Raw genomic sequence first — 56,788 nt, 5'->3', positions numbered from 1 at the left:
CTCCTTTGAGGATCAGACAAAAAATTGTCTTGGGGTATACTCTTTCCCTGGGAATAGCAGTTTTAGGTACATCTGGAGGGTTATTAGTAGGTAATAGCTATTTTCAAAGAGCTAGAAATAAGACAATCTTAATCAATCAAGAAGATATTTTACTCAATAATTTACAAAGAGGAATTTTAGGATCTCTCATCCATCAACAAAAGATTATAGCAACATTAGATCAACCAGACAAGTTACCCAAAGAAATCGCTGAATTAAACACAGAAATAGATGAATTAGAAATTCAATTTACTAAATTTCAAAACTTTACTCAAATCCAGAAAAATGGTAATTTATCCGATTGGAGTCAAAAATATCAACAAAATATCAACAGCTACATCCAATTACTCAAAGAATTAGTCGAAAAACTTTCTCAACTAGATGCACAATCAAATAAAAATCCAGAAATAAAGCAGTTAATTTTAAAATTATATCAAATTAAAAATGTAGAGAAATTTTCTGACTTTGCTTACAGTTTAGAAACCCTAAGAGAACCCATTAAACAAACTCAAGAACAAGCAAATTTAGCTTACAATCACGCATTAAAAGTACAAGATGTGATTATTATTGTGAGTATGGCAACCTCCATATTAATAGCTAATATTCTCGCTTTATCCACCAGTAAAATTATTACTCAACCAATTTTAGAAGTTACTAATATTGCTCGAAAAGTTACCAATGAAGAAAATTTTGATTTACAAATATCTATAAATATTCAAGATGAAATAGGTGATTTAGCCAACTCTTTAAATCTCCTAATTCAACAAGTAAAACATCTTTTAGAAATACAACAAGCTGAATCCCAATCTAAACTAATTCAAAGTGAAAAAATGTCCAGCTTAGGGCAAATGTTAGCTGGTATTGCCCATGAAATTAATAATCCTGTAAACTTGATCTCTGGCAATTTAATTCACGCACACAAATATGTTGATGATTTATTCAGACTTCTGAAAACATATCAATCGGAAATTCCCCAAACACCACCACAAGTGCAAGCTGTAGCGGAAGAAATTGATTTAGAATTTCTAGCAGAAGACATACCTAAACTTTTTCAGTCTATGACAATTGGCGCAGAACGAACTAAAGAAATTGTTCGGAGTTTAAAAGATTTTGTGCGTGTAGATGAAACCAAATCACAATTATTAGATATTCCTTTTTGTCTAGATAGTACATTATTAATTTTGAATAATCGCCTTAAAAATAAAATTAGCGTTATCAAAAACTATGGAGAAATTCCCCAAATAACCGGTTATACAGGATTATTGTATCAAGTTTTCATGAATCTTTTAAGTAATGCTATTGATGCTATAGAAGAAAAATCTGCTCAAAATTCAGAATTTTCACCAGCAATAAACATAACTACTGAACGGCAAGAAAATGACTGGGTATTAATTAAAATTATAGATAATGGTTCAGGTATTCCTCCAGAAAATCAGCAGAAAATATTTGAAAACTTTTTCACCACTAAACCCAGAGGTGTTGGGACTGGTTTAGGTTTAGCAATTACCCATGAAATTGTCGTTAAAAAACATCAGGGGAAAATTACTTTTCATTCTGACTCGAATCAAGGTACAGAATTTACCATATTTCTCCCAATTTATCATTCATCAAGATCATGATCTTGATTTTATTCGGTGACTCCTGATTGCTCAATTCTGCTGTATTATTAATAATTAGGAGATATTAAAAACAACAGGAAAAAATTAATGGGACTGTTTGATCAAATTCTGGGTGCGGTTAGCAATTCCAATCAACCAGGTGGTTTGGATAACTTGATAAATATTGCTACCACAGTGAAACAATTAGGTAATGGCATTGGTGCAGACTCTTCCACCATGCAATCAGTTTTATCAGTAGTTGGTAAACAAGTACAATCATCTTTACAGTCAAAACAGGCCAGCGACGGAAGTGAATCTGTACAAGATTTAGTTAATCAATTTGCCGGCACTTCCGCCAATTCCCAAGCTGTAGATACCTTATTTTCTCCAGATATTCAAGCAGAAGTAGCGGAAAATGCTGCCCAGGGTACTAGCTTAGATGTGAATAAAATTCAACAATTATTACCAAGTTTAGTGCCTTTAGTCTTGAGTTTCTTACAATCTGGTGGTAATCCATTACTAAATCAATTTCTAGATGCTGACGGTGATGGTGATGTGGATATTGCTGACGCGATTAAATTAGCTAGTCGGTTTTTAAGAATTTAACACTGGCTGGAATTTTTGTCGCTGAGAATCCACTGATACCAAATTAAGATCAAGCTGCATAGAATCAGATTTCAAGAATAATTGACCGCAGATAAACGCAGATAAACGCAGATAAGGACGGATGAATTCATGGATTTCATGATTCTGTGCAGCCCTACATATAATTGGGATGACAAATGATAGTTTTAGTAATTGTGAATAATTAACAATTGAGTTTATGACCGCAGCCGACGATAAAACAATAGTCCGCGAATACTTCAACTCCACAGGTTTTGATCGGTGGCAACGCATCTATGGTGATGGTGAAGTCAACAAAGTCCAGCTAGATATTCGCACTGGACATCAGCAAACTGTGGATAATGTCATCGGCTGGTTAAAAGCTGACAACAATTTACCATCATTATCAATTTGTGATGCTGGTTGTGGTGTGGGTAGTCTGAGTATTCCTCTGGCTATAGATGGCGCTAAGGTCTATGCCAGCGACATTTCCGCTAAAATGGTATCAGAAGCCCAGGATAGGGCTGTCATGGCTTTGTTCAATACCGTAAATCCCTCTTTTGCGGTACAGGATTTGGAATCTTTGAGTGGCAATTATCATACCGTCATCTGTCTAGATGTTCTGATTCATTATCCTCAAGACAAAGCTGATGAAATGATTTCTCATCTATGTTCTTTAGCTTCAGACCGAATCATTCTCAGTTTTGCCCCGAAAACCTTCTTCCTAACAATCCTCAAAAAAATCGGTACTTTCTTTCCTGGTCCGAGTAAAACCACTCGCGCTTATTTACATCGTGAAGCTGATGTAGTCAAAATTCTGCGAAAAAATGGCTTTTCAGTCCAAAGACAAGCTATGACGCGGACAAGCTTCTACTTTTCCAGTTTATTAGAAGCAACTCGTCCATCTGCTTAGGTGGCAAATTACAATTGATACTTCATATTCCCGATTTCTTAGAGAAGTCGGGAATTTTGTTATATTTCAATTTAAATGTATTATAATTAGAGCTTGCAAGGAAAAAATTTTTCCAAGTCTTGCAAAAAGGAATATATTAATCTATCTTAAGGAATATATTAATGACTTATTGAACTTAATACAATATGTTTTTAATAAATTAGAGAATAACTAAACGTGAATAACTGCCTTCAATCTCTACTTATGGGATCAAGCCACGCTAAACTATCAGCAGGATGTAGTAATTTTATCCATACCATTCTGAAAAAATAGAGGAGCCGTGGGGATTTTCCTCAAGGCAATGTGGGATACCACCTTTATCAACTCAGTTAGTAATGTTCTACTGGACATTCACAATATCTCAGATGTCAGGGAATGTCTCGGTTAAAAGTATCAGTAGTTGAGTAAATGGAGAAAAAAGAATGATGAGTAAAGAAGATTTTCTCTATCCCCGTGGTCGCTATTATGGTCATGTAAAACCAGAAAACTTGGTATTCAACGCGAACTTACAGGAATTTGCCCAGAAAGTCAGTTATATCTGCAATTTAGAAACAGGTGGCAAGATCTCACCAGATGAGGCTTATTATCAAATTAAGTTACTTTGGAAGCAATTAAAGCACTCAAAGAAAGAACTGAAAATCGGTGAACAACCTTTTCAAAGTAACGGTTCTGAAGAAGGAACTGACTACTGACAACTGTACGGGCGAAGCATTTGGAGAACTATTTTTGACAATGACCGATAATTTATCTTCCAAATGCTTCGCCCCTACTGACTACTGTACGGGCGAAGCATTTGGAGAACTATTTTTGGCAATGACCGATAATTTATCTTCCAAATGCTTCGCCCCTACTGACAACTGACTACTGACAACTGACAACTGACAACTGACAACTGACTACTGACAACTGTACGGGCGAAGCATTTGGAGAACTATTTTTGGCAATGACCGATAATTTATCTTCCAAATGCTTCGCCCCTACTGACAACGAACAACTGACTACTTCGTGATGATTGTCCAAACACCATCCCAGGACTTTGGTGGCGGTATTTGCTGGTACTTATAGGCGCGCTCTAAATGGATATGAACAGCCTGATTTGTCGGTTCGATGACTTGAGCTAATTTGAAGCGGGCGATCGCTTGGGTAAAATCCCTTAATATATAAGCATTGCGGCCAGCCTGGTAATGGTGCAAAAATTCCTGGCTGTATGCAATTGAATGAGGTGGAAAATTTAGAGAAAAAGCCAGCCCTCTTATTCTCGCTTCTGACTCCTGACTCCTGACTCCTGACTCCTGCTACTATTTAAGATTATTTTTTGATAATAATCTTCAAGTTGTTGTGTAGCCGATGTCCATCCCCATTTTTCTGCTTCTGCACGGGCATTTGTGCGGATAATAGTGATTTCCTCCCGTTGTTTCAACAGACGGATTGTAGCATTAATCGCTTCTTGAATATCGGCTTGCGGATCAAAAAGATATCCATTAACTCCATCTGTAACAATATCAGGGATACCTCCAGAACGGGCTGCTACCACAGGACACCCTGCGGCCATAGCTTCTAGCAGAACTAATCCCAGTGTTTCTGTGCGGGAAGGAAAAATAAAGGCATCAGCACTGGCAAAAGCCGAACCTAATTCTTTACCCATCAGATAACCGACAAAATAAGTATTTGTCCCGGCAAAGTGTTTTTCCAAAGTTTGTCGGTGGGGTCCATCGCCGACTAATGCTAATCTGGCATCAGGAATGGCTTCTAGAATGGGTTTAATACGTTCGATTTCCTTTTCAGCAGAAAGACGACCAACGTACAGTAACAAGGGGCTATCTGGATGATTTTGGGATAAGCGCGATCGCATTTCCGCACTGACTAAATCAGGATGAAATAATTCTGTATCTACTCCCCGTTGCCATAAATCACATCTTTCAATTCCATGGGCTGAAAGTTCCTTTACCATTGCCGTAGAGGTACACAAATTTAACTCAGCCTGATTATGACCAGCTTTAAGCAACTCCCAAAGTAACCCTTCTAACATTCCCAGTCCGTAATGTTGCAGGTATTGGGGCAAGTGGGTATGATAAGAAGCCACTAAAGGAATTTTCAGAACTTTACTATAGAAAATCCCTGATAATCCCAGAACTGCGGGATTAACAACATGAATAATATCTGGTTTAAACTCTTCCAAAGCATGACCAATTGCCGGGCGAGGCAGTGCCATTTTTAACTCAGGATAGAGAGGCAAAGGAAAGCCACTAACTCCGTAAACTTTCGCGCCTTTATGTTCAGTGATGCCACCTTCAGGGGCAAATACCAGAACTTGATTGCCATGACGTTGTAAATGGTCAACAGTATGGCGCAAGCGGGTCACGATGCCATCAACTTTAGGTAAGAAGGTTTCTGTAAATAGAGCAATTCTCATAAAAAGAAGGAGGTAGGAGTCAGGAGTCAGGAGTCAGGAGTCAGGAGTCAGAAGTCAGGAGGTAGGGGCGCAGTTAGGAGTCAGGAGTGGAAAATTAATCTACTGTTGCCTCTTACGCTCTTTCTATCACCTGTCACCTGTCACCTGTCACCTGTCACCTGTCACCTATTTTCTATGCCAAGAGACTTTGGGAAGAATTTGTTTGTGATCAACTCGGTGCTGATACTTGACGGAAAAGTTTAATAGTGAATCAAGTAGAGAATCCGAGAGTAAATGCGGTTGTAAACCCAAATCCAAGAGTTTGGTGTTTTTGGCGTTGAAATAGTGTTCTTCCTTCTCCACTCTGGGGTTGTCTATGTGGTTAATATCCACATTTAGTCCCAAGGCGTTGCCGGCTTTTTTCACCATCATCGCCAAGTCACCGACACTAAATAGTTCGGTAAATTGGTTAAACACACGGAATTTTCCTGGTTCGGCAGGATTAGCGATCGCTAACTCAATACATCGCACCGTATCCCGAATATCCAAGAAGCCACGAGTTTGTCCACCTTTACCGTAGACGGTGAGGGGATGTCCTACAGTTGCTTGAATACAGAAGCGATTCAGTGCTGTACCAAATACGCCATCATAATCCAGGCGGTTAATTAACAGTTCGTCCATCCCCGTTTCGTCGGTTAAGACACCGTAAACTATCCCTTGATTTAAGTCTGTAGCCCTTAAACCCCAGATCCGGCAAGCAAAGTGGATATTATGGCTATCATGGACTTTGCTCAAGTGATACATAGAACCAGGCTGCTTAGGATAGGGCAAAGTATCCTTGCGGCCGTTGTGTTCAATCGTGATGTATCCTTCTTCAATGTCAATGTTGGGAGTTCCATACTCACCCATTGTTCCCAATTTCACCAAATGGCAATCTGGGAAATCCTCCCGCATAATGTACAGCAAGTTCAACGTGCCAACCACATTATTGACTTGGGTAAGAACAGCGTGTTCACGGTCAATCATGGAAAATGGCGCTGAACGCTGTTCACCAAAATGCACGATTGCAGTTGGTTGAAATTCGTGTAAGGCTTTGTGCAGAAACTCGTAATTAGTAATATCGCCGATAAACAGATCAATAGACTTGCTAGTCAAATCCTGCCACCGCTGGAGACGTTGCTGAATTGGTGCGATTGGGGTAAGAGTTTCTACACCCAATTCATTATCCCAATGTCGCCGCACCAAACTATCTAAAATTCCAACTTCATAACCTCGATTAGAAAGGTAAAGCGCGGTTGCCCAACCGCAATACCCATCACCACCAATTACCAGGACTTTCATCTTTACCAGTTTTTACTCGCTGATAGCTAAATCTACCAGGTTTTGTGTCCCTTCTTCATCATTAAATTCTCACTAAGACAGGAATCAATTACAGCAGGAGTCACCGAGTCACTGAGTAAAACTGGCTGCTTAGGCTAGGGATAGCTTATTTGTTTGGCTGCAACATTCCTGCCCGGAACTTAAGTTCCGGTCTAAAAGCTAAAGTGCGTTAAAACGCACTCTGGTTAACTCAAAACCAAAAATTATCCTATTTATAAGAGCATCCGGTAAGCGTAAAACGAGCGCGGCTTGGCTCCCTGAGAGTGTCAATATGCTCCAACAGTCGGTTTTAACCGACTTTAACTTTTAGACAGGGAATTTATTCCCTGGCTGGAAGGGGCATCAATTTACGTTAAGTTGACTACTGACTAATTTTATACTCCTGGGCAATGTAGTAAAACAGCCGATAATAATTTTGAAAGTCTTTGCTGCCGCTTTGTCCTTGCCAGTGATACTCCAAGTTCTCTTGGCTAATAGTCAATTTAATCACAGTCACCTTTTCCCCCGCTTCTACAGCTAATACCCCAGAAAACCCCTGATGAGTCCGAAAATTAGGGACTGGCTGAGAACTTTCAGTTAAGGACTTTAATACAGGCTTACTTGCATAAGCGCGAATTTCTACGTCTTTTTTGTTTGGTGAAACTAAAGCAATACCATCACTGTTGTCTGGGTTTCCTAATTGCTGCCAAGTATTCGGATAAGGAAACTCAAAACCATAACGATTATTTCTATATATATTCCATCTTGTCTCTTCAAGCTGGGAGTTATTAGCATTACACCCCCAGGAGATCATCCCTATCCCCACACCCGAAATAATAGCGCACAGTGCCTTGTTTATTTGTACCGCACCCCAAGTCTGTTTTATCATTCAGTTTTAACTAATAGATTGGTGGATCGTCTCTTAATCGCTTTGATGTTTCCTGAAGCCGCGCAAAACTTTCTTGGCGCGATCGCTCGATCATCAGTGTTTGTAAAATTGGTTCAAGAATCCGTTTAGCATCTTGATAACCTCGGTTTTGCAAGAGTTGAATCCGTTCGGGACTGAAATCTAGTAATTTGTTAAGACCACCCATATCTTCTGTTGGACGAATTTCAATTATTGTTTGGTTTGGAAATTCATGACGATTCCAAAGTTCACCATTTCCTAAATGAATGACGATCGCATGGGTACAACCGCGATTTGCTAAGGCTTTGAGAGGGACATTATCACCTAGCCAACCATCAACATAATGCTTGTCATCAATCTGGCGCGATTTAAATGCTAAAGGAATAGCAGCACTGGCGAGTAATGTTTGATAAATTTCTTCATCAGTTTTGGCTGATTGGACATGAATATATTCGGCGGATTGTCCAAGATTGGAGGCGATCGCATTGCCTATTGTGGGGACAATCTGACCTGCTTTGTGTGGAGATGGTAAGAAATTGTGTGCTGAAGGAAATGCGGCTACCCAGAGTTCGATTCCTGCTCGCAATTGTTGAGGATTGATTGCATAGCGTAAAAATTTATCCAGTGGGTTGGGATCACACAAAGATGCGTCTTCCTGTGAGAAATGCAAATATTTTGCCAAGGAATGCACGCTATTGGGGAAAAGTTGGTACGGGAGGAATCCGATGGCCGAAAATATGAATATCGGTTACGAGAAGATGGCAGCGAAGAAATTCTGGAAGAAATCCAATGAGATATGCCAGAGTTAATTGTCATTGCTGGTGCTAACGGATCGGGAAAATCCAGTCTAACCAAGTTGTCTGCATCTAATTTACCAGTGATCGATGCCGATGCGATAGCGAAGCGCTCCGTAGGAATCGCTCATGAACTTTCTTCTGAAAATCCAGAATCTGCTGCTTTTGCTGCTGCTAGAAAGGCGATCGCCCAACAATACAGCACTTCCCGGTGTTATGAGGTACATATCTAGCGGGCAAGATGCCCGCACTACAAGAGTTTCATGATTCAACTTTGTACCTCATAAGAGCGGAAACCGCTGTAGCGAAAACCACGACAATAAGCCTTAAGATCAACAATACCAGCACCCGGATTATCTTCACGAAACTGAGCTAAACCGCGTTTACTTTGAAACCCATAGTTTTTTCTTAATTGGGTTTTATTCCCCAATCCTATACTCTTCCCTGTTCCCTGTTCCCTTTTGAAAAACTCCAGTTTTCAACTTGGACGAGGTTTAGAACCCGGATTTCTCACAAGCGGAAAAAACATTCATAAAGAGCGAAACAAAGGAAGTTTATTTGATACATAAGTAGCAAAGATGAAAAAAGGAAATCTACTCAATACCTTAGTCAAATTACGAGGGTGAGATGATAATGCTTTAACCATGAACTCCCGTTCCTCGCTCTTGCTTGGCAAAAACAATCACCCCTAAAAATTCCTTAAAGGTTTCCGACAAGGATTTTTTAAATGTATTGACGGTAGGATAAGGGTTTTAGATTCTAAACTACCTTTTCATCGAAACGCTTATATATGATTATTTTTGCCGTTTTTGCCAAAAATTATCAAGGCTCTTATTTTGGCAATAGTATTGCTACTAAGTATATATTTGATAAATTTCGTTAAATATCAAGAGCTATTCAGGCAAAATATACTGGCATAAATAATTGAGTATTAAAATTAGGCATGACAAAAAAGAGTTAAGAAAAAAACTTTTATCTCTACTCTAAATTAAAGCTAAAAATGAGCGGAATAATCGTCCCAAAAGAATTAAAGCTTCGGCTTCGCTCAGCTTTAACACCGAGCGTAGTCGAGGTGTTAACCAGGATTTGGTAATAACTTTTAATTTATGTAATCTAATGTTGGGTTGCGCTGTCGCTTTACCCAACCTACAAAGAATTGTCAGTTAATAAATTCACGTTTTTTAGCATACCATATTTAACAAGCAACTAAATCTTCAATAGCACTGGCTTGATTTGGTAATGCGGCTGTTAAAACCTCACTTCCTGATTCTGTAACTAATACATCATCTTCAATGCGAATTCCCCTCACATCTGAAAATTGTGCTAATCGTTCCCAATTGACTAAATCTTGATATTGAGAACGAGTTTTTGGATCATTTAAAATTGCGGGAACTTGATAAAATCCTGGTTCAATTGTCACTAACATTCCTGCACGCAAGGGACGATTTAACCGTAAATAACTTAAACCAAAACGACTACTTCGGCTTCTTCCTTGATCATAGCCGGCAATGTCTCCCAAATCTTCCATATCATGAACATCTAAACCTAAAAGATGCCCAATTCCGTGGGGAAAAAATAAAGCATGAAGATCCATTTTTACTAAATCTTCTGGTTTACCTCGTAAAATTCCTAAATCTACTAAACCTTGAGCAATTGTAGTTGCTGCTAATAGATGAATATCTGCATATTCTACACCAGGAGCTATATTTTGAATACAAGCATCATGGGCGGCTAAAACAATATCATAAATGTCTCTTTGGGTAGATGAAAACTTCCCAGAAATAGGCCAAGTGCGGGTAATATCCGCAGCCCAACCCGTCGCGGTTTCCGCACCTACGTCAGCTAAAAGTAAACCTCCTGATTGCAGGGAATGGTAATAATGATTATTGTGTAAAACTTCACCATGAACTGTCACAATACTGGTGTAGGCAGTGGTCATATTTTCACCCATAATTACTGCTTCCATTGCGGCACGGACTTCGGCTTCGAGTTTAGCTGAAGGTGTTGCCGCCATTCCGGCTTTGTGGGCTGTTACACTCACTGCCGCAGCTTTACGTAATTCTACCAAGGCGGCTTCGTCGTGGGTAAGTCGCAGGGAAACAATGGCTTTTGCTAATTCTAAATCAATTCCTGACAGGGGATTTTTTGGTAAAATCCGGCGATTTAAAAGTTGGGTTTGCTGTGTCCAAGTAGTTGCATCTTGTACAGGAAGAGTCGCCACATTTTCTAAATAATTTCCTAATTCTGCCATGGTTTTGGCTTCATCTGCGCCTATTTTGGCAGCAATTTCTTCTCGGCTGGGGGTTTTTCCATGCCACAGGGCGCTACTGGGGTGGGGGTCATCTATAAATAGTTGTAGCTTGCCACTTTCTAGGCGAATGACGGCATTTTCGAGAGGAATTCCGGCGAAATAGAGGAAATGGCTATTGGCGCGGTGGGGGAAGGTATTGGCTGGGAAGTTGCGGGGACTGCTATCACCAGACCAGAGAATGGCGGGAAAGTCTATGATTTCTGCTAGTTTTTGGCGACGGTGACGGAGGGTGTTTTGCATGGGAAATCTAGATTAAGGTTTCGCGCAAAGGCGCTAAGGAGCAAAGGCGCAAAGGAAGAAGGAGCAAAGGAAGAAGGAGTTTAAGGGTGTCAATTATCTATGTTTTTCTTTTCTGCTATTCTCAATTTAGCAGAACGAGAACGGGGGTTTTGTTTTATTTCTTCTTCTGTGGCAATTATGGGTTTTTTTGTCAATATCCTCAATAATGGCGAATTTCTCAAACCATGTTTAACTGGTCTGTCTTCTAAGCTGTGAAAGCTGATTATGGCGATTCTTCCCCCAGGAATCAGGGCGTTTGGGGCTTTTTCTATGAGGGTTTCTAGGACTTTTAATTCGTCGTTGACAGCAATTCGTAAGGCTTGAAAAACACGAGTTGCGGGGTGAATTCTCCCATGTCGGTATTTAGGGGGGACGGAGTATGCGATCGCATTTGCTAATTCTGTAGTAGTATTAAATGGTCGTTTTTCAACTATTCTTCTGGCTATTCTTCTGGAAAGTCTCTCTTCACCATATTTAAAGAAAATATCCGCTAATTCTTTTTCGTCCCATTCATTTATAATATCTCCAGCGGTGAGGGATTGTTGTTGGTTCATTCGCATATCTAAATTTGCGGTATTTCTAAAACTAAATCCGCGTTCTGGATTATCTAAATGATAGGAACTTACTCCTAAATCGGCTAAAATTCCATCATAACTATTTTCGATAAATTGGTAATTGGCAAAGTTGCTATGAATAAAATTAACTCTATCCCCAAACTCTGATAAATTCTCTTTTGCGGCTTTTAAAGCATCCTCATCTTGGTCAACACAAGTTACTTTTACATCTTCAGCAGTTTCTAATATTAAGCGACTGTGACCACCACCACCAACAGTTAAATCTAAATAATTTCCACCAGGTTGGATATTTAAACCTGTAATCACTTCTTGACTGAGAACGGGAATATGAGAAAATGTAACTTCTTCTAAATCTAGGGGTGTTTGTAAATCTGGTTGCATTATAAAATTATTGAGAGTAAAATTAAGAAGCAAGTTTGGCGTTTATAAAACTGAAGATTTTTTCTAATTCTAATAAACCTGCTAGTTCTGGTTTTTCATCAGCATTTAGCAAATTTTCTTTATTCTTTTCTAAGAGTTCTTCTAAACGAATCTGTAACTCTTCAGTAAAGGAAAAAGGACGAAATTGATCTGAAAGATTCAGATTTATTCCATTTGGTAGCCAACATGAGGGTTGTTTCATTAATTCTTTCATGGATATCTCCTTAATTGACAATTTTGGTTAACTAAGTTTAGATAATACTTTTGGTTTATTAAAATGTAACTGCTTTTTGCTTTTCAATGACAGGATTAAAATCAATTTCTTTCCAATCTCTAAATAATTCAGCAATTTGTTCAGGTGTTGTAAAATTATCTGTGAAATATTCAAATTTGCCAAAATTAAGATTGAGAAAAAAACTCAAAAAACTACAATGATCTTTTGCACCAAAACCAAGTGGACAATCAACACGCAAATTATCTATACTTGTTCCATATTCATGAATAATATCACAGATTTTTTCAATTTTACTAGAATATTTATGACATAATTCTAATAATTCAAAAGGATTTTTACCGATTTCACAAAATAACTCTATTACTTGATAGGTTAAATTGGTAGGACGATATTTAAAATCAATCAATGATTGACAAATATCTAAGGCTTCAACAAACTTTTGTTCAGATGTTTTGTTCATTTTTGCTTATCTCCTTTAGTTATGGTCATAGACCAAGGATATTGGGTTTGGGCTATTTTATGAGCATCTAATTGATTTAAACCTTGATTAATTACCAATTCAGATTCCCGAATTTCATGCTTTAGTAAAACCTCATCACTATCAATTTCTTCTCCTGATGCCATTCTTTCCCAACTCTGCGCCATCTGTAAATCAGGGATAAATTGATTTTCTAATACTCCCTTACCAAAAGCATACTGTTTAGCTCTTTCAATATCCTCAAAATTTAATTGATACCGATTGGCTATTTTGAGAATATCATCTTCTGATTCTATAATTTTATCATAAGCTTTCATAGCCTCTTTGAGATATTTTTTCTCAAGTTTATTCAGATGTGACCATCTATCTGTAAGATAAATTTCATCATTAGGTTGATTGGGGTTAGATGCTGGAATATTAGACAATTTATTAAGGAATCGTTAGTTGAATTGACAAAATACTTCTATGAGTAATTTTTTAGCCATAGATATTAATTAGGGTAATTATAAATTAAATCTATGTTGCTACGAGGATAAAATCAGCAAAATCACCAAGACCTTGATACAATTTTAGTTTAGTCATCCAAACCGCGAAGATTTCTCCCCATTCCCACACCCCCCAGGTACATGAAAAAAAATCCAGATTCTCAATCCCTTATATATCAAGCTTCCCTATAATAATTGAAGTAGCGGCACAAAATAAAACATCAAGTCCAAAACCGACTCTGCTATTCTCTCTCCAACGTCACCCTGTAGAGATAATCTAGAAATTATCCCTATAAGCTAAATTTTGGCAGACAATAACAATCGCAGCAGGTTAATCTTAGCGGGTCAATTTACAACATCCACAACGGGAGAACAGCAAATCTATGAGTAGAATAGAAACCCGCACCGAACCAATGGTGCTAAATATGGGACCTCACCACCCCTCAATGCACGGGGTTTTGCGACTAATTATGACCTTAGACGGTGAAGATGTCGTTGACTGTGAACCAGTCATAGGCTACCTACACCGGGGAATGGAGAAAATTGCCGAAAACCGTTCGACAATCATGTACGTCCCCTACGTCAGCCGTTGGGACTACGCTGCGGGGATGTTTAATGAGGCGGTGACAGTCAACGCACCGGAAAAATTAGCAGGTATCACCGTACCCAAACGCGCCAGCTATATCCGCGTGATTATGCTGGAACTAAACCGCATTGCTAACCACCTATTATGGTTTGGTCCGTTCCTCGCTGACGTGGGCGCGCAAACACCCTTTTTCTACCAATTCCGGGAACGGGAAATGATTTATGATCTGTGGGAAGCCGCCACTGGCTACCGCATGGTAAATCACAACTACTTCCGCGTGGGTGGTGTTGCTGCTGATTTACCCTATGGTTGGGTAGATAAGTGTTTAGATTTCTGCGACTATTTTATCCCTAAAGTTGATGAATATGAACGTTTAGTTACCAATAACCCCATTTTCCGCCGCCGCATTGAGGGTTTGGGAACTATTACCCGTGAAGAAGCGATTAACTGGGGACTTTCTGGACCAATGTTACGCGCTTCTGGGGTGAAATGGGATTTACGGAAAGTTGACCATTACGAATGTTACGACGATTTCGATTGGGACGTACAGTGGGAAACAGTTGGTGATTGTCTTGCTCGTTACATGGTACGGATGCGAGAAATGCGCGAATCTGTAAAAATCATTCGTCAAGCTATTGCTGGCTTACCTGGTGGCCCCTACGAAAACCTGGAAGCAAAACGGATAATGGCTGGGAAAAAATCTGAATGGGATGCTTTTGATTATCAGTTTGTTGCTAAAAAAGTTTCTCCTACTTTCAAAGTTCCCAAAGGTGAAATTTACTCCCGCGTTGAAAGTGGAAAAGGAGAATTGGGAATTTATTTAGTAGGTGAAAATAATGTTTTCCCTTGGCGCTGGAAAATCCGCGCCGCAGATTTCAACAATTTGCAGATTCTTCCTCATTTACTGCGGGGAATGAAGGTTGCGGATATCGTTGTTATTCTTGGTAGTATTGACGTAATCATGGGTTCTGTTGATAGGTAATTTTCTGTCAATTTTCATAGGTAGGGGTTTAGCAGTGCTAAACCCCTACACGTCTAGGTTTTTCGTGATTTCGTAAAAGTTCAAATCTCGGTACAAATATAAGTTTCTTACTAATAGGTTGATTCAGCTTTAGATGACTAAACTAGTTAATTTTTTTTAATTTTTAATTGTTGCAGGTTGAATCTGATTTTGGAATAAAGGACGGACAATTAAATATCCAGCCGCAAAACCAGTTAGCATAATGAATATAATAGTAATTACTAGCCATAACCCATTTAATCCTTTTGTCTGAGACTGAGGATTAGGAGAATAACGGACCTTCTTTTCTTCTATCAATACTTTTTCTGATACTGGAAAATTAACATCTTTTGTTGGTGTAACAGACTCCTGACGACCGTTTTGGGGAGGTGTAGCTTTTATTACTGCTTTTCGACGAGGGGTAGTAGGCTGTTGTCGTGGAGGTGCTGTTGTCACGGTTGGCTTATTTGTATATCTCACCTCCTGATGATTACGGGGTGTAGGTTGAGGTATATATTCTTCCTCGTTATGAGGACACGGTGGTGCGGGAGGGCTGGGTGCTGAAGTCTCAACTAATTTTTTTAGTTCTAAGCAAGATTCAATAACTTTAGTTATTTCTTGACGCAGTTGTTGATTTTCCTGGGATAATTTTTGATTATGACTGGTAACTACACTTAGTTTAGATTGTACTGCTTGTAACTCCGCTGTCAATTCTCGGTAAACCCAAAGGGGAACAGAGGGAGGGTAGTTGTTAGGTGGTTGACTATAATTAGATCCTGTAGTTGTTTCCATGGATATTTTAGTATCAAAATACAGTAGTTAGAGTAAGGATAATCAGGAGCAGAATATAGTTATTGATGAAATTATGTCCAAAAATAAGGGAAAAATGCCCGTAACTATTTTTCTGCGTATTTCTGGGATTAAATCATTAAATCTATCAGTATAGTAACTAATTATATGTGATTAATACGACCTTTTAAAAAATTGGTTTATTTGATCAATAATGGGAAAAAGTGGCCTACTGGTCCTTGTCCTTTGCCAATATCTAGAGAATAGGTAAGAGCATTTGTAACATATTCTTTTGCGGCTTGTACTGCTGTCCAGAGGTCTTTACCTAAAGCTAGGTTAGCAGCAATGGCCGCTGATAAAGTACAACCTGTGCCATGAGTATTTTTTGTCTCTACCTGTTTCGTTCTCAAAATCTGCAATTTTTCTCCATTAAACCAAACATCAACACCCCGCAAATTTCCAGACATTCCTCCACCCTTGACTAAAACAGCCTTTACTCCCAATTCCCTGTGCATAATTGCCGCTGCTGCTTGCATATCTGCTAAAGAAGTAATTTCTAACCCGCTTAAAATCTGCGCTTCATAGCGATTTGGAGTAATAATAGATGCTAAGGGAATCAGAGTATTCCGTAAAGTTTGCACGGCATCATCATCAATTAATTGCGCTCCTGTGCGTGATACCATCACAGGATCAACTACTAAATTATTAATTTTATAAGCTGCTATTTGCTGGGCTACAGCCAAGATAATTTCTTGGTTAAGTAACATTCCCGTTTTTGCAGCTTGTACGCCAATGTCTTCTAAAACCGCCTGAATTTGGGCGACAACAGCATCGGATGCGATCGCATCAACCCTGCTGACTCCTACAGTATTTTGGGCTGTAATGCAGGTAATAGCACTTGTTCCGTGGACGCAGTGAAAAGCAAAAGTCCGTAAATCGGTTTGAATTCCCGCACCCCCACCACTATCAGAACCGGCAATTGTTAAAGCAACAGGGACGAAAGTTTTGTTTGTTGTCATGATATAGTTTCAATATTAAAAATAAATATATCAATTTATTTTCACCTGACTAGCTGCTTTTGTAGCCTTTTCTCTAGCTTCGGAAATATCCCCACCTTTTGCTAAAGCTACCCCCATACGACGATAAGGATGAGCCGTAGGTTTACCAAATAACTTAATATCTACATCTTTTTCGGCTAAAGCTTCAGCTACACCAGTAAAAGTAATAGAATCAGACTTTTCGGCAGCTAAAATTACCGCACTTGCTGAAAATCCTAACTGTTCAATATGGGGAATTGGTAAACCTAAAATGGCTCGGAGATGTAATTCAAATTCATTCAAATTCTGAGAAATTAATGTCACCATTCCTGTATCATGAGGTCGAGGAGACAGTTCCGAAAAAATCACTTCATCTTTAGTAATGAAAAACTCAACACCAAAAATTCCCGCACCACCCAAAGCATCAGTAACTTTTTTGGCAATTTCTTGAGATGCTAAAATTTTATCTTCAGAAATAGCTGCGGGTTGCCAAGATTCTTGATAATCTCCTCTTTCTTGACGGTGGCCAATGGGATTACAAAAAATTGTGGGTGCGTTCCATTGTTTAATTGTCAGTAAAGTAATTTCAATTTCAAAATTAATGAATTCTTCAACAATTACCTTTTGGCTATCACCACGAGAATTAGAAATGGCATAATTCCAAGCTTTTGCGACTTCGCTGCTGTCATTAACTACAGATTGACCTTTTCCAGAAGATGACATCACAGGTTTTACAACATTAGGAAAACCAATTTCTTCGGAAATGATAATTAATTCTTCTAAAGTAACTGCATAACCATATTTAGCAGTTCTAATTCCTAATTCTTGATGTGCTAATTCTCTAATTCTGTCGCGGTTCATCGTGTAGTTAGTCGCCGCTGCTGTGGGAATAACTGTAATTCCTCTTTGCTCAAATTCTTGTAATTTTTCAGTTCTAATTGCTTCAATTTCAGGAATAATAAAATCGGGCTGATGTTTATTTACGACTGCTTCTAAATCATCAGCACTCAGCATAGAGATAACTTCTGCACAATCAGCCACCTGCATCGCCGGAGCATCGGCATATCTGTCCACAGCAATGATATAATTGCCTAAACGTTGAGCAGCAATTACAAATTCTTTTCCTAGTTCACCTGAACCAAGCAGCATTAATTTCTGGGGTAGTTTTAGTGCCTTAATCATGAATTAGATAATTTTTTATAGGTAGATGGGGTATATTCTACATTATTTTGCCTGTATTTTGATAAACAACTGTTCCTAAAGCAACTCCTTCCCCTCCTGCTCATCCTCCTGAACTATTAACTACACTTAACTAAAATAATGACCGAAAATATTGATAACTCCACCCATTTAACACAAAAATGGTTAGCCGAAATTCAGTCTCTGACACAACAGATGACGAAATTTCAGCGTGAACGAGATGAAGCTTGGGAAAGTTCGCAAAAATGGCGACAACTTTATAATACCGAAGCAGAGCAACGACGTGCAGATACGAAAATGCACCAGGAAGCCATAGCATCTGTAAAAGCTGAAGAACAAAAATTTTTAGGTGTCAATACTGAAATAGGTACTGACAGCACCACAGCTATTCAGCAACAAATTGCCCAATTTAATTCTATAGAAGAGTTACAAACTCAATTATTAGAAGTTATTCAAGAACGTGATTATTTATTACAAGCTTTGAAACTAGAGCAAGAAAATCACGCTCAAACCCGCAAAGGTCTGACTACAGCCTTAGGGGATGCTATTGATAGTCTGGCACGTTCCAGGGCAGATAGGAAGGATGCAGAGGTCTTATGAAAGTTTTTCCAGAAAACCATAGGATTTAGTTGACACTCTCCGGTCTAAAGACGCGGAGATTCTATAGAGAGTTTCAGTCTATATCCCTCAGTTATCCCAGTTTCAGGCATTGCCTTAAATATTTGGGTTCTTGCCCTGATTTCGTTTGCCCTGGCGGGCGAAATCATATCTGACAAGCGTAACTTTCCGAGAGTCCCTCGGTAGCTTTTTATGTCTTTAGTGACAATTTAATTGTATCACGAATATGGATGAAAATTTGAAATTATTTCAAATTTTCAAATTAACGTCAATGCAGGATAAAGGAAAGCCTCTAGCCTTCATCCCTTGTCTAAAGCCCAAATGTGGCTTCCTGAGTCAGCCACATTTTCAAGGGTTTTCGGCGTTCTTCCTTATAAAGAGAAAGCTGACGGACTTGAAAAGATAACTCTACAATTGGAGTGAGAAGGGGGAGTGATTAGCAATAGCAGTTTATATACAAATCAAAGCATCTATTTAAGATATAACCTTTATAAACAGGCTAATTATCTTACGACTATTTCCATTCTGAATCCAGTAGGTTTCACATATGAATAACCAACAAAGAACTAACGGTATTTCTGTCGGTGCGGTAGCAGCTATTTCCGCAGCCGTAATAGCAGTAAGCGGTGGTGTGGCTTGGTTTTCTGGACAGACTCCAGATACTCCCACACCTACCAATTCTTCGCAAACTATTAAGCAGCCAGTCAAGCAATCAACAACCCAACAAGGTAATGAACAGACTGCTAGTATATATTGGCTCAGATCCCAGGAAAATCGGCTGGATTTAGTTCCCCAACCTTTTAAAGTTGCAGCTACCCAACCCAACCAAGTTTTAGAGGCAGCATTTAAAACCTTATTAGCAGGTCCAGGTGAAGGCACAGATTCTACTACTATTCCCCAGGGGACTCAACTATTGGGACTAAAAGCCGAAAACAATGATATTCATGTGAATTTATCCGCAAACTTTACCACTGGTGGAGGTAGCACTTCCATGATGGGGCGTGTGGGACAAGTTGTATATACTGCTACTAGTTTAAACCCTAAAGCCAAAGTATATATTCAAGTCAATGGGAAACCCTTAGAGGTTTTAGGGGGTGAAGGTGTGGAATTACAACAACCACTCACCCGCGAAAGTTTTCAGAAAAATTATCCGCTTTAGTCAGTTGTTAGTAGGGGCGAAGCATTTGGAAGATAAATTATCGGTCATTGCCAAAAATAGTTCTCCAAATGCTTCGCCCGTACAGCGAAGCATTTGGAAGATAAATTATCGGTCATTGCCAAAAATAGTTCTCCAAATGCTTCGCCCGTACAGTTGTCAGTTGTTAGTTTCCCTGTTCCCTATTTAATACTTAATCAGGGTTAATTCTCATTAAAGGCTGACCATATTCTACGGGTTCGCCATTTTGAACTAAAATTTCCATTACCTGTCCAGAGACTTCGGCTTCAATTTCGTTCATCAACTTCATTGCTTCAATTATACAGACACTTTGACCAGCTTTAACGCGATCGCCTACTTCCACGAACGCTGCTTCTCCTGGGGCTGGGGAGCGGTAAAATGTCCCTACCATTGGTGATGGGACTTCAACCAATTTTTGATTAATTGGTGAAGAAGAATGAGGAGGTTGTGCTAATGAATTATCAACAACTTTATTGATTACACCCCCCTCAGACATTGAACTTGGTAAGGCTGTAGATAGCAACTGGGTTACACTGGCACTCCCTACAGCACTCACCGTTCCTTGGGCATTATTGCTAAAACTGACAGCTTTTCGGACTGTTAGCTCAAATTCATTATTTTTGAGAGTAACTTCCGCAATATCTGTTTGGGCAATAGTTACTAATAGCTGACGGATTTCATTAAAGTCTAATGTCACAATTATTTTACCTCCACCTAACTGTTAAATTAAAATTCTAATTAAGGCAGGGATTTAATCCCTCTATAAAAAAGGGATTGAAATCATTAGCACCAATTTGAGATTTTGGACTTCGCTCAGTTGAACGATTTTATTCCTGACTATTCCCTGCCTAAATACTTATCTTCCCTGGTATCAATTTTTATGCGTTCCCCTTGGGCAATAAACAAAGGAACCATGATAGTTGCACCAGTTTCGAGAATTGCGGGTTTAGTACCACCTGTGGCAGTATCACCTTTAACACCAGGATCTGTTTGCACAATTTCCAAAACTACAGAATTAGGTAGTTCTACTTCTAGAACTTGTTCGCCCCAGCGAATCACGTTAACTTCCATACCTTCCTTTAGGTACTTGACGCGATCGCCAATTTGTGCTGAAGTTAATCTACCTTCCTCATAAGTTTCCATATCCATAAAGATAAACTCATCGCCTTCTTTATAGGTATGTTGCATCGTCACTTTTTCCAAAGTCGCTTGAGGAACGCTTTCCCCAGCCCGAAAAGTTTTTTCTAACTGTTTCCCAGTTTGAACACTTTTTAATGTTGTCCGTACGAAGGCAGAACCCTTGCCTGGCTTAACGTGAAGAAAATCTATCACGCGCCAAACCGAACCATCTAATACAATTGAAACACCAGGTCGAAAGTCGTTACTAGAGATCATGAAACTTTCAAATTTTGCAAGACAATCGGCATTTATTGTACCCTTCCCGCGCCATAAGTTGTTAGTTGTTAATTGTCAGTGGTCAGTTGTCAGGAAAGAAGCAACAGGTAATAGGCAAAATTAATATTTCTTCCCCTGCCTCCCCTACTTCCCACTTCCCCTACTTCCCCTACTTCCCCTACTTCCCCTACTTTCCACTTCCCCTGCCTCCTCCATCCCCAGTCCCGCAATATGGGAAGATAATCAATGAATTACTTCCAGTCAACACTTTGATGCTGAAGAAAGGGAAATTTCATGTTGAACTTATTTAAGTCCTGGGTGAAGAACAGCCTAAAGGTAATATTGCTATTAACAATATTTTTAGGCACAGGTACGGCTGGGTGGACTCCCACTAGTAACGCTGGACTACCAGCGGGAAACGCAATTACCGACGGGAAGGCTCTGTTACGCTATGCACTGCCGATAGATAATCAACCTGTACGTAAACTACAAGCTAGTTTAGAAGACATTTCTAACCAACTGCGGGCAAATAAACGATGGGGCGCAGTTAATAATGACCTCAAGCAAGCATCGCGGATACTCGATAAACCTTCCCAAATATTAGCAAGCGTTCCGGAAGAACGCCAACCTCAAGCCCAAGCTTGGATGACTGAATTGAAATCTGGCATCATAGAACTGCAAGAACTTGTTAAAACTAAACAAAAAGAACCCATTCTTGATGGCAGAGCTAAATTACTGAATCTTGTTAGTTTGTTAGAAGAATCAATGGTGACGAAATTCCCCTTTGAAGTTCCGGCTGAATACAGTAACTTACCCCAACTCAAAGGACGAGCTAGGATTGCTTTTAAAACCAATAAAGGCGATCTTACTGTAGTTGTAGATGGCTATAGCGCCCCTGTGACTGCTGGTAACTTTGTTGATTTGGTCCAACGAGGTTTTTATAATGGTTTAGAATTCACCCGTTCGGAAGAATCTTACTTTCTCCAAACCGGAGATCCTGTAGGTAAGGAAGCCGGTTTTATTGATCCTCAAACTGGCAAATACCGGGCTGTTCCCTTAGAAATTTTAGTCGCAGGTGAAAAAGAACCAACCTATGGCACTACTCTCGAAGAAGCTGGGCGTTATTTAGATATGCCGGTTTTACCTTTTTCTTCTTTTGGTGCTTTAGTGATGGCCCGGCCAGAAAATGAAGCTAATGGTGGTTCTTCCCAAATTTTCTTCTTTTTGTTTGAACCAGAACTTACTCCAGCGGGACGTAATCTTTTAGATGGTCGTTATGCTGTTTTTGGTTATCTGACTGAAGGTAGAGAGATTTTAGATAAACTTAAAGCTGGTGACAAAATTGAATCAGCAACCGTTGTTCAAGGCATAGAAAATTTACTTCAGCCTCAAGCAAGCTAATCAGAAATTAAAATCGAAATGTAGGGACGTTTAATCAAACGTCTCTATTTTCCCAAAAAAACGGAGAGGGGGAGATTCGAACTCCCGGAAGCTTTCACTTCACCTGATTTCAAGTCAGGCGCAATCGACCACTCTGCCACCTCTCCAAATTATTTGCCAGGATTGTGGAATACAAAAACTGACAAATAACATTATAACCTATAATTACAAAATTTGCACTACTGAAACTGAAGAATCATAAAAAACTTCCTCAGCAGCAATTTGGAAGTCTTTACCCACCCAAACCAGAGCAGCTTTTGTTACTACACCCCCCTCCAAAGAAACTAGAGAAAAATTCCGTAATTTCACACCATCTTGCTGAATAATCCGGGGGACAGTGGCAGCATTTAAGTAAATAGTTCCTTCTGGACTTCTAAATACAGCCTTCCTTTGCAGCTTTTTAGTATGGCGCAGAGTTCGGTGCATATGACCAAAAGCGACTAAAGAAACAGTTTTCTTCAGGTTGAGACTTTGAGAAATTGCTTCCGCTAAATCAGGATCACCAAAATCACCGCCAATGGGATGCCAATCTTTGCCACAAGGGTCCTCAGCGCGATCGCCTAAACCACTCGGTCCATTGTGTCCTAGAAAAATAATATGATCACAAGTAACACTTTTTACTACTTTGACGATTTTATCTGCGGACTCCTCCAAACTAGAGACACCATACCGTTCTTGACACATTTGGGCAAATCTCCATTCCGGTCCTCCCCAGGTAAAAGGACGACCACCCACCACAGTTAAATTCCAAGCCGGAAAATCCAACTTACCATAACCAACTTGGGCAGATCCCAATAAATCTAATTGTTCCTGTACCCAGTCTTCCTTGGTGCGGTCATAAGGACATTTTTTGCGTCCCCATTCAGTGGCCGAATACCAGGCATCGTGATTGCCCATTACCGCTGCTTTGGGAAGATCCAGGGAAGCGATCGCTTTTACCACTTCCACCGACTCATTCCCGAAATCTCCGACAAACAGCACTAAGTCCACACCCAGGTGCTTGAGTGCTATGCCGTCTTCCACTTCCCATTGGTCGTGAACATCGCCAATTACAGCAATTTTGATAGGTTTTGATGGAGTTTTCTGACTGGTCATGCCACTTTAAAAAGCCGTATATCTCCAGGATTTGACACTTTCATGGCTAAAGCCACTGAGATTTTGCGGACAGATTTAGATGAAGGGTTTAGCCCAATCCAATCTCGCTGCGACCGCCAAACGCCGCCTAGACGCTCAAAACAACTGCCAATCAAGGTGTCGAAATTGCGCTTACTTTTATTGTTTTCAGTGTTTTCAGAATCCATCACTAAGCCAAGACTCGGTACGCTCCACACCCTGCCATTACTCGCTCTTTCTTGTCAATACTGCCGTTAGGACTTGAACCTAACCGTTGTTTCTTATGAGCCGGGATTTCTCCGTACTAGGATGCTTCAACGCATAGATGTTTTTTGTTCTTACTCACAATTTGATTCTAACATACCACAGGGATTAAAATCCCTCGTGTCGCTTATATCTCAGGGAGCCAAGCCGCGCTCGTTTTACGCTTACCGAATGCTCTTATAAAAAACCAATACGATTAAAATCGCCGGAGTCGCTTGCCTCTCAGAGCTAAAGCCGCGCTCGTTTGCCACTTACCGCGAGGTTTTATGAAACTCTACCGGATTTGGACATAAATTGCTAGGATCAATCCCTCACTATTTTTGGTAAAAACTACTATAATTAAATTCACAAGGTAATAATTTGTAATTAAAAGCAGTTTTTAATTGTGTTTACAACTACACTTACTCAACCAAAATCAGGGACTCTCCCATTAGATTTATTTGCTGCTATTGCGGATCTGAAAACAGAACTCAACGCCGTGATCTTAGCCCACTACTATCAAGATCCGGATATTCAAGATATTGCCGACTTTATTGGTGATTCCTTACAATTAGCTAGAGCAGCAGCCAATACAAAAGCCGATGTAATTGTCTTTGCCGGTGTTCACTTCATGGCCGAAACCGCCAAAATCCTCAACCCTGATAAATTGGTGTTGTTACCAGATATCAATGCAGGTTGTTCTTTAGCAGATAGTTGTCCTCCCCAAGAGTTTGCGGAGTTTAAAGACGCACACCCAGACCACTTGGTCATTTCCTATATTAACTGCTCCGCCGAAATCAAGGCCATGAGCGATATTATCTGTACCAGTTCCAATGCTGTGAAAATTGTCCAGCAAATACCCCAAGAACAGCCAATTATTTTTGCCCCAGATCGGAACTTGGGACGGTATGTGATGGAACAAACCGGACGGGAAATGCTGTTATGGCAAGGTAGCTGTATTGTCCATGAGACTTTTTCGGAAAAGAAAATAGTCCAGTTAAAAATTACACATCCTCACGCGGAAGCGATCGCCCACCCCGAATGTGAAACCAGCGTATTGCGTCACGCCAGCTTTATTGGCTCTACAGCCGCCTTACTTAGTTATTGTCAAACCAGCCCTAGCCAGGAATTTATCGTGGCTACAGAGCCGGGAATCATTCACCAGATGCAAAAATTAGCACCTGACAAACACTTTATTCCCGCACCCCCGCAAAGTGATTGTAACTGTAACGAATGTCCATTTATGCGACTAAACACTTTAGAAAAACTGTATTTAGCCATGAAAAATCGCACCCCAGAAATTACCTTACCAGAAGAACTCCGCACAGCAGCACTACTACCAATGCAACGGATGTTAGAAATGAGTGTGTAGTTGAAGTTAAAAATTCATCTTACGATTTACCCTTTTCCGCTGCCTTCTGGGCTGCTTCACTAAACTTTTTATACAATTTAGTTCTAATCTGTGCTTCTTGATAGCGGCTGTGACTAGGTGACACCTGACTCATTAAATCAGAAGCCCGTTGCCAATTAGCAGCTAATTCCAACCACTGAGTTGAAGTTATTGCTGTTTTACCAGCCGTAGTAGCTTGGTTAGCTAGTCGCACAGAGGCTACAAATGGATCATCAGATGGAATAGAAAAACTTTGGCTAGGAGGACGATTCAACAATTGTGGTGGACTTTGGTTTGCTGTTTGGGAAGATTGAGAACCTGTGAATGGTGAGAGATCTTTCAGCGGATTACCTAACCAAGAATCTAGCAGCCAAGCTAGTAAAATTACTGAAGATAAACCAGAAACCCCGATCACTAAAGTTTTGATCGAAATTTTCCCTTGATCTGGATTCTTGAGTAAAGATTGGGGTTTCGCCAAAATAGGTTTTCTTGATTTGGTATCAGCTTCAGTTAAATCTGGAATTAACCACTTAAACAAATTTGGTTGGGATACTGTAATTTCCTGTGACCATAATAATTGGTTATCAGTATCACGGTGAATTTCCTCTAACCACAGCAATTGCTCTTCTTTAACAATGCGACTATTGATGTTAACTCGGCGAATGTGACGTGGTGCAAGCGAGTCCAAAATTTGTTGAATTTTTGGCACTAAGGTAGATTGCTCCAGTTGCTCTACCGTAGCTGCTTCGCACAAAAGTTGTAAAACACCATTCACAAAAACTGCTCTAGTTCTGACACTAGACATAACTAGCCTTTCATTCAAGACTTGAATAATTGCCGCAACGCTACCCTGATGAGCTTGCCAAGCGATATCATTTATCCGATCTACCATTTGATATTTAGTGATAGCTCTTACACCCTGACCTGTGAAATAACATAACCCAAGTTGCTAGTTATCTAATTTTAGGCAGGGAAAAAGGTAATTGGTAACTACTTTTGCCTTTTTGCCTATTCTCTCTTCCCTTTTACCTCTTGCCTTTTTCCAACTAGCAATTTAAATATACATTCAATTTGCATATATCAATGTAAATTTGACCAACTCTATATTCTATTTGCTCAAGTGCAAATTGCCACACTTGATATCCTGCTAGGGTTGACACTCCCCGGTCTAAAGACACGGGGATTCTACATTCACTGACTCGCCATTAGACGACAGGTTTGCACCCTTACGGGTTCGGCAGTCGCTCATGGGGGAAACCCCCAAGACCGCGCTGCCTCACCAATCGCCCAAGAGGGCAAATCTCCTGTAGCGTAGCTGACCGTATCCCTACCGTAGTTAATCCTATTTTTAGGATGTTAATACTGGCATTGATATCTCTGTCTTCCACAAACCCACAATGATGACAATTATGGGTTCTGGTTCAATACTATTGCCAAAATAAGAGCCTTGATAATTTTTGGCAAAAACGGCAAAAATAATCATATATAAGCGTTTCGATGAAAAGGTAGTTTAGAATCTAAAACCCTTATCCTACCGTCAATACATTTAAAAAATCCTTGTCGGAAACCTTTAAGGAATTTTTAGGGGTGATTGTTTTTGCCAAGCAAGAGCGAGGAACGGGAGTTCATGGTTAAAGCATTATCATCTCACCCTCGTAATTTGACTAAGGTATTGCTGGTTGATAGGGATTTTTTCACTTTTTGACCACAATTAGCACAATTCTGAGAAGTATTATGGGGAGGAACAGCAACTGTTACCTTCCCATATTTATACCCGAAATATTCTAGCCATTGCCGAAAAGTTGCCCAGCCAGCATCAGAAATTGATTTAGCTAAATGTCGGTTTCTTACCATGCCTTTAATATTTAAGTCTTCGTAAGCTACCAAATCGTTAGATTGGATCACGGAATATGCTAATCTCTTGCAATATTCTTTTCGCTGCCTACTTACTCTTAAATGTTTACGGGCATACCTATTTTTAGCTTTTAAATAGTTCTTGGATTGTGGTTGTTTAGCTTTTTTCTTATCTCTGTCAAACTTCTTGGATTTCTGGCGATTAGCTCGACTTAACTGTTTTTCTGACTTTCTATAGAATTGTGGAGCAGGCTCTACATTACCTTTTGAATCGGCAATGAAATATTTTAAGCCCACATCTAAGCCAACTATTTGATTCGTTGGTTGAGACTCAATTCTAATTTTGACATCAATTGCAAATTGAGCATAATATCCATCAGCTCGACGGACTAAACGAACTCGCTTAATTTGCTTGATGTCATAGAAATTAAGATCATAAGTACCTTTTAATTTCAGAGTACCTATACCTTTTTTATCAGAAAAAGTAATTGCTTTTCTGGTTTCAGATAACTTCCAGCCGCTAACTTTATACTCAACTGAACGGCAATTCTTTTTGAATTTCGGGAAACCTGTCTTGGAAAATCGCTCCACTTGGGCAAAGCCCAAGACCGCGTTTTCCGCTTTTTTGCCCTTAACTTTCTTTTTACAATTATCGTAAAATCGAGCTATTGCACTCCAAGAACGCTCCGCAGCAGATTGTCTTGCCATTGAATTAAGTTCATCCGCAAAAGAAAATTCAGATGCCAAAATCGCGCAATATTTATTGAGATCATATTTCGTCGCACCTTTGTTATCCATCCAATATCTTAAACATTTATTTTGGATGAACTGAGATGCACGAATAGCCTCATCTATTGCGCGATACTGCCTATCTTTTCCTTTGACTTTGAACTCATAAATTATCATGGTTACGACCTAAACACCACAAAATTATGCTAACTCATATATTATAATTTTGTCAACGAGAAAAACTTTCTGTGGAGGAAGACAGCCTCTACCTGGCTTTCATCCCTTGCCTAAAGGACAGTTGAGTTTTTCCACCACGCTCCAAAACTCAACTTCAAGGGTTTTCAGCCTAGTCTCTTATAAATGTAATCCATCTGTAGTTAATTCAGAATGCAAGTTACCATTAATATACGTAACTTCACTTATCGTTGTTTTGTTCCTTGTGCGTATTCACTACTTTTTCTGATGACAGCATTAACTAAGTGAATTCAGGAAGATTTCGATTTCTGTCTATTTTGCTAGTTCACAATATTTAATATTATTAAGCAATACAACGCTATTAAATCCTATTAATCGTTAAAAATATTCTCCCGTCAGGATTAATCAACACTAAAATTTGGGATTGTTGAATTTACACAGCTTACTGTATAAGCTTTACAGCTTTTTACATATTAATTTGTAACATCATTTTTTAATGTCTTATCCCTTGATGAGCCACTAAATTTTGAGTCTCATACTTTTGGTAGATGACAATTATGAATGGTTTGTGATGTAAGTTGTAAGGAAAATTAATAAATAATTATATCAGCATCAATTTTTGTTCATAAGAAAATAGAAGTAAACCGCTAGAAAGTCTACTGAATAAGGTTAAAATAGCATATTCTTTTTTTTTATAAATATGTTTATTTATACCTACTTATGAAAATATTTTACTATTAACACAAATAAAAAATACGTAATTTTATTGCGTGATTGTAGTAACATGACTATGTGCAGCAAAGTAAGTAAGCTGTGAAATGCTTGCTACATAAGGGTTATGCTCGTAGTTTAAAAGTTAGATTTGCAGAATTATTGAGTCTGTTTGCTATTTATAGTCTGGATTAGACATATAAAGATTTATCGAAACCAAAGTAGATCAATTCCAGGGATGTAGAATAACCTTGCAAAAAGTGCTAAGATTTATCCGAAGTCTTTAATGTTTCCTTTTATAACGTGGCTAGAGCTAGTACAGCAATCGGTGTATCTCCCATCATTAAGGAGATTGTGCAAAAACAGGCACATTCAACTCGCTTAACTTTAAAAGAAGTTATTCTCATGGGAATGTTGGCAATTGATAAGTTAGATGACCAAAATTGTCAAGAATTGGCAGATCAAGTTCATCAAATGCAGGTTAATGGTGAAATCTAAAACTGCTGGCAAGAGTCTAAAATTCAAAGTCTCAAGCCTCCAGTTCTCAAGCTAAAGTTAGTTGCAAGGGTAGTTGTGTGATTTATCAAATTTCTACTCTTGACTAAAAAAATAGCAACTTCCCATTCAGTAATTCTCAATCAGTTCAAAATCTAACTTGCAGTATTGCTAAAAATTAGTAATATAGCACTTCCCGGTGTTATGAGGTACATATCTAGCGGGCAAGATGCCCGCACTACAAGAGTTTCATGATTCAACTTTGTACCTCATAAGAGCGGAAACCGCTGTAAGTTGGATTATGTTAGAAACAATAAGGGGGATCTAGTTTTAGATCCCCTTTATTTGTTCAGAAGTGCATAGAAATTTAAAATAATGCCATTATCCCAGCGGGAGAACCAGAACCTCTGCTCAACCTGAGAATCCCAATGATTAAGGTAGTACCTTGGGGTGGTAACTGATCTAAATTGGTGAGATTTTCGATCACAATTAGCGATCGCTCCAGCAGCAAACGATTAATAGTAAAATTGGTATCCTGCCCAGAATCTACACCGTGAGTATCAATGCCCACTCCGGTAATTTGCTTATGTGTAATTAAGAACTCAGTTGCATCATAGCTAAAACCGGGAAAGTGCATTTTGCCATATTTATCTTGGTTAAAAAACGCTTTTTGATTTAACCATTTTTCTTGCCAACCAGTATATAGTATCAGTAAACTACCTGGGGGAATTTCCCCAAATTCAGTTTCCCAAGTTTGAATATCGCTAATAGTCAAGACATAATCAGCATTCACTGCCGCTTGTTTGCAAATATTGATAACTACAGCAGGTAATATTAGAGATGATGCTGGATACTGGTCAATACTTGTACCGTTACTATAAAAACTATTGGGGGCATTAATATGAGTGGCGCTATGTTCTCCTAAAGCAAAGCGTCGTAAGTAATAACCATCATCTTGGATTTCGGCAACACTGGTAAATTCTACGGAAGGATCACCAGTCCATGTAGGTATATTTGTATCAATCCGATGGCTGAGATGGATAACGCGAGAGTAACTAATATTACTTAATTGTTGGGGATTTTTGCTCAAAGGATTTATTCCTAAGTTTAGGATATTTTAACAAATAATCCCCCAAGCCTTTTCACTTCAAGGTGGTTGGGGGGAGTTTTAATGTTGCAGCAAAAAGTGAATTTAATCTTAGTGAACAACAAAAAAGTTAAGTTTTGAATAAGGAAGAGTTAATTTTACGCAAACTTTCTCAAATTCAGGACTATGACAAACCAGATGCCGATAACCTCACTTGCTTCAAAATTAGCATTTAGCTGTTTGGCTTTTTCGTCTAAATATGGAAGACAGAGCCTTCTGGAATTCATTCCCATACAGAGTATGGGAACGAGAAAATCCCTGTTCCCTCTATCTCATATTTTGCTTTTTCTCGGCTTTAGGATCACGATTAGCGACAGCAGCTAATTCGGCATCCATTAAGGTTTTGCCGGTGGCAGCTAGGTAGACATCATCTAAACTAGGACGAGATTGGGCGATGCCAAAAATTGGTAAATTGGCATTATTTAACGCCTGTTGAATCGTGATTAAAACGTCATTTTGGGGGGTGACTACTAAATTTAGGGAGTTACCTTGGGCGCTGTTGATGATGATTTCTTGGACAAAAGGTAAAGCCGCTAAAAGATTTTTTGCGGTTTCGGCTTCTTCACTGGGGGAAAATTCGCGGATTCTTAAAGTGATGCGATCGCCTCCTACCTGATCTTTTAATTGAGATGGTGTACCATTAGCAATAACCAAACCTCTGTCAATAATTGCCACTCTATCAGCTAAAGCGTCAACTTCTTCTAAATAATGGCTGGTAATCACAACGGTAGTTCCCGCAGTGCGTAATTGACGCAAGAAATCCCACACCACAACCCGGCTTTCAATATCTAATCCTACCGTTGGTTCATCTAATACCAGCACATCGGGCGCGTGGAGTAAACCAGCCGCCAAATCTAGCCGCTTGCGTAAACCACCGGAATAAGTGCCAGTTTTTTTATCTGCGTATTCTTGTAAACCCAGTAAATCCAAAATAGTGTTAATTCGCTGTTTAATCAGCGCACCGGGAAGATGATAAAGTGCGGCTTGTAATTGTAGTAACTCCCGGCCAGTGAGGACTTTATCTAAAGCTACTTCCTGGGCTACATAACCTAGCTTTTGTCGGGCTAATTTGGGGTGATCTAAGACCGAAATACCGGAAACTTCAATTTTGCCAGCATCGGGGGTTGTCAGCGTACACAAAGCCCGCAGAGTGGTTGTTTTCCCTGCCCCGTTGGGTCCTAATAAACCAAATATTTCTCCAGGTTGGACTTGAAAGGAAACATCCTCAACTGCAACTACATTACCGTAGCTTTTTTTGAGATTTTCGATGAAAACGGCAGCAGCCATAACAGCTATAATCCTTAACTATACAATTCGCAATAATCTATCTTTTATTGTACAAGTTGGGCGATCGCTGTGATGAGTTAGATATTTCATTTTGGGATAATTTTCAGTACAGATTTAGCCAAATGATAGATTACATGGACAGACACAGCATTACCAAATTGATGCTTTGCCTTATTTTCATTATCTGCTATTTGGAAACTTTCTGGAAATCCTTGTAATATTGCGTAATCTTTTGCCGTTAATGGTCTATATTTTTGAGGAAGATAAATTTTTTCAATAAAATTATGTTTATATATTTTTGGTTCATCACATTCTAGAGATATAGTTGCTACATAATCTCTCGTTCCCGTTGCGGTTAAAGTCCCAATAGCATCAGCATGAGGTAAATATATTTTAGAAATTCCCTTAATTCCTGATGAAATTTTAGAATTTACAAATTCATAACCTTTATTTTCTACAAAACGTAAAATTTCTTTATCTACTAAATGATTTATTTCTTCAATCTTCAAGTCAATAATTAAAGATTCTAAAATCTCATATTTCAAAGGATTACCATCTTTATCACCGTAAATTTTCCTTCTCCGATTTTTTAATATTGTTTGACAAATTGACTTTTCTCTCTGGGTTGTTTTGATTAAGTCCCAAGAATGAATGGTAGTATGTCCATCTCTAACATCTGAGAATAGAAAAAAATCATTTAATTCATCTATTCTTTGAAATCTACCTCTAGAACCAGGAATTTTACCATCTGTAAATAATACTTCTGGAGAAAATTTCTTTTTAGAAAAATCAGTGTGTTGAATATCAGGAATCATATCATATAATTTCCAATATTTATTTATGGGTTGAGGAAAGGTAAAACCCCAACTGTTATCTAGATCATTTCTAATTCCCACAATAAATATTCTGTCCCTATCTTGAGGTAAACCAAAATCATAGGAATTAAGAACTTGATATTTAACTACATAGCCAGATGATGTTAAATTTTCAAGAATATATTCTAAACTTGGTCTGTTTCTTGGTTCAGTTAAACCTTTAACATTCTCAAATATAAATGCTTTAGGTTGATTGGATTTTATAACTCGAAAAACATCATTCCATAATTGACCTCTGGGATCTTTTAAACCTTTTAATTTACCTGCGATTGACCAAGGTTGACAAGGAACACCACCGACCATTACATCTAGTTCAAAAGGTAGCTTGTCTAAATTAGTGATATCTCCTAAATATTGTTCGTCAGTATTGGTATCACGAATAAAATTATTTTTGTAAACTTTGATTGCCTCTTTGTCAATTTCTGAATAACCTAAACAAATTCCTCCTAGTTCTTCGAGAGGAATTCTAAAGCCACCAATACCGGAAAATAGGTCTATAAAGGTAAATTTAGTGGTAGGTTTTATGGTAGTTGTAGCTTGGAATAATGGGAATATTTCTAGCTGTTGAGCGTCAATACAAGATTTCATATTAATTTAGTACACAATTTTATATTATATCAGAAATGTTGACATTATATCAAGAAAATAGCGAAATGTGTTCAGTAACTTCTTTCCCTTTTGGTTGATTTCCCTGCATTGAATTAATCAGATATTCACCAAGTTCTTTCGCAAGTAACACCGGAACTGCATTACCAATTTGTTTATATTTAGAACTTATCGAACCATGAAAAATCCAATCATCAGGAAAAGTTTGAATTTTGGCAGACTCGCGCACAGTTAAAGGACGTAATTCTACAGGGTGACACATATCTGTAGCTTTTTGTTGGGGACTGGTTGTGATTGTTGGTGAAGGTTTATCCCAAGATAATCTTCTGTAAAAACCAACTTTTCCCCCACCAGAATTATAAGCACCTCCCATTGCTTCTGGTTGTAATTCTTCTGGTAAATTTTTCCAATTTTGTCCTGCTGCTAATAATCTTAAAAACTTGAGCCGATTTTCTGAATAACTAATAAATTCTGGTTGAATATCCACAAAATCTGTTAACGCATCTTTCAAAGTTCTCCATTTTGGTAAAATTTTACCATCTTTACTATATTTAGCGAGAGGAAATGTAGCAGTTTCACCATCTCTAGAACCAATAAAAACTACACGGTATCTATTTTGAGGAACACCATAATCTGCTGCTTCTAAAAGGTTGTAAACTACGTTGTAGCCTAATTCTTTCATTTCTGCTAAAACTACTTTTAAAGCTGCACCATTCATTTCATCAAGTCCTAAAGCTGGATAATCTTTTCCTCTTTGATTAATAGGACGATGACGCAAAAAAGCAGAAAGTAAACCTCTAACATTTTCCATTAAGAAAAATCGGGGTTGGACTTCTTTGACAATGCGGATAAAATCCATAAATAAACTTCCGCGTGGGTCCATAACTGAACCCCGTTTTCCTGCGGTACTAAATGGCTGACAAGGGGGACCACCCGTGACTAAATCTATTTCTCCTGGAAGTAAAGCACGACCTAAATTTAAAACTCTTCCTCCTTCTTCTAGTAATTCTTGGGAAGTAACTTTTTCTAATTCTCTGGGAATAGCACTTTCTTGGAGATAAGGTCTATTCAGAGCAATTGTTTTGACTGCATCTTTATCTTTTTCAACTACACTAACAGTATGAAATCCTGCTTGTTCTAGTCCTAAATCTAAGCCATAAGCACCTGTGAATAGGGAAATGCAAATAGGTTGATTATTGATCATTATTGTTTTTCTAATTTATTATTATGATCAATATAGTATATAATATAATGCGGCTTAGTTGAGAAAATTGTAGGTTGGGTAAACCGAAGTTAAACCCAACAAATATCGGTAAATGTTGGTTTTTGTTCCGATTGCTCCGCAACGCTAACGCGAACAAACCAACCTACATAAACTTACTTAATCTAGTCCCATTACTTGCCGATAATGAGGAGCTAATTTAACGACATTTGTTGATTGAGATGGTGTTTCCCAGTGACTACGATTCAACAATTCTTGTTGCAATTCATCAACATTGATTGTGGTAACTTTGCCATTATTAATAATTTGCTTACCATTTACCCAAGCACTATGCACAACATTGACAGGGCGACCTAAAACTAATAAACCAATGGGATCTGTACAGGGAAGTAATGATAAATTATTGAGATCATATAAAACTAAATCAGCTTGTTTACCAACAGTAATAGAACCAAGTAAATTTTCTACATTTAACCCTTTTGCACCTCCTAAAGATGCCATTTCTACGGCTTGGAGTGGGGTAATCCAATGTTGATAATCTGGTTCTGTAATATTATGTAAAATCGAACCAATTTTAATTGCTTCTAACAAGTCTTGAGAGTCATTACTAGAAGCCCCATCACAACCAAAAGTCACATTTACTCCAGCTTGCATATATTTAATAATTGGGGCTATACCACTGCCTAAACGGAGGTTACTCAAAGGATTATGAACGACTGTAGATTTTGTTTGAGCGAGAATATTAATATCAGATTCATTCAACCAAACACAATGTGCTAAAGTTGTACAACTGTTCAAAAAACCAAGTTTCTGTAAATGTTTTACCGCAGTACAACCATATTTTTCTTCAGCAAGTTTCTCTTGAGCTTTTGTTTCTAATAAATGGGCATGACGACAAAGATTGTACTTATTACTTAATTCAATACATCCTCTGAATAAATCATCGCTGCATAACTGAATTCCCGTGGGTGCAACTAAAATATTAATTCCTTTTTCCGGTTGATGAAATTGCTTAACTGCCGCTTCAATAATGGCTAAAGTTTCCCCAGTAGAACGAAAATAAAGTTCATGATCTGGTTGCGATTCTCCATTTGGTATGCCCGCACTCAAAGATTCATCTTGAATTAAAGGAGCAATAAAAGCGCGAATTCCTACTCTTTGATAAGCCCGAACTACTGTGGCAATAGTTTCTAATTCTTGTCCAGGAATTAATACTAAATGATCAACAACGCTTGTCCCCCCAGAAAGTAAAGTTTCTACTGCTGTTCCCAAGGCACTGAGATAAACTTGTTCTGTATCTAAAGGAGTAAAATCATAGAGATGTGCTAACCATAATTCTAACGGTAAAGGTGGAATTACTCCTCGTTGCCACATTTCTGAAGAATGGGTATGGGCATTGAAAAACCCAGGTAATAAAAGTTTATTTTCCCCATTAATTACCGTGCCAATTATCTCTAAATTAGGGGCAATCGCGGCGATTTTACCATCTATAATCTGCACATCTGTAGTTATGTAACTACCTGTAACGCTAATTAAAGAGTTTTTGATTGTAAAATTCATGATTTTAGCTTTAATTAAGTAATTGATCTATTAGCCGAATTTCAAGCTACAAGTTAAACAACGATATTGAAAAAGGGTGAGTAAAACCCACCCTGAGTATTATACCAGAAAAATAAAATATCCTTACTGCCAAACGTAGATAAGTAGAAATAAAACAATCCAGATAACATCAACAAAGTGCCAAAACAAAGAAGTGGCATTTATGCCAAAATGGCCGCTATCAAAATTACCAGGAATGAAAGAACGCAACAAGACAATTAACTGTAACAGAATACCCGTAAAAACGTGCAAACCGTGAAAACCAGTTAATAGATAAAACATTCCTCCAAACGTACCAGAAGTAAAGCCAAATTCTAATTGACTCCATTCCACAGCTTGTCCAAAAAGGAAATAACCACCCATAGCCATTGTTAAAAACAACAACAGCCGATAAGTCTTTAAATCATGTCTTTCTAGGGCTTTTTCTGCAAAGAAAATCACAAAACTACTAGCAACCAAAACCACAGTATTAATGCTAGGTTCTTTTACTTCCAAACCAGAAACACCAGGTGGCAACCAATTAACAGCAGAAGTTTTGTAGATAATATAGCCAGCAAAGAAACTTAAGAAAATAACACTTTCCGATAACAGAAAAACAATAAAACCAAACATTTTACTGCCTTCTTCATCATGTCCATGCTCATGACTAACATGATCTAAATCATCAGGAGAAACAGAACTATCCATTGTTAAAAAACTCCAAAACCAGGAAACTAGTAATTAAGAAAAAAGTAACGAGAAAAACTATAGCGATTCTAAATAAGACGTAAAAAATTCTCTTCCTTCTCTTCCTCTGCGCCCTCTGCGTCTCTGCGGTTCGTTAAAAAATCAAATTTACACATCAAATAGAATCGCTATATTACCCATTACTCATGTTCAGAAGATGCCATTAATTCAGACTTACCATAACCATAAGGCTCACAAGTAACAATCGGAATTTCTTCAAAATTCTCAACAGGAGGAGGAGAAGAAACAGTCCATTCCAAACCAATTGCTCTCCAAGGATTAGCAGAAGCTTTTTCTCCATCCATCCAAGAAATCAACATATTGAAGATGAAAGGAAGAGTAGACATTCCTAACAGAAAAGAACCCAAACTAGCAACAATATTCCAACCAATTAATTCAGGTGCGTAGGAAGCAGCACGGCGTAACATCCCTTGCAAACCTAAAGGGTGCATGGGTAAGAAATTCAAATTTGTGCCGATAAATGCTAACCAAAAATGGATTTTGCCCCAACCTTCGTGGAACATTCTCCCCGTCATTTTGGGAAACCAATGATAGATAGCTGCATACATTCCCATAGTTACAGTTCCATAGAGAACATAATGGAAATGACCAACAACAAAATAGGTATTGTTAACATGAACATCCACTGGAACAGAAGAAAGCATAATTCCTGTAATCCCAGCAAATACAAACATTACCAAACCACCCAAAGCAAATAACATTGGTGTAGTTAAGCGAATTTTCCCGCCCCAAATAGTTGCCACCCAAGCAAATACCTTAATCCCTGTGGGAATAGATACAAACATGGTTGTCACCATGAAAAACAACCGTAGCCAACCAGGAGTACCACTCACATACATATGGTGTACCCAAACAATGCCGCTAACTACAGCAATTAACATCGAAGAAACAGCAACGACTTTGTAACCAAATAAAGGTTTGCGGGAATAAACGGGAAAGATTTCCGAGAAAATCCCGAAGATAGGCAAAATGATGACATATACCGCAGGGTGAGAATAGAACCAGAAATAATGCTGGAACATCACCGGATTTCCGCCTTTAGTAGGATCAAAAAAGGCAGTTCCCACTGTAATATCAAGAAGTAACATTACAGCCCCGGCTGTTAAAGCTGGCAGTCCAAATAATTGGATAATTTGAGCGCTAAATACTGCCCAAACAAAGAGAGGCATTCTAAAGAAACCCATTCCCGGCGCTCGCATTTTCACAATGGTGGTGACAAAATTCACCGCACCCATAATGGAAGAGACACCGGAAATAGCCACCGCTAATAACCACAGAACTTGACCGTTAATCAAGTTGCCCGTGGGGTTTTGGGTACTGACGGGGGGATATGCCCACCAACCAGATTGAGCAGGGCCACCGGGGACAAAGAAGCTGGACATGAGGAGAATACCCACCACAGGAACCATCCAAAAAGCGACAGCGTTCAAGCGGGGGAATGCCATATCTCGCGCCCCAATCATCAAGGGAACGAGGTAATTAGCCATACCAACGAGAGAGGGAAATGTCCACAGAAACAGCATCACTGTTCCGTGCATAGTGAACATTCCGTTGTATACTGTGCGGTCAATTAAATCAGCTTCAGGGGTAATGAGTTCTCCCCGCAGAATCATGGCGAAGATACCGCCAACGAGAAAGAAGATAAAGGAAGTAACGAGGTATTGAATACCGATAACTTTATGATCTGTACTAAAGCTGAAGTATGTTTTCCAGGTTTGGGGTGGTTCGTGGTGATGTGATTCACCAGCAACATGAATGGGGATATTAGTCATTTGTCAGTTGTTAGTTGTCAGTGGTCATGAAAATAACGAAGTTAACCTGGGAAATTGACTAATGGTGGTGCAGCAGGTTCAACGGTTTTCCAACCGCTATCAATGCCGTTTTCTACTTTGAGGGCATATTCGGAAGCCGCTTGGTTAGGGGCTGGGCTGGGTGTTTGACTGGCAGCTTTGCTTAACCACTGCTGATAGTTGCTAGGTGATTCCACAATGACTTTGGCTCGCATGGTGGCAAAGTATGTACCGCTATACTGAGAGTCGGTTAAATCATACGCACCGGGGCGAATGGGAGTAAATTCAAAGTCGAGGTCGTTACCAGGAATAATGTCTTGTTTGAGGCGGAAAGCGGGGATAAAAAAGCCGTGAAGTACATCTTCCGAATGCAGATTTAGACGGACACGGCGATCGCTCGGTAAATGCAATTCTGTACTGGTAACATTGCTTTGGGGGTAATGAAACACCCAAGCCCACTGTTTAGCGGATACATCAATATGTTCTACATCCTCAGCTACTGCGGCTTCTGAAGCCTCATCTGGCGCAGCTTCAGCAGTTTCCATCTTCATCGGATTATGTAAGTGGATCTGGTGAGATGGTCCCTGGATACCCATTTCTTCGTAAACTTGGTAACTATAACCCGCAATCCACAACACCAACATAATTGGGATTGCTGTCCAAATTACTTCTAAAGTCACATTACCTTCAATGTGAGGCCCATCACCTAAATCTGTAGCTTTTGCCCGATGGAAACAAATAGAATAGAAAAGAGTAGCAGTTACTCCCAGGAAAATTAAAGATCCTAATGTTACCAAAAAGCTAAATAAATCATCAATCAGATGAGATTCAGCAGCCCCTTGGGGAGGAAGCCAAGAATAAGCCTGTTTACCAATCCAGAGACTAGTAAGAGTTACCGCAACTGCCCCAGTAACAATGGTCAAAAAGTTGAGAAATTGCCGAATTTTCATAATGGTCAGTTGTTAGTTGTCAGTGGTTAGTGGTCAGTGGTCATTTGTTAATGGTCAGTTGTGAATTGTTAGACAAGAATTTTTACACCAATCACCAATCACCAATTACCAATTACCAATTACCAATCACCAATTACCCATTACCTATTACCAAAGATTTGATTGATGTCTTGTCCTGCTCGTAGTAATTTATCGGCTGTATTGTGAACACCAAAATCTGCTGCCAGGTGCGCTCCTAATGTTCCATGAAAATACATCAGCAACATAATAATTACACCGACAACCAGATAAGAAATTTGCACTTCTCTCTCTTCATGTTTGCCGATAACGTAACGTTGCCAACCTCGCCAAAAGGTCATGCCAACCATCATCGCTAATAGTAATACACCACCCACACCATGCCACATCATTGTGGGCATTGCCAGCATTCCCCAAGGACTTTTGATATCTGCTGGTGGGGCTGCTAATAACATTTCATAAAAACCTGCACCAACCGTGAAAAATGTAATCACAGATGCAGCAAAAATGTTGTACCAACCGACATCAAATAATTGAGAACGTTCAACCTTAATTCCCAAAAAATTGAATAGCCATTTTTCCAAAGGGAAGAACACACCTAAAATATCAAAGATAATGGCAATGATGAATAAACCTAATGTGAGGTGTACCAAATTAGGATGAATCGGAATGGCATAAGGTAAACCATTTGCACCCATTTGGTGACTAATTTGGTCTAATAATTCTGAGTTCATGGCAAGATTCCATCCTTTACCGCTTCCACAACAGGTACGGTATGTAAGCCATACACCCATACCAGTTCATCACCAAGATATACTTGAAAACCAACCAAGGCTGTTAATAAAACTGCCACAGCTATATAATGAAAAGGGAGTTTTTTCGGATTACGACTCCGCAAAACATAACGCCAAGCAGTAATAGTGGCAATAATACCTGAAAGTGACCAACCGATGAGAGTATGAATATTTAAAACTGATTTAGCGAGTTCGTAGGGTTTTGCTAAACCAGCCTCAAATTGACCAAAAATAATTGCCACAAAAATAGCTACAGTGGCAATACACATATTCCACCAACTCACCTCAAACAAAGTAGTTTTACCAGTTACATAACCAGCGAAATCACAAAAAACAGAAAATAGCACCATCGCAATTACAAAGTGAACCACGATAGGATGTAAAGGATCTGGATATGGTAAATTATGCTCATTCAATGAAGTGAAAAAATCCAGCATTAAATTCTCCTAGACTGATTTACTACTCCTTAGCCAAACTTAAATAATTGCTAGATACTCACTCACTGATACCAAAAAGTTATTTGATAAATCTGGTGTGAGTTTGCTGCAATGTATAACCGTCAAGTGATTTCTTCATAGTCACAACAGTAATTATGGATGTAGCTAAACTAAATCACTGTGAGAGGTTGAATTTACTAGACGTAAATTTTTATGAATTGTCAAAAAAACTAAAAGCAGAACTTCTAGAATTAACGAGAGAGCCAAAAGCAGATTTTGATCTTGGCTCTATTACAATATTTTTAAATCAAAACCAAATATTTTTATGTTTATTGATGTACAATAAAAAATTATCACTTTGTGATTTAAAAAACCGAAATATATAGTTTTTATAGTAGGTAGGATGAAAATGAAGCTGGATAGAATAATATTTTAAGAATAATTGAACGCAGATAAACGCAGATAAACGCAGATAAAGAGGGATGAATTAATGAATTTTATGATTCTGTGCAACATTTTTTCTTTGCGTCTTTGCTCCTTAGCGCCTCTGCGCGAAACAAAAATATATTTCACTTACCTGATATCTGCATTCATACCCACCAAATCCCCAAATCCCTAATTAACCTTGATAGGGGTTATCGAGTCTATCCACAGAAACATTAACCGACAATGGTAAACGACCGGGATTTAACCGGGGTTCAGCCGCATAACCTACAGGTACTAAAACAGCAATAGCGATATCAGGATCATTCTCAGCCCCAATTATAGCTTTAACCTGTTCCTCAATCCAACCATTCATAAAGCAGGTGGATAAACCCAAGCTTTCAGCTGCTAATACTAAATTTGTAGCAGCTATCATGGCATCTTTAATGGCGTATTCCCGGCGCTTGTCTCCTAAACTAGCTTGAAATTGCGGAATCGCACCTCTAAAGTAATTAACTGTCCCCTCATTCCAAGCCCCAGTGGCTGCACCTTGTTCTAAAATGGGTGTGATATCTTTTTCTCCCGCAGCAGCGTCAGCAGCAAAAACAAAGGTAACAGGCGCTTGGATAATTTGCTTTTGATTCCAAGAAGCAGCACATAACGCTGCTTTTTGAGCTTCGTCTTCAACTAAAACGATTCTCCACGATTGGACGTTAAAACTACTGGGTGCAGCTACGGTTAATTCTACCAGTTGCTTGAGCAATTCTGGGGAGATGGGGTCTGGTTTGAAGGTTTTGATGGAACGACGTTGTACTATGGCGCTGGGTACGTCTAATGCTGGGATTTGGGTGTTTGCAGTCACGCTATTCTCCTCTGTTTTATCCTATCCGCTTAGGGTAACGCTTTTTTGTACGCAGTTCGTTGGTTATTGATTAATTTTTTTTCTCACGCAGAGGCGCGGAGGCACGGAGGAGGTAAATACGGAGTTTTAATCCTTTGTAGGGAGATTTATTACAGAAATTCCCAGTGTTTTTAACTATGATTTTGCAGCAATATACTTGTCTAAGGTAGCAGATAATGTAGTTTTAGGAACAGCACCAACAACTGTTTTGACTTGTCGTCCCCCTTTAAACACCATCAATGTAGGAATACTGCGAATTCCGTAATGACTAGCAACGGTAGGATTTTGATCAGTATTCAGTTTTACTACTTTTATCTGTCCTTCGTATTCCGCAGCCACTTCTTCAACTACAGGAGTTAGCATTTTACAAGGACCACACCAAGGGGCCCAAAAATCAACTAAAACAGGAGTTTGACTTTCTAACACTTCTTGCTTAAATGTGGCTTCGGTGACATTGGTAATTGATGACATAAATTGTCTGCCTAGATTTAAAGTCAATAATTCAATAATATCTAATCAATAGGCGTGAAAATATGTTGATAAGTTTAATTTTGCTAAGTTTCTTGAATTGTTAATTTTGTCCTGCGGTATCAGAATTTTGATCAGCACCACAATGATGACAATAAGGTAATTCTTTATAAGTCAAATTATGACAGTTATGGCATTCAATATATTGATAATAACCGCAGTGGGGACAGTGGCTATCTTGAGGACGAATTTTTTTAGCACACCGAATACATTGTGATTTTTGAATTCTGTTAACTGCTTGAATTTTAGGATTAAATACAACGGTTTGAAAGAATTTAATCATGCCAAAACCAACTAAAGGAATTAGCAAAATATAAGCGTAACTAATTAGGAAGATTAATCCACCAAACAGGGAACTAATAACATCAAATAAGAATTGAAATATTATACCAATTTGCAGAAATTCAAATATTTTCAGAATTAACGGAATTAAAAATATAACTAATAAATGCCAGCTAATTAATGCTATTAATCCATATCCTCTGCGTTGGCTGAAGTTATTAACTAATAAGGCAATGAGAATTAACGGGAGTAAAAAGATAGCCTGAAATACTAATTGAATGCTGGGATACCAAAATGATGCGTCTTTATAACCTTTTTCAACTTGATTAAATTTAGTTTCCTCTTTGAGAAAAGACAGAAAATTAATACTTTCAGGTTTTGTCAGCAGTTGATTTTGCAGGTTAGCAATTTCCTGTTTCAATGTGGAAATCTTCTCGCTATTTTGTGCTAATTCCTGTTTAGCTTTTTCTGCGCGAACCTGATTAATGGAATTACCTGAAGACTGACCAGCAATTTTTTCTAATAAGCTTGAATCATATTGTTGACGAATAGTATTATTTGCTTGTTCAAGACGACTAATTTTATCCTGGGTCTGATTTATTGTGGTGAGAATTTTCTGATTTTGAGGATTATTCAGTTTATCTTTAGATTCACCGTAGTTCAAACATATTTCGGAAACTTTACCCAAATGTCCAATTTCTACATTTTGATATGTTTGCCGAACTCTTTGCTCATTGTTACCATAAGGTAGTGAACTTCTCAAAAATTCATAATCTTTATTTTTGGTAGTTTGGGTTTTATAATTATTCCATTCAGAATAACATGGATAAGCTTGAGTTGGGCTAAGATGCCATTCACTAATATTATTTAAACCTGTAAAAACGTTAATTAAAATGAAAATATCAACTAAAATAATGACAATCAAACTCACTTTATTGAGTGGTTCATTATTGACTGTTCGAGAGTTATTAAAAAATTGATTTGAAAGACGGCGTATTCTGGTGAACATATAACTATCCTCTATCTAAAATATACACGAAATAGTAACTTAAAACCCTAAATTGAATTTAAAAAATTCCACTCATCAAACCAAAGTGATATATCTACTTGCTCAATTAATTCAATAAATTCAGTTTTTACATCAAAACTAATTCCATGAGGCTGTAAAGTAGCGGAAATAACAGTTTCCACATCATCTTTTGTCATCAATTTAAAAAGATATTTATTTGTAAAACAGTTATTAACGTGCTGACGTACCTTAGTATTTAGTTGTTGGTCATTAGCTTTCATATATTTATTGTCTAAGACAGTATTTAATTTAATTTGAAGATTTTTATACCAAAATGCTAAGTCCTCATATTTCTGATCATTATAGCGGGTTGCTAAAATAAGTTCATGATTTAAATAATTAGTTTGTAACTCATTTTCCAAAATATTAATATCAACATTTATACCTTTTTTTAATAACCATTTGTTTAACAATCGAGCTAATTTTGGTATATCAGTAAAGAGAGTTGATTCTAATGTGTAAGCAGACCAAATATGAGATTTCAAGTAAATTCTATTCTGAAACTCATTATTAAGTCCAGATTGATGAGTGTCAATCAAAAAATCTCTGTCTATTATTAATACAGATTTCTCCCAAAGTGTTTGATTGTTTTTAACTTCCGAAAAAACGGTTTTGTAATGTAAAATTCTCTCAGAAACTTCACTAACTCCTCCTAAAACCCAATAAACATATTTTTTATTATTACTAATATTCTGCTTGAGTAAGATATCAATTACTTGTGCATCATCTGCACCTTCAACAAAGATTAGAGTATCTGATTCAATGGCATTTAAAAAATCTAACCCACTCACCATTCCTAATGCACTAATAACCGGATTAACTTGAGAGGGATAAATACCAGAAAAGCGCGAATTTACTGCTATCAGATTATTGCTATCTATGGTTTTATATATGCCTGTAGGTTGACCATCAAGATGGAATAAATTAGATAAATTTGCACTACGAATTAACGCTTCGTTATGAGTTGTGATAAAAATTTGATTTTTTTCAGAGAATTGCACTAATATTTTTAATAAACGACTCTGAATTTCTCTATGAATATGACTATCAGGTTCGTCCAAAAGAATCAAATTTAAGTCTTTTTGAATGGAAGAAGGATGATAAAGATTTAGCAAAATTTCAATAATTTGTAAACTGCCACTACCTAGAAGTGCAATATCTTTTTCAATGTCTATTTCATTATGTTTAAAATTAAATACAACTGTTACATCTTTTTGAATTTGGCTAACTGTAGAAATATTCATGCTCCGATTTCGATTGTAAAGAATAAAAGATAGAGCCTCTAAAAAACTGCTAAACAAAGAAGGATCAGAAGAGTTATAAAGTTGATATAACCGATTACGAATAACCCTTGATGAATCACGATTGATGATAGATTCTTGAATTTGTGGGATTGTTACGAATCTTTCTATTTGGCGAATTGCACTAGAAGGTGAGGTATAGTAAAAACTAAAAGGAGAAGGTAAATTTTGGAAAAAATTATTGAATTTATTAAAATCATAACTGCCAAAATCAAGTAACTCAATTACATAATTACGTCCTGAACTACTAATTTTAAAACATATTGTGATTTCTTCATTATCATTGGCAAGTGTCGCGGATAATTCAATTTTATTGTTTTTATCTCTTTGATAAAAAATATCTTCAAAATTAGGACTCAAAACACTATTAATTTGATCAAAATATTTGTCTTGAGTAGTTCCTAAAATATAGTCATTTCTTCTATAATTACCAGTTGCTCTAAGGGCTTTTCTAATTAATTTAGTAAAACATTCATGCCATAAAGATAACGCTTGTAGTAGTGTAGTTTTTCCTGAATTATTAACTCCAGTAAAAATATTAAGAGTCGGATTAAACACTACTTCAATATCTTGAAATAACTTAAAATTCTTCACTTTAAACCGGGAAATGTGCATAATATTTTTTAAAAAATAAACAGATTGAATTAATTTTAGAGAGATGTATTGTAAAAAAATACAACTACTACACTGTAATTTATGCCCTGTTTACCAAGTCATCGGTTATAGATGAACAAACAACAGTTACATTCATTTTGGCACAATCATAGGCGAAACGTATAGATTGAAAAAACTCTTGTTCCTCTCTTCTTTTGCGCCTCTGTGTCAAATAAATTCATCAAATTTCAGTATATTTGTAGCTAAATTATTCCTTTTCTTCTATTGGCTGGGTAATAGCCTGACAATATCTAATTAAAGTATCAATGCGTTCTTCAATATTTTTCAACCTAGATTGTAATGTTGTTAATTGCTTTGCCCCTTGGAGAAACATCATATCTACTTCCAAGAGTCGTAACTGCTTATTTATTTCCGTTTTATAAGATTGTTCCCGCGAATTAGCATCAACCAACGGGACAATTTGCTGGATAAAAAATCCCTGCAACTGGGCTAAATTCTGCTTTAATTTCTGTAAATTAAGTTTACCTGCCGTTACATTAGCTCGAAACTCATCTAGAAATGTTGCCAATTCCTGATATTTATCACAATTAAAAGACATCTGTTGCTAGTTAAGATAGTATTAATGTCAAGAAAATTTTCTCATACAACCGAAATTTCTTTTGTTTATTATCAAAATTACAAGCCTTAAAATCAGATTTAAGGCTTGGTTTGCCGTCAATAGGTATTTTTTATGATCTTTGCAGGCAAGCTGCTATGGATGATGACTACAAGCAATTAGGGCATCATCTCTAAGCCAGCATCTATTTTATAGGCGTGCTGTCAATTTTGCTTTTCTCTTAACCTATCCACCAATTACCTTTTTAATTTTATGAGTAGTGTAGCTGTCAAACCCCCTGTTGATGTTGTTCTCCCAGATTGGCTTAACAAATGTTTAATTGCACCACCAGCACCGATACTTACAGAGGAAGAAGACCGAACGTATAACGGTAATGCCTTAATTTGTCGGGCTTTTCAGTTTGCATATGAACTGCATGGGGGTCAAATTCGGAAGTCGGGAGAACCGTATATTGCCCATCCTGTTGCTGTAGCTGAAATACTCCGTGAATTAGGTGGTAGTCCGGCTATGATAGCAGCCGGATTACTCCATGATGTAGTTGAAGATACAGAAGTTACAAGTGAAGATATAGAAGCCCGGTTTGGAGCAGAAGTGCGGCTATTGGTAGAAGGTGTTACCAAACTGTCGAAAATAAATTTTACTAGCAAAACCGAAAGTCAAGCGGAAAATTTCCGGCGAATGTTTTTGGCTATGGCGCAAGATATTCGCGTAATTGTGGTAAAACTGGCAGACCGTTTGCATAATATGCGAACCCTTCAATATATGTCCGAAGCTAGTCGTCAACGCAGCGCCCAGGAAACACGAGATATTTTCGCACCTTTGGCGAATCGCTTAGGGATTTGGCAAATTAAATGGGAATTAGAGGATTTAGCATTTAAATATTTAGAACCAGAAGCTTATCGAGAAACTCAGCAATGTGTCGCGGAAAAACGCACGGCACGGGAAGAAAAATTACTCAAAGCTACGGATACTTTGCGCCGTCGGTTACTCAAAGCTGGTGTTAATTGTCTGGAAATTAGTGGTCGTCCTAAACACCTTTATAGCATTTATCAAAAAATGCAGCGGCAGCAAAAGGAATTTCATGAAATTTACGATTTGGCAGCACTGCGAATTATTGTTCAAACCAATGAAGAATGTTATCGGGCTTTGGCAGTGGTTCATGATTCTTTTCGTCCCATTCCTGGTAGATTTAAAGATTACATTGGCTTGCCTAAACCAAACCATTATCAGTCTTTGCATACCGGAGTAATTGGCTTGACTGGCCGCCCGTTGGAAGTGCAAATTCGGACTTTGGAAATGCACCATATCGCGGAATATGGTATTGCTGCCCATTGGAAGTATAAGGAAACTGGGGGTTCTGAAAATACTCCTGTGACCAGCACTGATGAAAAGTTTACTTGGTTACGGCAGTTGCTAGATTGGCAAAGTGATTTAAAGGATGCTCAGGAATACTTAGATAGTGTTAAAGACAATCTATTTGAAGATGACGTTTATGTCTTCACCCCAAAGGGGGATGTTGTTCCTTTAAGTCCCGGTTCTACAAGTATAGATTTTGCCTATCGGATTCATACGGAAGTCGGAAATCACTGTGCGGGGGCGCGAGTCAATGGGCGAATTGTTCCTTTATCCACGCGTCTGCATAATGGCGATATTGTGGATATTATTACCCAAAAGAATTGTCATCCCAGCTTAGATTGGTTAAATTTTGTTAGCACTTCGGCTGCGAAGTATAGAATTAAACAATGGTACAAGCGATCGCGCCGGGAAGAAAATGTTGCTAGGGGACGGGATTTATTAGAGAAGGAATTGGGGAAAACTGGTTTTGAGAATTTGCTCAAATCAGACGCTATGCAAACTGTGGCGGAAAAATGTAATTATCACAGTGTGGAAGATTTACTCGCCGGTTTGGGTTATGGGGAAATTACCTCAAACTTAGCACTGAACCGCTGGCGGGAAATTGTCAAAGCTAGACAACCTGTAAGTGATGTTGTTCCATTTATTCCCAAAGAACCAACGCCAAAAACTTCACGGGATATGTTAACCACTAGTTCCCGTGCTAGTGATTCCCCAATTATTGGTATGGAGGGTTTGGTTCATCATATCGCTGGCTGTTGTACTCCCATTCCTGGGGAAGCGATTGTGGGTGTAGTGACGCGACTAAGAGGAATTTCTATTCATCGCCAAGGCTGTCATAATGTAGATCCTGTTGAGTATGAGCGTTTAGTCCCAGTCCGCTGGAATTTAGCTATGGAAAACCGCAGTCGTACTCATACTTATCCTATTAATATACAAATTGAGGCTATGGATAGGGTAGGAGTATTAAAAGATGTTTTGTCACGTTTGAGTGACCAGGGGATTAATGTCCGTCATGCTCAAGTGAAAACTTCTTTGGGACAACCCGCTTTGATGAATTTGGGTATTGATGTCCGCGATTGTTCTCAGTTGGAACATTTATTTGTGCAACTTAAGAAAATGAGTGATATTCTCAATATTCGTCGGGTTTGTGAGGTTGAGGACTGCGGTTAGTGGGGTTTACAGCTATTTTCAATTTTGTTTCGCGCAATCTCTCTTAGAGATCCCGAAGGGTAGGCGCTAAGGAGCAAAGGCGCAAAGGAAGAAGATAGCTGTAATTTAAAGGTTTTAGACGATTTCATTTAAGGTTTGCAGCAGTTGATCAATTTCTGCGGCTGTGTTGTAGTGGGCTAGTCCTATGCGTAATAAGCCACCTGATGTTTCTACGTCTAATTTTTCGGTGAGGTTAACTGCATAGAAGTTGCCGTACCAAGCAAATATTCCCTGTTCTCCTAATATTTTGGCGATTGTTTCTGGTGTTTTTCCTTCTATGCGAATAGAGACGGTTGGTGTCCGCCATGTAAATTGGCTGGGTTCGGTAATACCATAAAGGCTTAAACCGGGGATTTTTAATAATCCGGAAATTAGCTTTTTGCTTAATTCTCTTTCATATTGTTGGATGGCTGACATTGCTACTAATAATGCGGCTCGTCGGCTATGATAAGCTGATACTAATTCATGATTCTCTTGTTCTGGTGCAGTCAAAAATCGAGGACAATGGAAGGTAGTTAAACCTTCTCTGTCGGCTTCTATTAAGGATGAAAGTAATTCGTTATCTAAGATTGGGGAAACATGACAACCTAATTTTGTTAAATAATTAATTGCTGCTACTAATCCGGCTAAACCTTCATGATTTAATGTTCCTGTTTCCCATCTGGAAGGGACTTCTTCTGATGCGGGTTTAACTTTATAAGGGGAAAATTTGGTTAAATGTTCTCTTTTTCCGTAGAGGATTCCTAAATGGGGGGCAAAGAATTTATAGGCGGAACAGGCGAGAAAATCACAGTCTAAATGATGAACATTTATCGGTGCATGGGGGGCATAATGAACGGCATCAACATATACTAAAGCCCCGAATTTATGGGCGAGTTTGACTATTTTAGCAATATCATTAATTGTGCCAACGGCGTTGGAAGCGTAAGTTACTGCTACTAGTTTGGTGCGGGAATTTATCTTTTTTTCTAAATCGTTTAAATCTAAAGTACAGTCGGCGATATTAATATCAACAGTCCGAATAATTACGCCTTTTTCTTCTAAGGCATACCAGGGAGAAATGTTGGCTGCATGGTCTAAGTCTGTAACAATTATTTCATCACCAGGTTGTAGTTCTCTACCGATAGCGCGACTCACGGAGAAGGTGAGGGTGGTCATATTTGCGCCAAATACTACTTCATCATTATCGCATCCTAGGAAGTCGGCGATCGCTGCCCTGGCAGAAATAATCAAGGCATCGGTTCGCATACTGGTAGTAAAAGCACCGTGAGCATTGGCATTTGATCTAACTAAATAATCACTAATTGCGTCTAATACTCCACCGGGTACTTGTGTGCCACCGGGTCCATCAAAGAAAATTGCTGGTTTTCCGTTGATTGTTTGTGTGAGTGCGGGAAACTGGGAACGAATCCATTTTATGTCTAAAGATTCCATGATTTTTCCTCTTTTTTATGATTTTTGTTTCGCGCAGAGACGCTAAGGAGCAAAGACGCAAAGGAAATACAATAACTCATATTGTAGTCTAAGATTCAATTTTGTTGTCTAGGAAAAGCAACATTATTTAAAAGGTTAATAGGGTTGATATTTTTTAGTAATTGCATTTGTTGTTGATTTTTAACTAATAATGCCCCCGCAAATCCTAGTGAGTTGACAGAAATTTTCTCAAATTCTTCTTGTTTGCGGGGGATAATTAACATCCATTCTCGCGTAAATAAAAGATTATATGCTCCTGATTGCATATTATTTTCTAGAGGTTTAATTCCCACAGTTCGCAATAAAGTATGATATTTTTCTAAGGTTACTTCTGCACTTTCTCCCATTTTAAGAGTAGTGAAAGCGTGTAAAAAGGGAAATTCTGGAATAGTTCCCAGATCATTTTCTAATTTTGCTGTTTTCAAAAGTGGTGAAATGGGAATATCTGTTTCTGTAAAAGGAACAATTTGCAAATGTTTATGTGGTTGACTCGCACCGGCAAGTTTACCACCATTATAAAATACTAACCCATTAAATTCTGCTAAACAAGCCCATACTGCTGTTAAGTCTTCTAGGGTAAGTAGGCTTTCCTGTGGTTCAAAAGCGCGGGTGATTATTAATAAGTGATAATCAACAACATTGAATTTATTTAAAATACAAACATGAGTATTAGAGATATCTGTGACAAATAAATCTTCTTCGTAGGGTAAAAAAGGATTAAATTCTTTACCAGTTTTAGTCGCTTCTTGATCTTTTTTAGCCTTATCAGCGTTTTTGCGGTTGATATTTTCTAAAATTCTGATAACAAACTTGATTCCATCTTTTTCAAAAATTTCCAACTCTGTAGGAATAGATTTTAAAGCTCCAGATTTTAAAGCTAGTTCGGTGGTTTTTTTAAGACTTGTCCATAATGTACCGGGTTTCAGTCGAATTTCTTGCTGGTGCATATTTTATAGGAGATAAATAACAATTTTATATCATAAATTGGTTACATAAAATCAATAATTTTGGCTCTAACGTTCCCTTTATGTAAACATTTATTGTAGGTTGGGTTGACGTATGTTACCCAACAACTCTTACTATCTTAACGCCAATGTTGGGTTTCACTTTATTCAGAGCATTAGAACCAAAATTTCTGGTAATATTGGATTTCTATATAGTATAATTAAAATCAGCAAATTATCACCATTCAAGAGGTGAATCATGGTTCAAACCTTAACCAAATCAGTCAGCTTTGAGGAGTTTATCCAATCCTATCCAGAAACAGGATCACGTTATGAATTACACAATGGAGAAATTGTAGAAATGAACCCACCAGTAGGAGATCATGAATTCGTAATTGGTTTTTTAGCCCGTAAGATATCAGGAGAATTAGATAGACTTAATCTTTCTTACCTCATACCTAAAACAACATTAATCAAAACACCAAAATCTGAATCTGCCTATTCACCTGATATTTTATTACTCAATCCTGCTAACTTACCTAATGAACCTTTGTGGAAAAAAGAATCAACCATTACTCAAGCTGCTTCAGTTCCTTTAGTAATAGAAATTGTTAGCAGTAATTGGCAAACAGATTATACTCATAAAACCAACGATTATGAATCAATGGGTATTTCTGAATATTGGATAGTTGATTATGGTGCTTTCGGTGGTAAAAGATTTATTGGTAATCCTAAACAACCGACTATTTCTATTTATTCTTTAGTTGATGATGAATACATAGTTAATCAATTTAGAGGTAATGATTTAATTATATCGCCATTATTTCCAGAACTCAAATTAACACTTTCACAAATTTTACAAAATATATAAATACTGTAAGCGTCAGATACCCGACTTGTTTAAGAAGCCGGGTATCTGATCTGATCTAAGAACAATATAAAGTATCTCTTGTATCCCTTTTTGTCACGGGATTAGTACCTTTTGCCAACTTACATAGTTTCTTTTGTTCATCTTGACGCAGTAGTACATCGGTAAAATCTGCACCATCTATTATAGCACCATCAAATCTGGCGTTAGCGGCAAATGCTCCTTCTAATATGGCGTTGGTTAAATCGGCTTTAATCAATCGCGCTGAATCTAATGTAGTATTAGTTAGGTCTGCTCCCTGTAAATTTGCTGATTCTAGATTGGCGGCGAAAAAACTAACACCTCTTAAATTAGAGTGACTAAAATTACTGTAGCGAAGATTTGCTTTAGTAAAACTAGAATCTGTTAAATCACGTCCAGAAAAATCAGCACTGATCAGAATTTCTTTGTTATATTCCAGTGCTACAGCAGTAGGGACAAAACTTGCTAAAGCTGTGGTGGAAATGATTGCCCAAAGTAATAAACTGAGTATGCTTATCCAATTGCGATGTTTAGTATTCATGGTATTGTTAATTAATGGCTAATCCTTCTCCATTTAATTATGCAGATATTGGTAACATAGGTGAAGACCTGGTAGCCAAATGGTTACAATCTACAGGTTGGGAAGTTTTGCAGCGTCGCTTTTGGTGTCCTTGGGGAGAAATTGATATTATCGCTCAATATCAAGACTCAATTGTAGCGTTTGTTGAAGTGAAAACCCGCAGTTCTGGTAATTGGGATGAGGGGGGAAAAAATGCCATTACTCCCCAAAAACAAGCAAAAATTTGGCGGACGGCGGAAATATTTTTAGCTGAATATCCACAAAAAGCTGATTATGCTTGTCGCTTTGATGTAGCACTGGTTCACTATCAACCAGAAACTAGAAAAATTATTGGGGACAAATTTTTAGAGCGTTTATCTATATCTGGATATGAGTTTAAACTGCAACAATACATTGAGGCAGCTTTTGATAAATAATAAATGCTATGGCGAAATTATTTTTACTTTGCGATACTTAATTTAGAACTGTTTAAGCGAGTGTTTCTGGACAATATCCTAAACCTCGAACAAACTGTTGTCTAAATGCTTCAATTTCTTCCCTTTCCGGGCTACCATGAGAAACAACTGCTACTTGGTAACGACGCATTACGTCTACGGGTGTTTGTCCGGCTTCTAAACTCCAAAACGCCATTTGGACTCTCATTGGTGGTTGATAGCTAATTCCCAATTCACTCAAGAAAGCTCGAAAATCGCCGTCTTGTTGATCTGAGACTGTTTCTTTGAATTTAATTCTGACTACCCAACCATCAATTTGATGAATCACGCTCACAAAGGATAGGGGAAGTTGTGGTCTACCATGTAGGTATTGAACGATTCTCAGGGTGAGGGTGGCATTGCCTAGATAGTATAAGTATTCCATCATCATGTTATGGGATTAAATTTAGTTCTACCTATCTATCTTCGTTAATGGGGTGGAGTTCCCGGTAGGGTAAAAGCACCCGTTCTTTTATGGGGAGATTTACCCAATCTGGGCAGAAGGCAGAAGGCAGGGGGCAGGGAGAAATAATTTTCCCAATTACCAATTACTCAATTACTCAATTAATATGAAGCAAAAAATACTACAAGCAGAATCACAAGATATCAATTTAGATTGTTCGTTGTCTGGTTATGAATACGAACTTCCACCGGGACGAATTGCCCAAAACCCTGCTGTTCCTAGAGATAGTTCTAAGTTATTGGTGGTAAATTCTCCTGAAACCGCTAAGACTATACCACCACTACATCACATTTTCCGTAATTTGCCGGAACTGTTAAAGCCGGGAGATTTGCTAGTGATGAATAATACTAAAGTTATTCCCGCTCGGTTGTATGGCTATACGTCTACGAGTGGGAGTGTGGAGGTGTTACTGGTAGAGGAACGGCGACATAATTGCTGGTTGGCTTTGGTGAAGCCAGGAAAGCGGTTTAAGATAGGCAATGAAATTATTTTTACATCGGGGGAACAGGGAAATAAACAAACATTAAAGGCAACAGTGGTTGAGTCAGATTCGGAAACTGGGGGGCGATTATTACAGTTTGAGTTACCGGAGCAAGTTCCTTTATTGCAGGTGTTGGGGACATTTGGACAAATTCCTCTACCACCTTATATCACGGCTTCTACGGCTGCTGATGAACAGTATCAAACAGTGTATGCGGCTGAAGAAGGAGCGATCGCCGCCCCAACAGCAGGATTACATTTTACACCGGAATTACTAGAAAAATTGCGTAGTTGTGGCATTAATCAGGCTTTTATTACTCTTCATGTGGGTATCGGTACTTTTCGCCCAGTAGAAGTAAAAGATGTTACTACCCATGCTATGCACGAAGAATGGATTGAAGTTCCTGCTGATACCGTTGAGCAAATTCGGGCTACTCAGGCTGCTGGGGGGCGAATTATTGCGGTGGGAACAACAGCGGTAAGGGCTTTGGAGGGTGCAGCACAATTGGGAGATTTACAGCCATTTGTGGGGAAGACAAATTTATTTATTTATCCTGGGTATAAATGGCAGGTTGTGGAGGGTTTAATCACCAATTTCCATTTACCCCGTTCTAGTTTATTGATGCTGGTTAGTGCTTTGATTGGTAGAGAAAGATTGTTGGATCTTTATCAAGAAGCAATTACTTCTGAATACCGCTTTTATTCTTTTGGTGATGCCATGCTGATATTACCAGAAGGGAAAAGCATTAAATTATGAATTTTTGATGAAGTAATGGATCATCTAATTGAGATTAGATTCAGGATGACTTTTTACTTTTCGTTACATATTACTCTTCGAGAAGCCGCTCCGCGTCTACGGTTTTTTTCCGTTCACCTACTTAATTGAAAAAATTATTATTCCCTATTCCCTATTCCCTGTTCCCTGTTCCCTGTTCTCTATATTGGTAAACGATTTATATCTTTATTGCAACCAATTACTACCATTGCAGAACCTTTTTCTAAACGTTTAGTTGGTTCGGGATTAATGATAAATTTACTATCATGACTCACAGCTAACATATTTAAACCATAGCGGTTACGAAGTTGAAGTTCAGCAATGGTTTTTCCATGAAATTCATCAGGAACAATTAATTCAACAATACTATTATCTGGGTCAAGATCAAATCTTTCTAAAATTCCCGGTTTAGTAAGTGTGCGTGCTAAAGCACAACCGGCTTCATATTCAGGAAATACTACATGATCTGCTCCCACTCGTTGTAATAATTTACGGTGAACTTCACTAGAGGCTTTTGCCACCACGTGAGGTACACCACCTTCTTTGACATTTAAAGTAGTAATAATACTTTCCTGAACGTAATTACCAATTGCGACAATAACGGTATCAAATTCAAAAATTCCGGCTTCTTTTAGTGCTGCTGGTTCGGTTGAATCTAGTTGCAAAGCATGACCAACAATTTGTTCGTTCAAAGCTTCAGAAACTTGCTTTTCGTTCACATCTGTAGCCAATACTTGATAACCTAAATTATGCAATGTTGAACAAACGGAACGACCAAAACGACCTAACCCAATTACAGCAAATTGGTGGTTATCTTTACGTAAACTGCGAAGAAATTTTAATGATGAAAGATTCATAATTGGTAATTGGTGATTGGTAATTGGTACACTAAATACGGAATGAATAATCCCTGTCCATAATGTAGTTGATTTTGATACTACTAAGTAAACCACCTAAATTAGCTATGCAAATAACTAACAGCGAAATCAAAGCTATGCGGGAATTAATGCCTGATTATACCCCCGGACTGGAAGCAATGGATCATTTAGAAAAGCACAATGGCGACATGGAAACGGCTTTTCAAGATTTATGGCAAGAAAAAAATGGTCAAGCTATGATGGGGGGAGATAAATCACTTTTACAAATCACCCTCAAAGCCTTGCGAAATGAACTTTGTGGTGATGATGGGTTTCGTGGTCAACTCAGAGAATATACCAGAAATCCGGGCAGTTCTCCTTTACTCACTGGTGTTATAGTTTCCTTAGTGGGTTTAGCTTCATCTAGTGGTTTACCTCTTGATCCTGCCATTGCGACCGTTATAGTTTTATATATCCTCAAAATAGGGGTCCATGTCTTTTGCGATTACACAGAACCGCCGGCTGCTAGTGGTGGAACTTTACCCCCAGCCAAATAGTTTATGATGTAGGGGCGGGTTTTCCCGTCCTCTGCTGATTGTGTCAATTAATTCTTGGAGGTATAGCAAATGGTAATGCAGCGGTCACAAACTAACCCAACTCCTCAAATTCTACCATTAGAAAAT

At 38.3% G+C, this 56,788-nt stretch carries 63 protein-coding genes and 1 tRNA gene (2 of these 64 running past the window's edge); 21 read left to right on the top strand and 43 right to left on the bottom strand.

The window, feature by feature from the left end:
• The 4 genes from FJR09_RS12305 to FJR09_RS12290 form a co-directional block, all read left to right on the top strand.
• Positions 1–1,658, top strand: the 3' portion of a protein-coding gene (locus FJR09_RS12305) for a sensor histidine kinase (protein WP_168652473.1). It extends 52 nt beyond the left edge of the window; only the last 1,658 of its 1,710 coding nucleotides appear in the window; the start codon falls outside the window, past its left edge; its stop codon occupies positions 1,656–1,658.
• A gap of 87 nt (positions 1,659–1,745) precedes the next feature.
• Positions 1,746–2,243 (top strand): DUF937 domain-containing protein, encoded by a 498-nt coding sequence (locus FJR09_RS12300; RefSeq protein ID WP_168652474.1) that lies wholly within the window; start codon positions 1,746–1,748, stop codon positions 2,241–2,243.
• Positions 2,244–2,460: 217 nt separating this feature from the next.
• Positions 2,461–3,153: a magnesium protoporphyrin IX methyltransferase gene (bchM, locus tag FJR09_RS12295; RefSeq protein ID WP_148762409.1), complete on the top strand. Its 693-nt coding sequence runs from the start codon at positions 2,461–2,463 to the stop codon at positions 3,151–3,153.
• Positions 3,154–3,617: 464 nt separating this feature from the next.
• Positions 3,618–3,884, top strand: coding sequence for a hypothetical protein (locus tag FJR09_RS12290; RefSeq protein ID WP_041458604.1), 267 nt, complete (start codon positions 3,618–3,620; stop codon positions 3,882–3,884).
• A gap of 169 nt (positions 3,885–4,053) precedes the next feature.
• Here FJR09_RS12290 and FJR09_RS25855 read toward each other — a convergent pair whose 3' ends face one another.
• From FJR09_RS25855 to FJR09_RS12255, 6 genes are all read right to left on the bottom strand, one after another.
• Positions 4,054–4,179, bottom strand: a complete 126-nt coding sequence (locus FJR09_RS25855) for a hypothetical protein (protein ID WP_256370250.1) — start codon at positions 4,177–4,179, stop codon at positions 4,054–4,056.
• Between the two features lie 11 nt (positions 4,180–4,190).
• Positions 4,191–4,385, bottom strand: a complete 195-nt coding sequence (locus tag FJR09_RS12275) for a hypothetical protein (protein ID WP_323294571.1) — start codon at positions 4,383–4,385, stop codon at positions 4,191–4,193.
• Positions 4,386–4,444: 59 nt separating this feature from the next.
• Positions 4,445–5,605 carry a glycosyltransferase family 1 protein gene (locus FJR09_RS12270; protein WP_015083608.1) on the bottom strand — a complete coding sequence of 387 codons (1,161 nt, stop codon included), beginning with the start codon at positions 5,603–5,605 and terminating at the stop codon, positions 4,445–4,447.
• A gap of 165 nt (positions 5,606–5,770) precedes the next feature.
• On the bottom strand, positions 5,771–6,925 hold the full coding sequence (locus tag FJR09_RS12265) for an NAD-dependent epimerase/dehydratase family protein (protein WP_168653136.1): 1,155 nt from the start codon (positions 6,923–6,925) through the stop codon (positions 5,771–5,773).
• Positions 6,926–7,325: 400 nt separating this feature from the next.
• Positions 7,326–7,832 carry a hypothetical protein gene (locus FJR09_RS12260; protein ID WP_168633235.1) on the bottom strand — a complete coding sequence of 169 codons (507 nt, stop codon included), beginning with the start codon at positions 7,830–7,832 and terminating at the stop codon, positions 7,326–7,328.
• 10 nt (positions 7,833–7,842) lie between these two features.
• The gene (locus tag FJR09_RS12255) at positions 7,843–8,520 is read right to left on the bottom strand and encodes a patatin-like phospholipase family protein (RefSeq protein ID WP_051155256.1); all 678 of its coding nucleotides are present in this window, start codon (positions 8,518–8,520) and stop codon (positions 7,843–7,845) included.
• Here FJR09_RS12255 and FJR09_RS25850 point away from each other — a divergent pair.
• A complete protein-coding gene (locus FJR09_RS25850; RefSeq protein WP_256369510.1) occupies positions 8,515–8,643 on the top strand; it encodes a hypothetical protein in 129 nt (42 codons plus the stop codon). The two genes, FJR09_RS12255 and FJR09_RS25850, sit on opposite strands and share 6 nt — an antisense overlap.
• A 3-nt stretch (positions 8,644–8,646) precedes the next feature.
• Positions 8,647–8,877, top strand: coding sequence for a dephospho-CoA kinase (locus FJR09_RS12250; protein ID WP_168633236.1), 231 nt, complete (start codon positions 8,647–8,649; stop codon positions 8,875–8,877).
• Between the two features lie 35 nt (positions 8,878–8,912).
• On the opposite strand, the gene FJR09_RS12245 is transcribed toward FJR09_RS12250, so the two are convergent.
• From FJR09_RS12245 to FJR09_RS12220, 6 genes are all read right to left on the bottom strand, one after another.
• Positions 8,913–9,074: a hypothetical protein gene (locus FJR09_RS12245; RefSeq protein ID WP_168633195.1), complete on the bottom strand. Its 162-nt coding sequence runs from the start codon at positions 9,072–9,074 to the stop codon at positions 8,913–8,915.
• 765 nt (positions 9,075–9,839) lie between these two features.
• Positions 9,840–11,195 (bottom strand): aminopeptidase P family protein, encoded by a 1,356-nt coding sequence (locus FJR09_RS12240; protein WP_168653137.1) that lies wholly within the window; start codon positions 11,193–11,195, stop codon positions 9,840–9,842.
• A gap of 89 nt (positions 11,196–11,284) precedes the next feature.
• Entirely contained in the window at positions 11,285–12,190 is a 906-nt protein-coding gene (gene rsmH / locus FJR09_RS12235) for a 16S rRNA (cytosine(1402)-N(4))-methyltransferase RsmH (protein WP_168633238.1), read from the bottom strand.
• A gap of 22 nt (positions 12,191–12,212) precedes the next feature.
• Complete coding sequence (locus tag FJR09_RS12230; RefSeq protein ID WP_168653138.1) at positions 12,213–12,443, bottom strand: hypothetical protein; 231 nt, start codon at positions 12,441–12,443, stop codon at positions 12,213–12,215.
• A 58-nt stretch (positions 12,444–12,501) separates the two neighbouring features.
• Positions 12,502–12,924: a hypothetical protein gene (locus FJR09_RS12225; RefSeq protein ID WP_168633240.1), complete on the bottom strand. Its 423-nt coding sequence runs from the start codon at positions 12,922–12,924 to the stop codon at positions 12,502–12,504.
• The gene (locus FJR09_RS12220; RefSeq protein ID WP_174783292.1) at positions 12,921–13,367 is read right to left on the bottom strand and encodes a hypothetical protein; all 447 of its coding nucleotides are present in this window, start codon (positions 13,365–13,367) and stop codon (positions 12,921–12,923) included. Before FJR09_RS12220 ends, FJR09_RS12225 begins: the two co-directional genes overlap by 4 nt.
• A gap of 443 nt (positions 13,368–13,810) precedes the next feature.
• Between FJR09_RS12220 and FJR09_RS12215 the strand changes: the two genes are divergently transcribed.
• A complete protein-coding gene (locus FJR09_RS12215) occupies positions 13,811–14,995 on the top strand; it encodes an NAD(P)H-quinone oxidoreductase subunit H (RefSeq protein ID WP_168633241.1) in 1,185 nt (394 codons plus the stop codon).
• 156 nt (positions 14,996–15,151) lie between these two features.
• Here FJR09_RS12215 and FJR09_RS12210 read toward each other — a convergent pair whose 3' ends face one another.
• From FJR09_RS12210 to purT, 3 genes are all read right to left on the bottom strand, one after another.
• Positions 15,152–15,805 (bottom strand): hypothetical protein, encoded by a 654-nt coding sequence (locus FJR09_RS12210; RefSeq protein WP_168653139.1) that lies wholly within the window; start codon positions 15,803–15,805, stop codon positions 15,152–15,154.
• Positions 15,806–16,002: 197 nt separating this feature from the next.
• Positions 16,003–16,821 (bottom strand): bifunctional hydroxymethylpyrimidine kinase/phosphomethylpyrimidine kinase, encoded by an 819-nt coding sequence (gene thiD, locus FJR09_RS12205; protein WP_168653140.1) that lies wholly within the window; start codon positions 16,819–16,821, stop codon positions 16,003–16,005.
• Between the two features lie 30 nt (positions 16,822–16,851).
• Positions 16,852–18,021 (bottom strand): formate-dependent phosphoribosylglycinamide formyltransferase, encoded by a 1,170-nt coding sequence (purT, locus tag FJR09_RS12200; RefSeq protein ID WP_015083617.1) that lies wholly within the window; start codon positions 18,019–18,021, stop codon positions 16,852–16,854.
• A 138-nt stretch (positions 18,022–18,159) separates the two neighbouring features.
• On the opposite strand from purT, the gene FJR09_RS12195 reads away from it, so the two are divergent.
• From FJR09_RS12195 to FJR09_RS12185, 3 genes are all read left to right on the top strand, one after another.
• Positions 18,160–18,639, top strand: coding sequence for a hypothetical protein (locus tag FJR09_RS12195; RefSeq protein WP_015083618.1), 480 nt, complete (start codon positions 18,160–18,162; stop codon positions 18,637–18,639).
• A gap of 565 nt (positions 18,640–19,204) precedes the next feature.
• Positions 19,205–19,816: a GerMN domain-containing protein gene (locus FJR09_RS12190; protein ID WP_015083619.1), complete on the top strand. Its 612-nt coding sequence runs from the start codon at positions 19,205–19,207 to the stop codon at positions 19,814–19,816.
• Positions 19,817–19,820: 4 nt separating this feature from the next.
• The gene (locus FJR09_RS12185) at positions 19,821–20,003 is read left to right on the top strand and encodes a hypothetical protein (RefSeq protein ID WP_254433101.1); all 183 of its coding nucleotides are present in this window, start codon (positions 19,821–19,823) and stop codon (positions 20,001–20,003) included.
• A 3-nt stretch (positions 20,004–20,006) separates the two neighbouring features.
• On the opposite strand, the gene accB is transcribed toward FJR09_RS12185, so the two are convergent.
• A complete protein-coding gene (gene accB, locus FJR09_RS12180; RefSeq protein WP_015083620.1) occupies positions 20,007–20,531 on the bottom strand; it encodes an acetyl-CoA carboxylase biotin carboxyl carrier protein in 525 nt (174 codons plus the stop codon).
• Positions 20,532–20,671: 140 nt separating this feature from the next.
• Entirely contained in the window at positions 20,672–21,229 is a 558-nt protein-coding gene (efp, locus tag FJR09_RS12175; protein WP_015083621.1) for an elongation factor P, read from the bottom strand.
• A gap of 65 nt (positions 21,230–21,294) precedes the next feature.
• Here efp and FJR09_RS24690 point away from each other — a divergent pair, with 65 nt between their 5' ends.
• Both FJR09_RS24690 and FJR09_RS12170 read left to right on the top strand, forming a co-directional pair.
• Positions 21,295–21,540 (top strand): hypothetical protein, encoded by a 246-nt coding sequence (locus FJR09_RS24690; protein WP_217361120.1) that lies wholly within the window; start codon positions 21,295–21,297, stop codon positions 21,538–21,540.
• Positions 21,524–22,630: a peptidylprolyl isomerase gene (locus FJR09_RS12170; RefSeq protein ID WP_168633243.1), complete on the top strand. Its 1,107-nt coding sequence runs from the start codon at positions 21,524–21,526 to the stop codon at positions 22,628–22,630. The genes FJR09_RS24690 and FJR09_RS12170 overlap by 17 nt, the downstream gene beginning before the upstream one ends.
• Before the next feature lie 61 nt (positions 22,631–22,691).
• Here FJR09_RS12170 and FJR09_RS12165 read toward each other — a convergent pair.
• Together FJR09_RS12165 and FJR09_RS12160 are read right to left on the bottom strand one after the other, a co-directional pair.
• A tRNA-Ser gene (locus tag FJR09_RS12165) sits at positions 22,692–22,776 on the bottom strand.
• A gap of 58 nt (positions 22,777–22,834) precedes the next feature.
• Positions 22,835–23,764 carry a TIGR04168 family protein gene (locus tag FJR09_RS12160; protein ID WP_015083623.1) on the bottom strand — a complete coding sequence of 310 codons (930 nt, stop codon included), beginning with the start codon at positions 23,762–23,764 and terminating at the stop codon, positions 22,835–22,837.
• 667 nt (positions 23,765–24,431) lie between these two features.
• Here FJR09_RS12160 and nadA point away from each other — a divergent pair.
• Positions 24,432–25,397, top strand: coding sequence for a quinolinate synthase NadA (nadA, locus tag FJR09_RS12155; RefSeq protein ID WP_015083624.1), 966 nt, complete (start codon positions 24,432–24,434; stop codon positions 25,395–25,397).
• 19 nt (positions 25,398–25,416) lie between these two features.
• Here the strand turns inward: nadA and FJR09_RS12150 are convergent, their stop codons facing one another.
• The 4 genes from FJR09_RS12150 to FJR09_RS12140 form a co-directional block, all read right to left on the bottom strand.
• Positions 25,417–26,307, bottom strand: a complete 891-nt coding sequence (locus tag FJR09_RS12150) for a hypothetical protein (RefSeq protein ID WP_015083625.1) — start codon at positions 26,305–26,307, stop codon at positions 25,417–25,419.
• A 334-nt stretch (positions 26,308–26,641) separates the two neighbouring features.
• Positions 26,642–26,803, bottom strand: a complete 162-nt coding sequence (locus FJR09_RS26170) for a hypothetical protein (protein WP_083881531.1) — start codon at positions 26,801–26,803, stop codon at positions 26,642–26,644.
• Entirely contained in the window at positions 26,764–26,898 is a 135-nt protein-coding gene (locus FJR09_RS26165) for a hypothetical protein (protein ID WP_371260431.1), read from the bottom strand. Before FJR09_RS26165 ends, FJR09_RS26170 begins: the two co-directional genes overlap by 40 nt.
• 164 nt (positions 26,899–27,062) lie before the next feature.
• Positions 27,063–28,175 carry an RNA-guided endonuclease TnpB family protein gene (locus FJR09_RS12140; RefSeq protein WP_015083626.1) on the bottom strand — a complete coding sequence of 371 codons (1,113 nt, stop codon included), beginning with the start codon at positions 28,173–28,175 and terminating at the stop codon, positions 27,063–27,065.
• A 1,032-nt stretch (positions 28,176–29,207) separates the two neighbouring features.
• Between FJR09_RS12140 and FJR09_RS12135 the strand changes: the two genes are divergently transcribed.
• Positions 29,208–29,402, top strand: coding sequence for a hypothetical protein (locus tag FJR09_RS12135; RefSeq protein WP_015083627.1), 195 nt, complete (start codon positions 29,208–29,210; stop codon positions 29,400–29,402).
• 364 nt (positions 29,403–29,766) lie between these two features.
• Here the strand turns inward: FJR09_RS12135 and FJR09_RS12130 are convergent, their stop codons facing one another.
• The 10 genes from FJR09_RS12130 to FJR09_RS12085 form a co-directional block, all read right to left on the bottom strand.
• Positions 29,767–30,489, bottom strand: a complete 723-nt coding sequence (locus FJR09_RS12130) for a cyclase family protein (RefSeq protein ID WP_015083628.1) — start codon at positions 30,487–30,489, stop codon at positions 29,767–29,769.
• A gap of 324 nt (positions 30,490–30,813) precedes the next feature.
• Positions 30,814–31,833, bottom strand: a complete 1,020-nt coding sequence (locus FJR09_RS12125; protein WP_015083629.1) for an ABC transporter ATP-binding protein — start codon at positions 31,831–31,833, stop codon at positions 30,814–30,816.
• Between the two features lie 86 nt (positions 31,834–31,919).
• Positions 31,920–33,296 carry a DNA cytosine methyltransferase gene (locus FJR09_RS12120; RefSeq protein WP_015083630.1) on the bottom strand — a complete coding sequence of 459 codons (1,377 nt, stop codon included), beginning with the start codon at positions 33,294–33,296 and terminating at the stop codon, positions 31,920–31,922.
• A 49-nt stretch (positions 33,297–33,345) separates the two neighbouring features.
• Positions 33,346–34,518, bottom strand: a complete 1,173-nt coding sequence (locus FJR09_RS12115) for a DNA cytosine methyltransferase (RefSeq protein ID WP_015083631.1) — start codon at positions 34,516–34,518, stop codon at positions 33,346–33,348.
• A 177-nt stretch (positions 34,519–34,695) separates the two neighbouring features.
• Positions 34,696–36,096, bottom strand: coding sequence for an amidohydrolase (locus tag FJR09_RS12110; RefSeq protein ID WP_015083632.1), 1,401 nt, complete (start codon positions 36,094–36,096; stop codon positions 34,696–34,698).
• A 123-nt stretch (positions 36,097–36,219) separates the two neighbouring features.
• Positions 36,220–36,822 carry a heme-copper oxidase subunit III gene (locus FJR09_RS12105; RefSeq protein WP_015083633.1) on the bottom strand — a complete coding sequence of 201 codons (603 nt, stop codon included), beginning with the start codon at positions 36,820–36,822 and terminating at the stop codon, positions 36,220–36,222.
• Positions 36,823–37,001: 179 nt separating this feature from the next.
• Positions 37,002–38,654, bottom strand: coding sequence for a cytochrome c oxidase subunit I (gene ctaD / locus FJR09_RS12100; RefSeq protein WP_015083634.1), 1,653 nt, complete (start codon positions 38,652–38,654; stop codon positions 37,002–37,004).
• 41 nt (positions 38,655–38,695) lie between these two features.
• A complete protein-coding gene (locus FJR09_RS12095) occupies positions 38,696–39,622 on the bottom strand; it encodes a cytochrome c oxidase subunit II (protein WP_015083635.1) in 927 nt (308 codons plus the stop codon).
• A 140-nt stretch (positions 39,623–39,762) separates the two neighbouring features.
• Complete coding sequence (locus tag FJR09_RS12090) at positions 39,763–40,374, bottom strand: DUF2231 domain-containing protein (protein WP_015083636.1); 612 nt, start codon at positions 40,372–40,374, stop codon at positions 39,763–39,765.
• Positions 40,371–40,871, bottom strand: a complete 501-nt coding sequence (locus tag FJR09_RS12085; RefSeq protein WP_015083637.1) for a DUF2231 domain-containing protein — start codon at positions 40,869–40,871, stop codon at positions 40,371–40,373. The genes FJR09_RS12090 and FJR09_RS12085 overlap by 4 nt, the downstream gene beginning before the upstream one ends.
• A gap of 155 nt (positions 40,872–41,026) precedes the next feature.
• Here FJR09_RS12085 and FJR09_RS12080 point away from each other — a divergent pair, with 155 nt between their 5' ends.
• Positions 41,027–41,257 (top strand): hypothetical protein, encoded by a 231-nt coding sequence (locus FJR09_RS12080; protein ID WP_041458608.1) that lies wholly within the window; start codon positions 41,027–41,029, stop codon positions 41,255–41,257.
• Between the two features lie 233 nt (positions 41,258–41,490).
• Here FJR09_RS12080 and FJR09_RS12075 read toward each other — a convergent pair whose 3' ends face one another.
• The 5 genes from FJR09_RS12075 to patD all read right to left on the bottom strand — a co-directional run bounded on the left by FJR09_RS12075 (position 41,491) and on the right by patD (position 46,588).
• Complete coding sequence (locus tag FJR09_RS12075; RefSeq protein WP_015083638.1) at positions 41,491–42,156, bottom strand: nitroreductase family protein; 666 nt, start codon at positions 42,154–42,156, stop codon at positions 41,491–41,493.
• Positions 42,157–42,330: 174 nt separating this feature from the next.
• Positions 42,331–42,666, bottom strand: coding sequence for a thioredoxin (trxA, locus tag FJR09_RS12070; protein WP_015083639.1), 336 nt, complete (start codon positions 42,664–42,666; stop codon positions 42,331–42,333).
• 100 nt (positions 42,667–42,766) lie between these two features.
• A complete protein-coding gene (locus FJR09_RS12065) occupies positions 42,767–44,014 on the bottom strand; it encodes a zinc ribbon domain-containing protein (protein WP_015083640.1) in 1,248 nt (415 codons plus the stop codon).
• Positions 44,015–44,061: 47 nt separating this feature from the next.
• Complete coding sequence (locus tag FJR09_RS12060; RefSeq protein ID WP_015083641.1) at positions 44,062–45,990, bottom strand: ATP-dependent endonuclease; 1,929 nt, start codon at positions 45,988–45,990, stop codon at positions 44,062–44,064.
• A 247-nt stretch (positions 45,991–46,237) separates the two neighbouring features.
• Positions 46,238–46,588 (bottom strand): heterocyst frequency control protein PatD, encoded by a 351-nt coding sequence (gene patD / locus FJR09_RS12055; RefSeq protein WP_015083642.1) that lies wholly within the window; start codon positions 46,586–46,588, stop codon positions 46,238–46,240.
• 270 nt (positions 46,589–46,858) lie between these two features.
• Between patD and FJR09_RS12050 the strand changes: the two genes are divergently transcribed.
• Positions 46,859–49,132, top strand: coding sequence for a bifunctional (p)ppGpp synthetase/guanosine-3',5'-bis(diphosphate) 3'-pyrophosphohydrolase (locus FJR09_RS12050; protein WP_015083643.1), 2,274 nt, complete (start codon positions 46,859–46,861; stop codon positions 49,130–49,132).
• A gap of 114 nt (positions 49,133–49,246) precedes the next feature.
• Here FJR09_RS12050 and FJR09_RS12045 read toward each other — a convergent pair whose 3' ends face one another.
• Together FJR09_RS12045 and FJR09_RS12040 are read right to left on the bottom strand one after the other, a co-directional pair.
• Entirely contained in the window at positions 49,247–50,605 is a 1,359-nt protein-coding gene (locus FJR09_RS12045) for a cysteine desulfurase-like protein (RefSeq protein WP_015083644.1), read from the bottom strand.
• A gap of 95 nt (positions 50,606–50,700) precedes the next feature.
• Positions 50,701–51,591 (bottom strand): DUF4922 domain-containing protein, encoded by an 891-nt coding sequence (locus FJR09_RS12040; RefSeq protein WP_015083645.1) that lies wholly within the window; start codon positions 51,589–51,591, stop codon positions 50,701–50,703.
• Between the two features lie 256 nt (positions 51,592–51,847).
• Here FJR09_RS12040 and FJR09_RS12035 point away from each other — a divergent pair, with 256 nt between their 5' ends.
• On the top strand, positions 51,848–52,459 hold the full coding sequence (locus tag FJR09_RS12035) for a Uma2 family endonuclease (protein ID WP_015083646.1): 612 nt from the start codon (positions 51,848–51,850) through the stop codon (positions 52,457–52,459).
• Between the two features lie 55 nt (positions 52,460–52,514).
• On the opposite strand, the gene FJR09_RS12030 is transcribed toward FJR09_RS12035, so the two are convergent.
• Complete coding sequence (locus FJR09_RS12030; RefSeq protein ID WP_015083647.1) at positions 52,515–53,018, bottom strand: pentapeptide repeat-containing protein; 504 nt, start codon at positions 53,016–53,018, stop codon at positions 52,515–52,517.
• A 14-nt stretch (positions 53,019–53,032) separates the two neighbouring features.
• On the opposite strand from FJR09_RS12030, the gene FJR09_RS12025 reads away from it, so the two are divergent.
• Positions 53,033–53,473, top strand: coding sequence for a YraN family protein (locus tag FJR09_RS12025; RefSeq protein WP_015083648.1), 441 nt, complete (start codon positions 53,033–53,035; stop codon positions 53,471–53,473).
• 52 nt (positions 53,474–53,525) lie between these two features.
• Here FJR09_RS12025 and FJR09_RS12020 read toward each other — a convergent pair whose 3' ends face one another.
• On the bottom strand, positions 53,526–53,915 hold the full coding sequence (locus FJR09_RS12020; RefSeq protein WP_015083649.1) for a hypothetical protein: 390 nt from the start codon (positions 53,913–53,915) through the stop codon (positions 53,526–53,528).
• A 184-nt stretch (positions 53,916–54,099) separates the two neighbouring features.
• On the opposite strand from FJR09_RS12020, the gene queA reads away from it, so the two are divergent.
• Entirely contained in the window at positions 54,100–55,230 is a 1,131-nt protein-coding gene (gene queA, locus FJR09_RS12015; protein ID WP_015083650.1) for a tRNA preQ1(34) S-adenosylmethionine ribosyltransferase-isomerase QueA, read from the top strand.
• A gap of 179 nt (positions 55,231–55,409) precedes the next feature.
• On the opposite strand, the gene FJR09_RS12010 is transcribed toward queA, so the two are convergent.
• A complete protein-coding gene (locus FJR09_RS12010) occupies positions 55,410–56,105 on the bottom strand; it encodes a TrkA family potassium uptake protein (protein WP_015083651.1) in 696 nt (231 codons plus the stop codon).
• A 107-nt stretch (positions 56,106–56,212) separates the two neighbouring features.
• On the opposite strand from FJR09_RS12010, the gene FJR09_RS12005 reads away from it, so the two are divergent.
• Together FJR09_RS12005 and FJR09_RS12000 are read left to right on the top strand one after the other, a co-directional pair.
• Positions 56,213–56,662, top strand: coding sequence for a hypothetical protein (locus FJR09_RS12005; RefSeq protein WP_015083652.1), 450 nt, complete (start codon positions 56,213–56,215; stop codon positions 56,660–56,662).
• Positions 56,663–56,731: 69 nt separating this feature from the next.
• Positions 56,732–56,788 carry the 5' portion of a Uma2 family endonuclease gene (locus FJR09_RS12000; protein ID WP_015083653.1) on the top strand. It continues 636 nt past the right edge of the window, so only the first 57 of its 693 coding nucleotides appear in the window; its start codon is at positions 56,732–56,734; its stop codon lies beyond the right edge, outside the window.

The organism is Dolichospermum sp. UHCC 0406 (genome assembly GCF_009712025.1).
GTDB classification, from domain to species: domain Bacteria; phylum Cyanobacteriota; class Cyanobacteriia; order Cyanobacteriales; family Nostocaceae; genus Dolichospermum; species Dolichospermum lemmermannii.
This window is presented reverse-complemented; position numbering and strand designations above follow the sequence as displayed.

What these genes read in the sequence shown, in the direction of transcription:
- FJR09_RS12300 (WP_168652474.1), top strand. Translation starts at nt 1,746, where the DNA reads ATGGGACTGTTTGATCAAATTCTGGGTGCGGTTAGCAATTCCAATCAA.
- bchM (WP_148762409.1), top strand. Translation starts at nt 2,461, where the DNA reads ATGACCGCAGCCGACGATAAAACAATAGTCCGCGAATACTTCAACTCC.
- FJR09_RS12290 (WP_041458604.1), top strand. Translation starts at nt 3,618, where the DNA reads ATGAGTAAAGAAGATTTTCTCTATCCCCGTGGTCGCTATTATGGTCAT.
- FJR09_RS12270 (WP_015083608.1), bottom strand. Translation starts at nt 5,605, where the DNA reads ATGAGAATTGCTCTATTTACAGAAACCTTCTTACCTAAAGTTGATGGC.
- FJR09_RS12265 (WP_168653136.1), bottom strand. Translation starts at nt 6,925, where the DNA reads ATGAAAGTCCTGGTAATTGGTGGTGATGGGTATTGCGGTTGGGCAACC.
- FJR09_RS12260 (WP_168633235.1), bottom strand. Translation starts at nt 7,832, where the DNA reads ATGATAAAACAGACTTGGGGTGCGGTACAAATAAACAAGGCACTGTGC.
- FJR09_RS25850 (WP_256369510.1), top strand. Translation starts at nt 8,515, where the DNA reads ATGCAAATATTTTGCCAAGGAATGCACGCTATTGGGGAAAAGTTGGTA.
- FJR09_RS12250 (WP_168633236.1), top strand. Translation starts at nt 8,647, where the DNA reads ATGCCAGAGTTAATTGTCATTGCTGGTGCTAACGGATCGGGAAAATCC.
- FJR09_RS12240 (WP_168653137.1), bottom strand. Translation starts at nt 11,195, where the DNA reads ATGCAAAACACCCTCCGTCACCGTCGCCAAAAACTAGCAGAAATCATA.
- rsmH (WP_168633238.1), bottom strand. Translation starts at nt 12,190, where the DNA reads ATGCAACCAGATTTACAAACACCCCTAGATTTAGAAGAAGTTACATTT.
- FJR09_RS12230 (WP_168653138.1), bottom strand. Translation starts at nt 12,443, where the DNA reads ATGAAAGAATTAATGAAACAACCCTCATGTTGGCTACCAAATGGAATA.
- FJR09_RS12225 (WP_168633240.1), bottom strand. Translation starts at nt 12,924, where the DNA reads ATGAACAAAACATCTGAACAAAAGTTTGTTGAAGCCTTAGATATTTGT.
- FJR09_RS12215 (WP_168633241.1), top strand. Translation starts at nt 13,811, where the DNA reads ATGAGTAGAATAGAAACCCGCACCGAACCAATGGTGCTAAATATGGGA.
- FJR09_RS12210 (WP_168653139.1), bottom strand. Translation starts at nt 15,805, where the DNA reads ATGGAAACAACTACAGGATCTAATTATAGTCAACCACCTAACAACTAC.
- thiD (WP_168653140.1), bottom strand. Translation starts at nt 16,821, where the DNA reads ATGACAACAAACAAAACTTTCGTCCCTGTTGCTTTAACAATTGCCGGT.
- purT (WP_015083617.1), bottom strand. Translation starts at nt 18,021, where the DNA reads ATGATTAAGGCACTAAAACTACCCCAGAAATTAATGCTGCTTGGTTCA.
- FJR09_RS12195 (WP_015083618.1), top strand. Translation starts at nt 18,160, where the DNA reads ATGACCGAAAATATTGATAACTCCACCCATTTAACACAAAAATGGTTA.
- FJR09_RS12190 (WP_015083619.1), top strand. Translation starts at nt 19,205, where the DNA reads ATGAATAACCAACAAAGAACTAACGGTATTTCTGTCGGTGCGGTAGCA.
- efp (WP_015083621.1), bottom strand. Translation starts at nt 21,229, where the DNA reads ATGATCTCTAGTAACGACTTTCGACCTGGTGTTTCAATTGTATTAGAT.
- FJR09_RS12170 (WP_168633243.1), top strand. Translation starts at nt 21,524, where the DNA reads ATGTTGAACTTATTTAAGTCCTGGGTGAAGAACAGCCTAAAGGTAATA.
- FJR09_RS12160 (WP_015083623.1), bottom strand. Translation starts at nt 23,764, where the DNA reads ATGACCAGTCAGAAAACTCCATCAAAACCTATCAAAATTGCTGTAATT.
- FJR09_RS12150 (WP_015083625.1), bottom strand. Translation starts at nt 26,307, where the DNA reads ATGGTAGATCGGATAAATGATATCGCTTGGCAAGCTCATCAGGGTAGC.
- FJR09_RS26165 (WP_371260431.1), bottom strand. Translation starts at nt 26,898, where the DNA reads ATGATTATTTTTGCCGTTTTTGCCAAAAATTATCAAGGCTCTTATTTT.
- FJR09_RS12140 (WP_015083626.1), bottom strand. Translation starts at nt 28,175, where the DNA reads ATGATAATTTATGAGTTCAAAGTCAAAGGAAAAGATAGGCAGTATCGC.
- FJR09_RS12125 (WP_015083629.1), bottom strand. Translation starts at nt 31,833, where the DNA reads ATGGCTGCTGCCGTTTTCATCGAAAATCTCAAAAAAAGCTACGGTAAT.
- FJR09_RS12120 (WP_015083630.1), bottom strand. Translation starts at nt 33,296, where the DNA reads ATGAAATCTTGTATTGACGCTCAACAGCTAGAAATATTCCCATTATTC.
- FJR09_RS12115 (WP_015083631.1), bottom strand. Translation starts at nt 34,518, where the DNA reads ATGATCAATAATCAACCTATTTGCATTTCCCTATTCACAGGTGCTTAT.
- FJR09_RS12110 (WP_015083632.1), bottom strand. Translation starts at nt 36,096, where the DNA reads ATGAATTTTACAATCAAAAACTCTTTAATTAGCGTTACAGGTAGTTAC.
- FJR09_RS12105 (WP_015083633.1), bottom strand. Translation starts at nt 36,822, where the DNA reads ATGGATAGTTCTGTTTCTCCTGATGATTTAGATCATGTTAGTCATGAG.
- ctaD (WP_015083634.1), bottom strand. Translation starts at nt 38,654, where the DNA reads ATGACTAATATCCCCATTCATGTTGCTGGTGAATCACATCACCACGAA.
- FJR09_RS12095 (WP_015083635.1), bottom strand. Translation starts at nt 39,622, where the DNA reads ATGAAAATTCGGCAATTTCTCAACTTTTTGACCATTGTTACTGGGGCA.
- FJR09_RS12090 (WP_015083636.1), bottom strand. Translation starts at nt 40,374, where the DNA reads ATGAACTCAGAATTATTAGACCAAATTAGTCACCAAATGGGTGCAAAT.
- FJR09_RS12085 (WP_015083637.1), bottom strand. Translation starts at nt 40,871, where the DNA reads ATGCTGGATTTTTTCACTTCATTGAATGAGCATAATTTACCATATCCA.
- FJR09_RS12080 (WP_041458608.1), top strand. Translation starts at nt 41,027, where the DNA reads ATGGATGTAGCTAAACTAAATCACTGTGAGAGGTTGAATTTACTAGAC.
- trxA (WP_015083639.1), bottom strand. Translation starts at nt 42,666, where the DNA reads ATGTCATCAATTACCAATGTCACCGAAGCCACATTTAAGCAAGAAGTG.
- FJR09_RS12065 (WP_015083640.1), bottom strand. Translation starts at nt 44,014, where the DNA reads ATGTTCACCAGAATACGCCGTCTTTCAAATCAATTTTTTAATAACTCT.
- FJR09_RS12060 (WP_015083641.1), bottom strand. Translation starts at nt 45,990, where the DNA reads ATGCACATTTCCCGGTTTAAAGTGAAGAATTTTAAGTTATTTCAAGAT.
- patD (WP_015083642.1), bottom strand. Translation starts at nt 46,588, where the DNA reads ATGTCTTTTAATTGTGATAAATATCAGGAATTGGCAACATTTCTAGAT.
- FJR09_RS12050 (WP_015083643.1), top strand. Translation starts at nt 46,859, where the DNA reads ATGAGTAGTGTAGCTGTCAAACCCCCTGTTGATGTTGTTCTCCCAGAT.
- FJR09_RS12045 (WP_015083644.1), bottom strand. Translation starts at nt 50,605, where the DNA reads ATGGAATCTTTAGACATAAAATGGATTCGTTCCCAGTTTCCCGCACTC.
- FJR09_RS12040 (WP_015083645.1), bottom strand. Translation starts at nt 51,591, where the DNA reads ATGCACCAGCAAGAAATTCGACTGAAACCCGGTACATTATGGACAAGT.
- FJR09_RS12035 (WP_015083646.1), top strand. Translation starts at nt 51,848, where the DNA reads ATGGTTCAAACCTTAACCAAATCAGTCAGCTTTGAGGAGTTTATCCAA.
- FJR09_RS12030 (WP_015083647.1), bottom strand. Translation starts at nt 53,018, where the DNA reads ATGAATACTAAACATCGCAATTGGATAAGCATACTCAGTTTATTACTT.
- FJR09_RS12025 (WP_015083648.1), top strand. Translation starts at nt 53,033, where the DNA reads ATGGCTAATCCTTCTCCATTTAATTATGCAGATATTGGTAACATAGGT.
- FJR09_RS12020 (WP_015083649.1), bottom strand. Translation starts at nt 53,915, where the DNA reads ATGGAATACTTATACTATCTAGGCAATGCCACCCTCACCCTGAGAATC.
- queA (WP_015083650.1), top strand. Translation starts at nt 54,100, where the DNA reads ATGAAGCAAAAAATACTACAAGCAGAATCACAAGATATCAATTTAGAT.
- FJR09_RS12010 (WP_015083651.1), bottom strand. Translation starts at nt 56,105, where the DNA reads ATGAATCTTTCATCATTAAAATTTCTTCGCAGTTTACGTAAAGATAAC.
- FJR09_RS12005 (WP_015083652.1), top strand. Translation starts at nt 56,213, where the DNA reads ATGCAAATAACTAACAGCGAAATCAAAGCTATGCGGGAATTAATGCCT.